The sequence below is a fragment of the Amycolatopsis antarctica genome, assembly GCF_002262875.1.
GTDB lineage: Bacteria > Actinomycetota > Actinomycetes > Mycobacteriales > Pseudonocardiaceae > Amycolatopsis > Amycolatopsis antarctica.
Genome location: NZ_NKYE01000013.1, coordinates 1 through 56,496, shown reverse-complemented (window position 1 = coordinate 56,496; position 56,496 = coordinate 1). Strand labels below are relative to the sequence as shown.

Genomic DNA, 56,496 nt, shown 5'->3' with positions numbered 1-56,496 from the left:
GTCCAGCAGATGCGCCTGCCACCAGTAGTTCCAGTGCCGATGCAGTCGCCCGCCGAGGTCGGCGGGCCAGGTGCTGCGCCCGAGCACGGTGCCCGGCAGCAGCCATACGCGACGAAGATGCCGTTGCCGCACAGCGGTTTCGGCCGCATCCGCGCGAGCGGACCAGATGCTCACCACGAGTCGGCCAGGTCGGCGTGCTCGCGCACCCAGGCGTGCATCACGATCCCGGCGGCCACCCCGGCGTTGATCGACCGAGTGGTGCCGAACTGCGCGATCGAGACCACCATCGAGGCCGATTCCTGCGCACCGGCGGAGAGGCCTGGGCCCTCCTGCCCGAACAGCAGCACGCAGTCCCTCGGCAGCGCGGCCGTCTCGATCGGCTGGGCACCGGGCGTGTTGTCCACCGCGACGACGGCCAGCCCGGTCTCCGCGGCGAAGGCGGTGAAAGCGTCGATGTCGGCGTGGTGGTGCAGATGCTGGTAGCGATCGGTGACCATCGCGCCGCGCCGGTTCCACCGCCGTCTGCCGACGATGTGCACGGCGGCCGAGGCGAACGCGTTCGCCGTACGCACCACGGTGCCGATGTTGTGGTCGTGCTGGAAGTTCTCGATCGCCACGTGGAAGGGGTGCCTGCGACCGTCCATATCGGACACGATCGCCTCGCGGCGCCAGTAGCGGTAGGCGTCCACCACGTTGCGGCGGTCGCCGAGCTCCAGGAGCTCCGGGTCGTACCGGTCGTCGGCAGGCCACTCACCCGGCCACGGCCCGACGCCCACCTCCTCGCGCAGGGTCCACTCCGTCGGACCGGCCTGCTCCACCGGCTCAGCCAAGCCGGGCCTGCGCCGGTGGCGGAGCGTCCTCGGTGGTACCGGCACGCCTGCGCCGCCAGAACACGAACGCCCCGGCGTAGGAGACGACCAGGCAGGTCAGGGCGATGACGGTGGCCAGGCCGAGCAGGTGATCCGGGATCAGCGTGCCGTAGATGTAGTACGCGTTGAACCCGCCCGGCAGCGGGCCGAGCCCCTGCAGACCGCGGAAGTAGTCCTCGGCGGCGGTCAGCGGACACGGGATCGGGAACACGTTCACCGCGACGCCCCAGGCGGCGAGGAACAGATGCGGGATGATCGCCTTCGGCCAGCGCCACGCCAGGAAGCCGCCGAACCCGATGTAGATCAGGGCGGCGAAGTGCACGACCACCGTGACGCCGGCGAGGAATCCAGCCATCGACGTCCATCCCCTCGAATCATGCCCTGGTCACGTCCAGTTTAACCACCAGGGCCTGCGAGGTCAGGCTAGACCGAGGTCGTCCAGTCCGAGCAGGTGCCGGTACGGCAGGCCCCGCTCCTCGATGACCTCGCGGGCACCGGTCGCGCGGTCAACGATCGTGGCCACGCCGATCACGCTCGCGCCGGCCTCGGTCAGCGCGTCCACCGCCGCGAGCGGGCTGGCACCCGTGGTGGTGGTGTCCTCGACGACGAGCACCCGCTGACCGGCAACCTCCAGCCCCTCAATCCGGCGCTGCAGCCCGTGCGTCTTCGCGCTCTTGCGGACGACGAAGGCGTCCAGCGCCCGGCCGTCCGCGGCGGCCGAGTGGAGCATCGCGGTGGCGACCGGATCGGCACCGAGGGTGAGGCCACCGACCGCGACGAAATCCCAGTCGTCGGTGAGCCTGCACATCAGCCTGCCGATGAGCGGGGCGGCGGCGTGGTGCAGCGTCGCGCGACGGAGGTCGACGTAGTAGTCGGCCTGCTTGCCCGAGGACAAAGTCACCTCGCCGCGCACCACGGAAAGCTCGGTGACCAGCCTGGCCAGCTCCAGTTTCTCGGCTTTGTCCGTCACTCTGCTCGTCACGGCGGTCAGCCTCTCATACGGCTGCGACGATTCCGGGCGGGCGCGACTCAGGTGCGACCGCGGCCACCGAAGCGTCCGCCGATGAGCCGGACCAGCCCCCTCGGCAGGAGTTGCCCGACGGCCACCACGACCTTGTACTGCGGACTCGGCACGGAGATCACCTTGCCCTTGTCCAGGTCGGCCAGCGCCTCGCGAACCACGCGCTCGACGGTCAACCAGAACGCCTTCGGCCCGGGCTTGTCCAGGCTCGCGCGCTCGTGGAACTCGGTGTGGGTGAACCCGGGGCACAGCGCCATCATCCGGACGCCGGTGCCGTCCAGGGAGGCGGCGATCCCGTCGGAGAAGGAGGTCACCCAGTTCTTGCTGGCGGTGTAGGTGGAGCCGCGACCGGAGAAGAACCCCGCGACGCTGGAGGTGTTGATCACCGCTCCGCTGCCGCGTTCGACCATGCCGGGCAGCGCGGCGCGGGTCAGCCGGAGCACGGCGGTGACGTTCACGTCGAGCTGGGCCTGCAACTCGTCCACCGAGGTCTCCCACAGCTCGCCGGCCAGGCCGAAACCCGCGTTGTTGACGAGCAGGTCGGGCGGTTCGCCCTCGAGGCGTGTCTCGACCGTCAGCCGTCCCTCCACAGTGGACAGATCGGCGGGCAGCGCGGTGGCGGTGACACCGTGTGCCCCGGCCAGCTCGGCGGCCAGCGCGTCGAGGCGGGCGGCGTCGCGGGCGACGAGGACGAGGTCGTACCGGCGGCCGGCCAGCACGCGGGCGAACTCGGCGCCGATTCCGGCGGTCGCTCCGGTGATCACAGCGGTAGGCATGGGCCAACCGTATCCGGCTACCCGACGTCCGCTCGTCGCGCGATATCTACCGCTTGTCGCTTTCAGTAGATGGATCGGAACTTTACGTCACGATAAGCCTTGTGTGCTGGGCGTGAAAACGTATGGTCGGTTCGGCCATTTGGAGTAGCGAGGGGTTGCTCCGGACCGTACGTACAGAGGACTGCGCACCTGTGGGGAAGCACTACAAGTCCGAGAACGAGGACGCGGGCGAGGACACCGGCCACGGCCTGCTGCTCGCCGAGCGGTACGAGGACCTCGGCCCGACCGTCCCGATCCTGGAGGGTTTCATCGGCGAACTCGGCGAGGACCCCGAGGCCGCGACGCTCACCAGGGCCGACGGTGCCGAGGGGGTCGAGGGGGTCGAGCTGTTCGACGACCACTCCGGCACGTTCACCGGCACGCTGGAGATCCGCGAGGACGAGGCGTTGCCGGAAGACCCGCTGGACGGCATCGAACTCGACCTGACGCTGGAACCCGCCTTCGAGCTGGCGGGCACCTTCACCCCCGTCGAAGCCCACACCCTCCCCCTGCCCCGCGTCCACTGACCCACCCACACGCCGGGCCCACACCCGCCGTGTCGGGCTTCTGGGCATGCCGTGTCGTGCGCTCCAGCATGCCGTGTCGCGCGCTCCGACACGCCGTGTCAGGCGCATCGGCACCGTCGAACGGCCGCGAAGACTTGCCCGCCCGGCACAACGTGCCAGAACGCACGACACAGCGTGCCCAAGAGCCCGACACAGCGTGCCCAGGAGCGCGACACGGCATGCCAGAAAGCCCGACACGCGGTGCCAGGAGCGCGACACGGGGGGCTGGAACGCCCGACACGGAACGGTTCCTGGGGGCTGGGCTGGCCGGGTGGGTCAGTGGCCGGGGTGGGGGTTGGCAGGCGGGGCGTCGGCGGCGTGGGCGGGGCCGGTGGCGTCGGCAGGGTCGGCCTCGGGCTGCCACGGTCGCCCGGGGGCGACCTCGTCCTCGTAATACGGATCGACGATGTCGGCGATCTCGCCCAGGTCGCGCAGCAGCCGCTCCAGCCGGGACGGCCCGACGTTCGGCGCGGCACTGGCCAGCACCCACTCGTTCTCCAGCCACGCGACGCTCACGTCGCCGCCCAGCGCGTCGGTGGCCTCGACGAGGTCCTGCGTGATCAGCTCACGGGCACCGGCGATGTCGTCGGCGAAGGCGTAGCGCTGGCCGACCGGACCGAGCATCTCCGGCATGCCCTCTCGCTGGAAGGGCACGCTGGACAGCCACAACTCCAGCAGCACCGGGTGCACGCGGGTGCAGCGGACCGCCACCACGACAGCCGGGATCTGGTTGTCGGCCTCCAGGTCGAACACGTAGACGGGCCGCCTGCCGTCGGCGGTGAACGTCGAGCCCGCGACCAGGTTCAGCGTGGACTCCGCGTCGAAGTAGCCGATCGCCCCGCCGGACCACTGCCGGGCGAGCCGTGGATCCTCCTCGACGTAGGTCCAGCCGCGCAGGTCGGCCCACCGCATGCGCTCACGGCTGCGCGAGCCCTCCCGGCCGCGGTCGACCGCGAGCAGAGCCAGCCCCGCGACGAGTGCGACGGCAGCGATGACGAACCAGATCCACGCCGGAATACCCACGACGAGCAGGGTAGTCCTCCCGGCCCGGCAACGAAGATCAACGGGCCGGTGTCTCGTACCCATTTCGGGTAACCCGGCTCGCGCCCCCTCAACTCCAGGTGACCATCGGGCCCAACCGGCAGCCCCGACCACCAGGGCCGACCGGCGGAACCAAGCCGGCGGGGCCCGACCGGCAGCCCGGACCGGCGGGGCCCTTCCGCGGCGTCAGTCCACGCGGGCGACGGTCAGCGCGTTGCTCGCCTCCTGGGCCGGTATGTCGACACGGACGGTGTCGCCGTCGCGGATCTCACCGGCGAGGAGCTGCTTCGCGAGCTGGTCGCCGATCGCCGACTGCACCAGCCTGCGCAGCGGCCGCGCCCCGTAGATCGGGTCGAAACCGTTCAGCGCCAGCCACTCGCGGGCACCGGGGGTGACGTCCAGGGTCAGCCTGCGCTGCGCCAGTCGCTTGGCGAGCCGGTCGATCTGAATGTCCACAATGGACGTCAACTGCTCGGTGCCGAGCGAGCCGAACACCACGATGTCGTCCAGCCGGTTCAGGAACTCCGGCTTGAAGTGGCTCTGCACCACGGACAGCACCGCGTCGGAACGCTGGCGCTCGTCCAGCGAGGGATCCGCGATCGCCTGCGAGCCGAGGTTGGACGTGAGCACCAGGATGGTGTTGCGGAAGTCCACCGTGCGTCCCTGCCCGTCGGTGAGCCTGCCGTCGTCGAGTACCTGGAGCAGCACGTCGAAGACGTCCGGGTGGGCCTTCTCCACCTCGTCCAGCAGCACGACGCTGTACGGCCTGCGCCGCACCGATTCGGTGAGCTGACCGCCCTGGTCGTAGCCGACGTACCCGGGTGGCGCGCCGACCAGGCGGGCCACCGAGTGCTTCTCGGCGTACTCACTCATGTCGATGCGCAGCATGGCGCGCTCGTCGTCGAACAGGAACTCCGCCAGCGCCTTGGCCAGCTCCGTCTTGCCGACACCGGTCGGGCCGAGGAACAGGAACGAGCCCGTCGGACGGTCCGGGTCGGCGACACCCGCCCTGGTCCGCCGGACGGCGTCGGAGACGACGGTGACCGCCTCGGCCTGGCCGATCACCCGCCGGGTCAGCTCCTCCTCCATCCGCAGCAGCTTGCCGGTCTCACCCTCCAGCAGACGTCCGGCGGGGATACCGGTCCAGGCGCTGACCACATCGGCGACGTCGTCCGCGCCGACCTCCTCCTTGAGCATCACGTCGACGCTGGTGCCCGTGGCGACCGTGGCCGCTTCGAGCTCCTTCTCCAGCGCGGGAATCCGGCCGTAGCGAAGTTCCGCGGCCCGGCCCAGGTCGCCGTCACGCTCGGCGCGCTCGGACTCGCCACGGAGCTGTTCGAGCTGCTCCTTGAGGTCGCGGACGTTCTCGATGGAGCCCTTCTCGTTCTGCCAGCGCGCGGTCAGCGCGGTGAGGTCCTCGCGCTTCTCGGCGAGTTCGGCGCGCAACGCGGCCAGCCGCTCCCTCGACGGCACGTCGTCCTCTTTGGACAGTGCCATCTCCTCGATCTCCATCCGCCGCACCGCGCGCTCGACCTCGTCGATCTCGACGGGCCGGGAGTCGATCTCCATCCGCAGCCGGGAGGCGGCCTCGTCGACGAGGTCGATCGCCTTGTCCGGCAGGAACCGTGCGGTGATGTAGCGATCGGACAGGGTCGCGGCGGCGACCAGTGCGGCATCGGTGATGCGCACACCGTGGTGCACCTCGTACCGCTCCTTGAGTCCGCGCAGGATGCCGATCGTGTCCTCCGTGGACGGTTCGCCGACGACGACCTGCTGGAAACGGCGTTCCAGCGCGGCGTCCTTCTCGATGTGCTGCCGGTACTCGTCCAGCGTGGTGGCGCCGACCATGCGCAGCTCACCGCGGGCGAGCATCGGCTTGATCATGTTGCCCGCGTCCATCGCCCCCTCGCCGGACGCGCCCGCGCCGACGATGGTGTGCAGTTCGTCGATGAACGTGACGACCTGGCCGGCCGAGTCGGTGATCTCCTTGAGCACGGCCTTGAGCCGCTCCTCGAACTCGCCGCGGAACTTCGCCCCGGCCACCATCGAGCCGAGGTCGAGCGCGACGACCTTCTTGCCCCGCAAGGATTCCGGCACGTCGCCGGCGATGATCCGCTGGGCGAGTCCCTCCACTATCGCCGTCTTGCCGACGCCCGGCTCACCGATCAGCACCGGGTTGTTCTTGGTGCGCCGCGACAGCACCTGGACCACCCGGCGGATCTCGGTGTCCCGGCCGATCACCGGGTCGAGCTCACCGGCGCGCGCCCTGGCGGTCAGGTCGACGCCGTATTTCTCCAGCGCCTTGTAGGTGTCCTCCGGGTCGGGACTGGTCACGCGGGCGGAGCCGCGGACGTTCGTGAACGCCTCGCGCAGCGCCTCGGGCGTGGCACCGTGCCGGGTGAGCAGCCCCGCCACCGGTCCGCCCTCCGCCGCCAGGCCGACCAGCACGTGCTCGGTGGAGACGTACTCGTCGCCGAGTTCGGTGGCGAGCTTCTGCGCGTGGGTCAGTGAGCGGACGGCCTGGCTGTCGAACTGCGGGCTGGACACGGTCGCCCCGGTGGCCGAGGGCAGCGCCGAGATGATCGGTTCCAGTTCGGCGTGCACCTGACGGGGGTCGGCGCCGACGGCCGTGAGCAGCGGCGCGGTCAGCCCGTCACCCTGGGCCAGCAGCGCGCCGAGCAGATGTGCCGAGGCGATGTCGGGATTGCCCGAGGTGGTCGCCGCCTGCGCCGCGGACGTGATGACCTGCTGGGTCTTCGTGGTCGGGTTGAAAGCGTCCATCCCCTCACCTCTGTGCTTGTTCGAAACCTCTGTGCGAAGTGCCTGGTGGCGACCGTGATCACGCCGCCATCGATACGTATAACGTCACGAAAGTTGAGCTTGTTCCGCTCAACTTTGTGTTTCACGTCCGCACAGAGCGAACGTAGCCCGCAGAGGGGTAGTTCCACCGGACGGCGCTCACCTGATCGCGTGGACGACCGGACGCGGACGTGCCCTGCGTCGCGGGCTGCGGCGCAGGGCACGTCGGTGGTGGGAGCGTTCGGCTCAGGTGCGGGCGTAGTCCGCCCGGTCGCGCTCCAGCGCGGGGCCCGGCTCCTCGGGCAGGTCCAGCGTGGTGCGCAGCGGAACCTCGCGCATCAGCAGCACCGCGACGAGGGTGGCCAGGCTGATCACCGCGCCGACGGTGAAGATCGTGCCGGTCGCGTCCCCGTAGGCGGCGCGCACGATCTCCTGCACCGGACCCGGCAACGCGCCGACGTCGAGCGAACCGCCACCCGCGGCGGACGGGCCACCGGAGATGCCGAGCTTCGCCAGCGAGTCGGAGACGTTGGTAGCCACCTGCGCGGCCAGCACGGCACCGAGCGCGGACACGCCCGCCGAGCCGCCGAGCGTACGGAAGAAGGTGATCACCGAGGACGCCGAGCCCATGTCGCGCATCGGCACCTCGTTCTGCACCACCAGCACCAGGTTCTGCATCAGGCAGCCGACGCCGATACCCATCATGGCGAGCATGACGCCCATCCACGCCAGGTTGGTGGTGTGGTCGACGGTGCCCAGCAGGCCCAGCGCGACGACGAGCATGACCGCCCCGCCGATCAGGAACGGCTTCGTCCGCCCGGTGCGGGAGATGACCTGACCGGCAATCGTCGAGGAGAGGAACAGCCCCAGCACCATCGGCAGCGTCATCAGCCCGGCGTGGGTCGGGGAGAAGGCACGCGAGATCTGGAAGTACTGGCCGAGGAACACCGCGCCACCGAACATGGCGGTGCCGACGGCGAGCGTGCCGAGCACGGACAGGGTGAACGTCCGGTTCCGGAACAGCCGCAGCGGCACGACGGGCTCACTGTGCCGTGATTCGACGTACACCGCCGCCGCCAGCGCGACGATCGCCCCGCCGAGGTAGGCCGCCGAGGTGCCGGAGACCCAGTCGAAGTCCTTGCCCGCCAGCGAGATCCAGACCAGCAGCAGGGCCACACCGCCGACCAGCAACGTCGCACCCAGCCAGTCGATCTTGACCTTGCGCTTCAGTACCGGCAGGTGCAGCGTCCGGCCGAGCACGACGAACGCGATCACCGCGATCGGCACGCACACCCAGAAGCACCAGCGCCAGCCGAGCGGGGAGTCGACGATCAGCCCGCCGACCAGCGGCCCGGACACGGTCGCCACGGCGAAGGTCGCGCCGATGTAGCCGGAGTAGCGGCCACGTTCGCGCGGCGAGATCATCGCCGCGATCACGACCTGGACCAGCGCCTGCAGGCCACCCATGCCGATGCCCTGGAGCGCGCGGTACGCGATGAGCTCGGGCATGGACTGCGCGATGCCACCGAGGATCGAACCGAGCGTGAAGATCACGATCGCGACCTGGTAGAGCATCTTCTTGCTGAACAGGTCGGAGAGTTTGCCCCAGATCGGCGTGGTCGCCGTGGACGTCAGCAGCATCGCGGTGACCACCCACGTGTACTGCCCCTGCGTGCCGTCGAGATCGGCGAGGATCGTCGGCAGCGCGTTGGACACGATCGTCGAGGACAGGATCGCGACCAGTAGTGCCAGCAGCAGGCCCGAAAGGGCGCGCATGATCTGGCTGTGGGTCATCGCCTCGGTGGTTCCGGCTGTCTTCACCACGGGGCCCGATTGACCCGTTCGTTCTTGCGGGGTCGTCATCGCCCTCCTCACTTTCCGAGAGACAGCTCGTGCCTCGTGCCGTTCTCGCTCGTCTGTGCTTCTTGTCTCTGTGTCTCTTGCCCCTGGACCTGCTGTGCCCGCGTGTCCGGGGGCGTTCCGGGGCCCGGCCTCGGGCGGTGCGCGGCGCAGTCCTCGTTCTGCACGCCCATGAACTCGCGGAGGTCGTGGTTGATCTCGCGCAGTCGGGCGGTGACGTCCGCCAGGTCCTCGGCGGCCCACCCGCCGAGTGCCTGCCGGAGCAGGTCGAGTTGGCCGGACCGCCAGCCGTCGAGTTCGGCGTGCCCGCGTTCGGAGACGCGGACCAGGGAGGCGCGGCCGTCGTCCGGGGCGGGTCTGCGTTCGACCAGGCCCGCATCGCTGAGCTGCGCGACCTGCCTGCTGATCACCGACAGGTCCACCATCCGCTCCTTGGCCAGTACCGACATCCGGCTCTCGCCGCGGCGGGCGAGCTCGGCCAGCAGCCAGGCGGCGGCCGGGTGGAGCTCGCGTTGCGCCTGGAAGACGCGGGCCGTCCAGCTGTGCCGGAGCTGTGCCGCGGAACGGAGCTGACGCACCAGTTCCATGAAGACCTCGTCGGTCGGTTCCATCGCTCCGTCTCCAGGACCCCATACACTTACTTGCAACATACAAGTTTAATCACCGTTACTTGCGTAGGGCAACTATTCAACCGGTGACCTGTCACACCATCGCGCCAGGTTCAACCACCCGTCTGGAGCAACCCCGACGATTGGGGGCGCGCTGCCGCTACCCAGACGCCCGACTGGGCCATATCTTGTGCACAGCATTCGCTTCAGCGGGCGCACCGAACGCCGCTCCACCCTGGCGCGGACCGGCCGCCCGGCCCGAGAAGCGACCGGAAGACGGAAACGTGGTGGATAATCGCCATCGGGCGGGCTCGACCCGCCCGACGAGAGCCAGGGGTTGGAACGTGACCGAAGAGCTATGACAGCCGAGTCGGTCAGCCCTGTCCCACGGACCTCCACCCACCGGGAGGCCCCGCCCGCCGTCACGGCCATGGTCGCGCTCATCCGGGACGCCTGGGCGAAGGCCGAGCCGTACCTGCCGGAGATCTCGCAGTTCTTCTACGGGATGCTCTTCACCCTCGCGCCCACCACCCGTGAGTTCTTCCCGATCAACATGGAAGTACAGCGCGGCAGGCTGGTCCGCGCGCTCGTGCACATCGTCCAGATGGTCGACCGGCCGGACGACCTGGTGCCCTTCCTCCGCCAGCTCGGCCGCGACCACCGCAAGTTCGGCGTCATCCCGCAGCACTACGAAGCCGTGGGCACCGCGCTGCTCGGCGCCATGAAACGCCAGCTCGGGCCGGAGTGGACCCCCGAGGTCGAACGGGCATGGGCCGAAGCGTTCACCATCATCGCCCGGTCCATGCAGGAGGCGGCCGCCGCCGACGAGAACCCGGCCTACTGGAACGCCACCGTCGCCGAGCACCGCAGGCTGAGCTGGGACCTCGCGCTCGTCCGGCTGGAGCCCGAACACCGCGTGCCCTACACGGCCGGCCAGTACATGAGCGTCGAGGTGCCGCAGCGGCCGCGACTGTGGCGGTACCTCTCGCCCGCCAACGCGCCGCGCGACGACGGGTCGATCGAGTTCCACATCCGCGCCGTCGACGGCGGCTGGGTGTCCAGGGCGATCGTCAGCCACACGCAGGCCGAGGACGTCTGGCGGCTGGGCCCCCCGCTGGGCAGGCTGCACGTCGACCGCGGCTCCGGTAACGACATCGTGATGGTCGGCGGCGGCACCGGCATGGCCCCGCTGCGCTCGATCCTCGACGAACTACAGGGCTGGGGGCAGAACCCGAACGTCACCCTGTTCTTCGGCGGAGCGACCCGGGACGACCTCTACGACCTGGACGAACTGCGCGCGCTGGCCTCGGTGAACCCGTGGCTGACCGTGGTGCCCGTGGTCGAACGCGGTGACCTGCCGGGCTGTGAGCACGGCACGCTCGCCGAGGTCGTCGCCGGCCAGGGCGGCTGGCCAGGGCACGACATCCTGGTCTCCGGCTCACCGTCGATGATCCGGGCCACCGTCTCGCGCATGCTCGTCGCGGGCACGGCCCTGGATCAGATCACCTACGACCCCTTCACGATCGACTGAACCGCCCGCGACGCCCGCACCGGGCGAAGAGCGGGCCGCGGCGACGCCGGGCGCGCCGGTTCCACGAACGCCCCACCACGGGCGGGCGTGGGCAACTCCACCGTCTCCGCCGCCGCGGCCTCCGCGCGGCGCTGCGCGCGGACGCCGAAGAAGTCGCCACCCTTGCTGCGCCCGTCGTCGGTACCCCACGCCCGGTCCCGGCCGACCGGCTGCATCCGCGGAATGTGCTTGCGGCAGTGGATGTACGCCTCGACCACGTCCACCACCACCCAGCGCTCCGGAGTGCGTCCGCGCTCGAACTCGCGGGGGAGCCACGGGTGGTACCGGTGCAGGACAACGTCGTCGACGACGGCGGCGCGACCGTTGACGTGCAGGCCGATCAGATCGCGCACGAAGTCCACCATCAGCATGCCGATGTGCGGGTTCTCCTTGATGTTGCCCAGGCTGGCCAGCACGCCGTTGCCGCGGTACTCCGGGTACGCGATGCGCTGGTCGCCGAGCACCTGGATGAATCCGGGCGGGCCCGCACGGAACGAGCAGTCGGCCTCACCGTCGGCGTCCGAGGTGGCGATGAACGCCATCTCCATCCGGCCGATGAACTCGATCATCTGCTCGTTCAGGCGGTTCGCCATCTGGTCCCGGTAGAACCGCGACGCCCGGTCCCGGGTGCCGTAGGCGCACTGCAGCATCCGCTCACCACTCGACCCCGGTGCCTGGTCACAGTCGTCCGCGTCGGGCGAACCGGGTCCGGTGGGATTCATAGGACCCGACTTTGGCACATCCGGCCGCCAGGTGACAGGGCCGCCCCGCGACTCACAGAACCGGCATCTCCCGTTCCGCTTACGACTTTGCGTGCTCAATCGAGTACACAAAGAAAGGGTCACGGTTGCGTCCCACAAATGGGCACTCACCATTAGAGTCGTCGCAAACCGTACGACGACCATGCACCTGGAGAATCCGCCGGAGCGGTGACAGGCACCCGCACGCGATGGAGAGCACGTTCCACCGATGACAGCCGAACCTGTGCCCACACGGCACTCAACCGGGAGTACGTCCGCGCAGCAGGACAGCGCGGAAATGGTGCGGCTGATCAGGTCGAGTTTCGCCGAGGTCGAAGGCGCGGCCGGGGAAATGTCACAGTATTTCTACGCCGTGCTGTTCTCCGTCGCACCCGGTACGCGATCGCTGTTCCCGGCCAACATGTCCGCCCAGCGAAGCAACCTGCTGCGCGCGCTCGTGCACGTCGTGCAACTCGTCGACCGGCCGGACGAACTCGGCCCCTTCCTCCGCCAACTCGGCCGCGACCACCGCAAGTTCGATGTCGTCACCGAGCACTACGACGCCGTCGGTTTCGCTCTACTCGGGGCGTTGAAGCACCAGCTCGGCGAATCGTGGACGCCGCCCGTCGAACGGGCGTGGACGCAGGCGTACGCAACCATCGCCGCGACGATGTGCGAGGCGGCGGCCACCGACACCGGGCCCGCCTGGTGGAACGGCACCGTCGTCGAGCGCCGGATGGCCGGGCCGGGGATCGCGGTGATCCGGGTGCGGCCCGACCAGCCGCTGCCGTACACGCCCGGCCACCACGTGAGCGTCGAGATTCCGCAGCGACCGCGGCTGTGGCGGTACCTCTCGCCCGCCAACGCCCCGGAGCGCGATGACTTCCTCGAGTTCCACGTGCGGGCCGTCCGGAACGGCTGGGTGTCGCGGGCCCTCGTGAACCACTCACAGGTCGGCGACACCTGGCGGATCGGCCCGTCGCTCGGATGCCTCGACGTGCGGCAGCACAGCGGGCGAGGACTGCTGCTGGTGGCGGGCGGTACCGGGTTGGCACCGTTGCGGGCGATCATCGACGATCTCGCGCAGTGGCCGGAGCGTCCCGACGTTCATCTCTACTTCGGCGGGCGTACCCCCGACGATCTGTACGACCTCGACCAGATCACCTCGCTCGCCGTCGGCAGCGACTGGCTACGGGTCACGCCGGTGACCGAACGGGGTTCGGTGGCCGGGGGGCTGCGCGGCACACTCGGGGCCGTCATCACCGAGCAGGAGGCCTGGCCCGAGCGGGACGTTCTGCTGTCCGGTTCGCCCAGCATGATCCGCGACTGCGTATCGCAGTTGTTCGCCGCCGGCGCCCCCGCGGAGCGGGTGCGGTTCGACTCGCCGACCCTGGAGGGCTGAACACTCCAACGGGGGTGTGCCGGGGTTCGTGGGGTATCGGTTCGGCTCCTGGTTCGGGGCGTATCGGATTTCGGGTTCGGGACGTATCGGGGTCCGGGGTCGGGGGGTATCGGGGTGGCGTCTTGGGTTTCGGGCACGCCTTCGGCGCGCCGCGGGTAACTGTCGCTGCGCGGGGCGTTCGCCGTTGATGGTCACCAGCGACAGTTACCCACGGAACGGGTGTGCCGGTGCTGTCTGGTGCGGAGCGGGTGGGGTGTCGCGTCCGGTTGGGTGTGTCGCGTCCGGGTTCGTACCCCGGCTGCTGCGCCCGGCTGTCCTTCGGGGGCCTGCTTGACGGGATGGGCGACGCTGGTCGGCTTGGTGCTGTCGGGTTCCTGGCCGCACGGGGCCTTGGTGCTGGTCGGTTTGGTGCTGTCGGGTTCCTGGCCGCACGGGGCCTTGGTGCTGGTCGGTTTGGTGCTGTCCGGTTCCTGGCTGCATAGAGGCTTGGCGCTGTCCGGCAAAGGTCCCCCTCCGCCGCGTTTCACGGTGCCAACAGGCTCCGCGACCCGTCACAAGAAACCGTTACTGGACACCAATACCGCACCCTCTCCAAGACCGCCGAACAAATGGTCCATTCATTCAATGCGACACCCGATGGTGTTATGTAAATCCGAACACCCTCCGAATAGAATGGACCCATGATCGATGGGGGATCTGTAGAATTGCAGCTATCCGCGATTCTGGACATGGAATCGCGGGAAACGGTGCGCGTTGATCACAGCGGTGTGAGTCACGGCGGGCTGCACGGTGCTGGGCTCGGACGGTTGTCGGGGCGGGGGTTGCTACGGGTGATGCGCGACGCCGAGGCCGCACGCTCCCACGCGGAAGCTGTGCAGGTGCGGGCGGTGGCCCGCTTCGCTGCCCTGTGCGAAGACCCGCGTGGGGTGGCAGCCGAGATCGCACTGACCCTGGCGACCACCGAACACCGCGCGCAGCGAATGGTCGCGATGGCACAAGCGTTGACCACCCGACTACCGGAAACCCTGGCGGCGATGGAAACCGGCGTCATCGACGCCTACAAAGCCTCCAAAATTGTCGATGCCACCAACCCGCTATCGGACGAGCACGCCGCTGCCGTCGATGCTGCAATGGCTGGTCGAGTGGATGGTCGGAATCCATCCAGTATTCGCCGTGCGGTCGTGCGCCAAGTCGCGCACGTTGATCCCGGCGGGCATGCCGAACGAGCCCGGAGACGGCGGCTGGATCGCCGTGTGCAACTGGTGCATCAGGACGACGCCATGAGCACCCTCATCGCCGACCTGCCCACCGAAACCGCCACCGCCATCTACACCCGCGTGGACCGCATCGCCACAACCCTGCGCGGCCGCAACGAAACCCGCACCCTTGAACAGTTGCGTGCTGACGTGTTCGCCGAACTCTGCCTCGGCCACCGTCAGAGCGAACCCCGCACCGAAATATTCGTCCACGTCGCCGCGACAACCCTCGCCGAAGCAGACGATCAGCCCGCCGAACTCTCCGGCCACGGACCCATCCCCGCCTGGCTCGCCCGGCATCTTGCCCAGAATCCGAACTCCGCGCTGCGCAAGGTAGTCACCGACCCCGTCCACCGAACCGTGCGCGATGTCGGACGCACCCGCTACCGACCACCCACCGCGTTGGCCGAACTGGTCAAAGTCCGCGACCGCGAATGCCGCATGCCCGGCTGCCACCGACCAACACACCTATCCGACATCGACCACACCACCGACTGGGCACACGGCGGCACCACCGCCGCTGACAACCTCACCAGCCTCTGCCGACGACACCACCAACTCAAAAACACCCCCGGCTGGCACCTCCACCAAGACACCACCGGAACCCTCCACATCACCACCCCCACCAGACAACACCACACCAGCCACCCCAAACCCCTCCACCCACCAACACCAACACCCGCGCCCTTCTGACCAAGCGCCATGGCACCAAATGCAGTTCGTCGCCGAAATGCGATCGCAGACCTCCGCCGAGTACATGCCCGGAAAGTCGACCAGTTCCCCGGAGAGTGCTTGCCGCCGCTCACGGCCCGACGGTCGCGTGACCGTCGACGGATGCCGCCCGGAATACGCCCGCGACAGCACGATCACCCGCGTCACATGACCCACCAACCCAACACCAGGAACCGGTCGCCCGGAGAAGACCAGAACAAGACACGCCGGAAAGCCCGCGCAGGCAGGCACGATGCCGCACCAGCCGAGGAAGGAACGCTCTCCGAGCGCGTAGCACCAGACCTCAGCGGCAACGGGACCGCAGCAGAACAAGACGACGAAAACGTTCCGTGTGGAACTGTCGCTGGTGACCGGCCACGAGAACCGACCCGTGGAGCGACAGTTCCACACGGCGCGCCGAAGGCGTGCCCGAAACCCGATACACCACCCCCGAAACCCCACCGTTGGCCGGATGCGCCACGGAAGCAACGCCCTACCGCCACACGAATTCTGGCGCGACTTGTCGATGAGCGCTCGGCAACGAACCAGTCGTATTCGACGGTTCGGGACTATATGCGGGTTCGCCGCGCGGACATGCTTCATAACCGGCCAAGTGATCTATGTCAGCGGTGGCCCGCACGGACGAACTCGCCATCAAGGCAAGCAAGGCCGCCCGAGTCGCCCAAAAGCGCTTGCCGTGTTCCGGCTCCCACTGCTGAGGTACCTGCATGACGATCGACGTTCGCGTTGCGACACACGCCGACTGGACCGCAATCTGGACGATCATCCGGGAAGTGTCCAGCGCCGAAGAGACCTTCGCGATGGACGCCCGAGCCCGACGAAGACGACATGCGATCTTCCTCCGATGGTGGCCGCGCCAGGGCGCGTCGTCGTCGCCACAGACGACAACAACGCGGTGCTGGGCACTGCGAACATGTACGCGAACCGCCCGAACCAGGGGGCGCATGTGGCATCAGGGTCGTTCATGGTCGCCGCGCCGGCCAGGGGCCGCGGAGTCGGGCGCGCCCTGGTCCGCGACATGATCGCCTGGACCACCGCGTCCGGCTTCAGCAGCATCCAGTTCAACGCTGTCGCCGCCTCCAACGAGGCTGCCACGCGGCTGTACACCTCCGAAGGCTTCAGGATCATCGGCTCCGCAACTGGAGGGTTCATCCATCCCAGCCTTGGCCCGGTGGATCTGCTCATCCTCTGGCGAGACCTGCCGTAACCCACCCGGACAAACCCGGCGGCGATAACGTCCGACGGTCACGCAGCCGAGTCGAACCGTCGCACCGGGCCAGACCGGGATGACATGGCCACTCGACGACTCGCCAACATGGTGACCGAACCGATCCCGGCCGACCGGCGAGTGATCGCCGTCGCCGACGGGTCGCGTGTCGCCTGCGGAAGTGTCGGTGGCCAGCTAGGTTGCCAGGTATGGACATCCGCATTCCCACGCAGGACGGAACGATCGCCGGGTACCTGGCCGAGCCGCAGGCGGCCGTGTCCGGCGCGGGACCGTATCCGGCGGTGGTCGTGGTGCACGATGCCTTCGGACTGACCCAGGACGCGCGGTCGATCACCGATCGGTTCGCCACCGCCGGGTATCTCGCGGTGGCACCGGATCTGTTCTCCCGCGGCGGCATCGTGCGTTGCGTGAAGTCGGTGTTCCAGTCGCTGCTGGCAGGCGAGGGCCGCGCGTTCGACGATCTCGACGCCGCGCGAACCCTGCTGGCTGAGCGTGCGGACTGTACGGGCAAGACCGGAGTCGTCGGCTTCTGCATGGGCGGCGGGTTCGCGCTCGTCGCCGCCACGGGCCAGTTCGACGCTTCGGCACCGTACTACGGGATCCTGCCCAAGGATATGTCCATTTTGGACGGAGCTTGCCCGGTGGTGGCGAGCTTCGGCGCGAAGGACCCGTCGTTGCGTGGTGCGGCGGCGAAGGTCGAGCACGCCCTTGCCACCCGGGGGATCCCGCACGACGTCAAGGAGTACCCGGACGCCGGGCACAGTTTCGCCAACCGGTTACCGCTCGGTCCACTGAACCGGCTCGCGAAGGTCGCCGGGTTCGGTTACCACCACGAGTCGAACGAGGACGCCTGGCACCGGGTGCAGTCGTTCTTCGCCGAACACCTGCGCTGACGAACCGAGCACCCGCGTCAACGGCCGGCGGCGGCCTCCCGCCGGTCGCGGCGGACGCCGAAGTGGTCGCCGCCCTTGCGCCGGACGTCGTCGGTACCCCATGCCCTTTCCTCGCCGGTGACCGGTCGCAGGTGCGGAATGTGCTTGCGGCAGTGGATGTACGCCTCCACGACGTTGATCACCACCCAGCATTCGGGTGCCCGGCCGTGTTCGAAGTCGGTGGGCACGTCCTCGAACTCGGCCCGCAGCTCGGAGTCCGCGGCGATCCGGGCGCGCCCGTTGACGTGCAGGCCGATGACCTCGCGGGTGAAGTCGATCAGCAGCAGTCCGGCGTTCGGGTTCTCGGCGATGTTGCCGAGGCTCGCCATCACTCCATTACCGCGGTACTCGGGGTAGGCGAGGCAGCGTTCGTCGAACACCCGGAGGAAACCGGGCGGACCCGCCCGCAACGAGCAGTCCGCCTCGCCCCGGTTGTCCGAGGTCGCCACGAAGGCCAGCTCCATCCGCTGGACGAAGGCGATCATCTCGTGGTTGAGGTGGTCGAGCACCTGGTCCCCGTAGAACCGTTCGGCCCGTTCGCCGGTGCCGTACGCGCATTGGAGGAGGTGCTCCCCGGTCGATCCGGGCAGGCGGTGGTCGGTCAGACCGGTCGCATCCATGGCCGAGGACTGTCGCACGCCGCTGCCCGGGCGGTCGCGGTGTGAAGGCGAATTCCCCCGTTGCTCGTAATCGAACGGTGATCCGGTGCGACCCGCCGTAGTCGCGCTGGTCCGATTGAGCTGAATGCACGTGCATCTTCACAAAACCGCGTAAGGCGCGATTAGTGTCGGCGTCCAGTCGGGGGAATGCGAGACGCCATCTGCCCTCGCGAAGTTCGGACGGTTAGGAGAGCGCAGTCAGCTTATGACAACCAACGTGCAACTCCAGAATTCTTCCGACAAGGCGACGATCACCGAGCCGGAGACAACCGCCCCGGAACACGAGGAACACCAGGAACACGCAGTAGCACCGCCCGTCCCACGATCGGGTGACGCTGATGTCGAGAGTACACCTGAGAGTAGTGAAAACAGCGAAATAGTCGAACTCATTCGGCAGAGCTGGGCAGGCGTGGAAAGCCGCGCGCCCGAAGTGGCACAATTCTTCTACGGTGTCCTGTTCACAATTTCACCGGACACCAGGGACCTGTTCCCGGCGAACATGTCGGTGCAGCGCAGCCGCCTGCTGCGCGCGCTGGTGCACGTAGTGCAGATGGTCGACCGGACCGAGGAACTGCTGCCGTTCCTGCGGCAGCTCGGCCGCGACCACCGGAAGTTCCAGGTCGTCACCGGGCACTACGATGCCGTCGGCACAGCACTGCTCACCTCGCTGAAACGCTACGCGGGCAAGGACTGGACCGAGGAGGTCGAGCAGGCCTGGGGTACCGCGTACAGCATCGTCGCCACGGCCATGCGGGACGCCGCGGAGGAGGTCACCGGGCCGACGTCCTGGTGGGCCACCGTGGTCGAGCACCGCAGGGCCGGGCCGGACGCGGCGGTGATCCGGGTGCGGGTGGAGGAACCGCTGCCGTACTCGCCGGGCAACCACCTCAGCGTGGAGATCCCGCAGCGGCCCCGGCTGTGGCGCTACCTGTCGCCGTCGAACGCCCCGCGCGAGGACGGCTGTATCGAGTTCCAGGTGCGTGCCGTCGAGGGTGGCTGGGTGAGCCGGGCGATGGTGAACCAGACACGTCCCGGCGACGTCTGGCAGCTCGGCCCCGCCATGGGCGGCAACCTGACCGTCGACGCGGAGACCACCCGGCGCCAGTTGATGATCGCGGGCGGCTCGGGAATCTCGCCGATGCGATCCATCATCGAGGAACTGAGCAGACGTTCGTCGCCGCCCGCCGTCGACCTATTCTTCGGTGGCCGGACGATCGCCGACCTCTACGACCTGGACCGGCTGCGCGCGCTCGCGTCGACCAGGCCGTGGCTGAACCTGACCGCCGTCGCGGAGGAAGTACCGGAAGGCTCCGGGATCCAGAAGGGGACCCTTGCCGAGGCGGTGACCAGGCGTGCCGACTGGAGCGAACACGAGATCCTGGTGTCCGGCTCGCCGACGATGATTCGGGCGACGGTGGCGAAACTGCTCGTCGCGGGTTGCCAGGCCGACCGGATCCGGTACGACCCCTTCACCATCGACTGAGGCCGAGCTACTGACGCGAGCTACTGAAACGCGGAGAGCCCCGCAGGCGTCAGCGCCTGCGGGGCTTCCACACGACCAGTGCGGTCTCGCGCCGGATCGGCACGAGGTCCTTGCGATACGAGGCGTGCACGGCCGCCGTGGCCGCCTCGGCCGCCGCGTAGGCGGCGGCGATCTCCTCGGTGAGTTCGGACAGGCGCAGCCGCAGGGCATCGACCTGGTTCTCCAGCTCGATGATGCGCTTCACCCCGGCGAGGTTCACCCCGTCCTCCTGGGACAGGCGCTGCACCTCGCGGAGCTGGGCGATGTCGCGCACCGAATAGCGGCGGCCGCCGCCGGAGGTGCGTCCCGGCGACACCAGCCCGAGCCGGTCGTAGGAACGCAGGGTCTGCGCGTGCAGGCCGGAAAGCTGCGCGGCGACCGAGATGACGAAGACCGGGGTGTCCTCGTCGGCTCCGCCGGGCAGTCCTGGCATGCCCCCACCGAAGGTCATCGTCAGCTCCGCTCGGCCAGCATCGCCGTGATCTCGGGACGCGGGTCCTCGTCGGCCATCGCCTTGGCGTAGGCATCCAGCGCGGCTTTCGCCTCACCGTCGACCTTCGCCGGGATCGTCACCTGGAGGGTGACGAGCAGGTCGCCCTGCGCCCCGTCGCGCTTCGTGATGCCCTTGCCGCGCACCCGCAGCACCCGTCCGCTCGACGTTCCCGGCGCGACCTTCAGCGAGACCCGGCCCTCCAGCGTCGGCACGGTGACGGTGCCGCCGAGGGCGAGTTCGTCGAAGCCGACCGGGATGGTGATCGTCAGGTCGTTGCCCTTGCGCCCGAACGTCGGATGCGGGTTGACGTGCACGCGGACGAACAGGTCCCCGGCGGTGGCTCCGCCGCGTCCCGGTTCGCCCTGACCGGCCAGCCGGATGCGCTGATCGTCGTCGACACCGGCCGGGACCCGGACGGTCAGCGTCCTGGTCCGGGTGCTGATGCCGTCGCCACCGCACTCGGCGCACGGGTCGTCGATGATCGACCCGCGGCCGCGGCAGTCCGGGCACGGTTCGGAGAACGCGAACGCTCCCTGGCTACGCGAGACCAGGCCGGCACCGCCGCAGGTGGAACAGGTACGCGGCCGGGTGCCCGGCTTCGCACCGTTGCCGCCACAGGTGGAACAGCTCGCCGGACTGGACAGTCGCAGCGGCAGGGTCGCCCCTTTGACCGCCTCGACGAAGTCGATCCGGACGTCGGTCTCCACGTCGGCCCCGCGCTGCGCCCGGTTCGCCGAGCCGGCACCGCCGGCACCGCGCCGGTTGAACAGACTGCCGAGCATGTCGCCGAGGCCGCCGAAGCCACCCGCCTGGCCCTGCTGGCCGAAGATGTCGCCGACGTCGAATCCGCCGGGGCCGCCCTGACCGCCCGCGCCGGGGAAGCCGAAGCCGCCTGCTCCGGCCCCGCTGGAGCCGAACAGCCTGCGCGCCTCGTCGTACTCCTTGCGCTTGCCCGGGTCGGAGAGCACGCCGTACGCCTCGGAGACCGCCTTGAACTTCTGCTCCGCCTTGGCGTTGCCGGAGTTCGCGTCCGGATGGTTCTCCTTGGCCAGCTTGCGGTACGACTTCTTGATCTCGTCCGCGGACGCGCTGGAGGAGACGCCCAGCTCCTTGTAGAAGTCCTTGCCGATCCACTCCCGAGCACTCATCGGGCGTCTCCTCCTCTCGCTGTCACTGCGTACCTGAGATCACTGCTGCCGGTGTTCATTCGCCGCGGCATCGGCCGCTCCGGGATCGACGGGCAGTTCGCCCTCGACCGGCGGTGGGACCGCTTCGGCGGGAGCGGCGCCGGGCTCGTGGTCGGTCACGCCGACCATCGCCGGACGCAGCACCCGGTCACCGAACCGGTAGCCCCGGCGCATCACCAGGGTGACCGTGGGACCGGCCACCTCCGGTGAGGTGGCGTGCTGCACGGCCTCGTGCACGCTCGGGTCGAAGGGCTCGCCCTCGACGCCGAACGACTCGAGCCCGGACCGGGTAAGCCCGCCGACCAGCTTGTCGCCGACGGCCTTGAACGCACCGGTCAGGTCACCGTGCTGCTCGGCGCGCTCCAGGTCGTCGAGCAGTGGCAGCAGTTCGCCCACCACGGACGCCTTGGCACCGGTGACCACGGCCTCCCGGTCGCGTTCGACGCGCCTGCGGTAGTTGGCGTACTCCGCTTGCAGGCGCTGGAGATCGGCGGTCCGCTCGGCCAGTTCCTGCTCCGCCTTCGACGGCCCGGCCTGCTCCTCGAACACACCGTCCACTTCGGACACCGATGGCTCGTCGGCCGCGGGGACCACCCCGGGGGTGTCCGCATCGGCGGGCACCCCCTCGACCCCGTCCACGGCGGGCTGCTCGCGCACCTCACCGGTTTCCGGATCGACCCTGCGACGGTCCCGGACCACGACCCGCGGCTCCTCGGCTGCGTTCTCGCGATTCGCTTCGGTCACTTCTTCTCGTCCCCGGCCTTCGTGTCGTCGGCCTTGTCCTCGTCCACGATCTCGGCGTCCACGACGTCGTCGGCACCGTCGGCCTTGGCCGAACCGGTCGCATCGGCCGTCTCACCCTCGGCTCCCGGGGCACCCTCGGCGCCCGGGGTGGCCTGCGAGTAGAGCGCGGTGGCGAGCTCCTGCGAAGCGGTGTTCAGCTTCTCGACGGACTCGCGGACCTTGGCCGTGTCGGTGCCCTTGAGCGACTCGTTGGCCTCGGTGATCGCCTCGTTGACCTTGGCCTTGAGGTCGTCCGGGAGCTTCTCGTCGTTGTCCTTGACGAACTTCTCCGTCTGGTAGACGAGCGTCTCGGCCTGGTTGCGGGTCTCGGCCTCCTCGCGGCGGACCTTGTCCTCGTCCGCGTGCGCCTCGGCGTCCTTGACCATCCGGTCGATGTCCTCCTTCGGCAGCGCGGAGCCACCGGTGATGGTCATCGACTGTTCCTTGTTGGTGCCGAGGTCCTTCGCCAGTACGTGCACGATGCCGTTCGCGTCGATGTCGAAGGTGACCTCGATCTGCGGCACGCCACGCGGCGCGGGCGGAAGCCCGGTCAGCTCGAACATGCCGAGCTTCTTGTTGTGCGCGGCGATCTCGCGCTCACCCTGGAACACCTGGATCTGCACGGACGGCTGGTTGTCGTCGGCCGTGGAGAAGATCTCCGAACGCTTCGTCGGGATCGTGGTGTTGCGCTCGATCAGCTTGGTGAACACCCCACCCTTGGTCTCGATGCCGAGGCTCAGCGGGGTCACGTCGAGCAGCAGGACGTCCTTGACCTCGCCCTTGAGCACGCCGGCCTGCAACGCGGCACCGACGGCGACGACCTCGTCCGGGTTGACGCCCTTGTTCGCGTCGCGGCCGCCGGTGAGCTCCTTGACCAGGTCGGCCACGGCCGGCATGCGGGTGGAACCACCCACGAGCACCACGTGGTCGATGTCGCCGAGCGGCACGCCCGCGTCCTTGATGACGCTGTTGAACGGCGCCTTGGTGCGGTCGAGCAGGTCGGAGGTGATCCGCTGGAACTCGGCGCGGGACAGCGTCTCGTCCAGGAACAGCGGGTTCTTCTCGGAGTCGACCGTGATGTAGGGCAGGTTGATGTTGGCGCTGTTCGAGCTGGACAGCTCGATCTTCGCCTTCTCCGCCGCCTCGCGGATGCGCTGCAGCGCCATCTTGTCCTTGGTCAGGTCCATGCCGTTGGCGGACTTGAACTTGTCCACCAGCCAGGTCACGATGCGCTCGTCCCAGTCGTCACCACCGAGGTGGTTGTCACCGCTGGTCGCGCGGACCTCGACGACGCCGTCGCCGATCTCCAGCAGCGAGACGTCGAAGGTGCCGCCGCCGAGGTCGAAGACCAGGATGGTCTGTTCCTTCTCGCCCTTGTCCAGGCCGTACGCCAGCGCGGCGGCGGTCGGCTCGTTGACGATGCGCAGGACGTTCAGTCCGGCGATCTGCCCGGCCTCCTTGGTGGCCTGGCGCTGGGCGTCCTCGAAGTACGCCGGCACGGTGACCACCGCGTCGGTGACCTCCTCGCCGAGGTAGGCCTCCGCGTCCCGCTTGAGCTTCATCAGCACGCGGGCGCTGATCTCCTGGGAGGTGTACTTCTTGTCGTCGATCTCGGTGTTCCAGTCGGTACCGATGTGCCGCTTGACGGACCGGATCGTCCGGTCGACGTTCGTCACGGCCTGGTTCTTCGCCGGCTGCCCGGTGAGGACCTCGCCGTTCTTGGCGAAGGCCACGATCGACGGGGTGGTGCGGGAACCTTCCGAGTTGGCGATGACCGTCGGCTCGCCGCCCTCAAGGACGGCGACGACCGAGTTGGTCGTACCGAGGTCGATGCCGACCGCTCGCGCCATTTCTGTTCCTCCTGTGTTTCGCTCTGTGATCGCTCGGGCCATGTCCGGTGGAGCAGGGTCCTGAGCTGGGGTACTGCCTACGCCTTGAGTGCGTGTCGCTCAAGTTCTATCGGGCCTCGGGGCCACTCGTCAAACCAGACTTGAGCTTCCGTCACTCAACCTTGCTGATCGGTCCAACGAACCGTCCTCGCCGCTTGTTCCCGCGCAGGCCAGGGCGGTCGCGGTGGTCTCGCTCACGCCGCGCGTACGGTCAGGCTGCCGGAGGCGACGGTGACGTCGAGTTCGTGCTCCGCGCCCCGGTCGTCCGGCACGGTGACGTCGCTGCTGCCCGAGGACGCCTCGGCCTTGACCCGGTACGGCCCGCCGGGAACCTCCAGCGTCGCCGCGCCGGACTTGGCGTCGACCAGCACGTCGTTCGGGGCGGCGAGCACGACCTCGACGGTTCCCGAGGCGGACTCCACCCGCACCGGGCCGTCCACTTTCCTGGCCGTCACGTTGCCCGAGGACGAGCGCACGTCGATCGCCGCGGTGCCGTCGAGTTCCACGTTCCCGGAGGCGGAGTCGCCGGAGATGGCCAGGTTCTCCGGCACGGTCACCTCGTAGTTCACCTCGCACACGTCGCCGCAGCCCTGGAGCACGAGGGTCTGCCCCTCGACACGGTGCGAGGGGCCGGGCAGGTCCCCGGAGTACTCCATCGTCCGCTTCACCGACACCGGCGCACCGTCCTGGACCCGCACCCGGACATCGCCCGAGGGCACGTCGAAGCGCACGTCCCCGATCGTCTCCGACACGGTGGCCTCGTCTTCGGCGCTCTCGTCGGTGGTCTCCACCTTCAGGAAGCCCTTGCACCCGCTCAGCAGGAGCGCGGTGGCCGCGCAGGCCGCGATTCCGGCGACCGCACGGCGGCCGTTTCCCGGCATCCGGCGGTTCCCCGGCACTCGGTGGTTCCTCGGCATCGCTGTCCTCCCAGTCGTGTCGCGCTGCCCGTCGGGGCGCGCGGGCACGCCACTGTGTCGGCTCTCGCGGGCACTCGCAAGACTCGGCTCCCCGACGTCGCTCAGCTCGCTCGGACCACGACGTCGCCCGCCGACGAGCGCAGGTCCAGCTCGTGCGGAGCCGCCGGATCGTTCGCCACGGCGATCTCCCTCGTGCCCGTGGCGGCGTCGGTCACCACCCGGTACGGCCCGGCGGGCACGCCGACCGTCACGTCCCCGGCACCGGAACTGAGCCGGGCGGACGCGGGCGCGGTGAAGGTGACGTCGATCCGGCCCGCGTTCGCGTCCACGTCCGCCTGGCCGGTGACCCGCCGCGCGACGACATCGCCCGCCTGCGAGCGGACGTCCAGGCTGCTCGCCCCGTCGACCTCGACGTTCCCCGCCGCGGCATGGCCCCCCACGGCCATGCCGCGGGGAACGACGACGTCGTAGTCCACCGAGCAGTCGTCGCCGCAGCCCTGAAGCACCAGCGTGTCCCCGTCCAGGCGGTGCGTGTCGCCGGGTCGCCGGCCCTCGTAGGACACCGTCCGCCGCAGCGACGCGGGCGCCCCGTCCTCCACGCGCACCGTGACGTTGCCCGCCGGCACGTCGAACCGGACACCGGCGACCTCCGCACCGATCGGCTTGCCGTCGCGCAGCGTCTCCCCGGAACCGAGGTCCAGCCCGCAACCGGTCAGCACCAGCGCCGTCGTCGCCCCGATCAGCAGCCCCCCGAGCAGCCGCCGTTCCACGTTCCCCATGTCGATCGTTTCCCCTTACGTTTCCCTGGAAAGCAGTTCTCAGCCCTGACGGACGGACACGTTGCCGCTGTTGGTCTCCAGCGAAAGCAAGGTCCCCGCACCCGGATCCACAGCGACGTCGACATCCCGGCTACCGCTGTCGGACTCTCCTTCGACGCGGTAGCGCCCGGGGGGTACGACGAGCGAGATGTTGCCGCTGCTGGCTTTGGCGGTGACCGGGTGCTCGGCCGCGAGCGAGAGGTCGATGTCGCCGGAGGAGGCGTCCACCTCGACCTTGCCGCGGATGCCCTCGCCGGTGATGTTGCCGGAACTGGCGTCCGCCGAGACGTCCGAGCCGATGTTCACCAGCGACACGTCCCCGGAGCTGGCCTCGGCACGCACACTGCCGTCCACGTCGCGGACGTCGATGTTGCCGGAGTCGGCCTGCACGTCGACGGACCGGACGCCCTCCAGCCGGACGTCGCCGGAGTCGGCGTCTCCACTGACGGTGGTGCCGCGCGGCACAGTCACCTCGTAGTCGACGGTGCACCACCAGCCGCAGTCGCCGAGGGTCAGCTCGTCACCGTCCAGCTCGAAGCCGGGCTCCGGATCACCGAAGGTGAGGTCGAAGACCTGCTTGACGGTGGTCGTCGAGGTGTCGGCGGCGCGGACGGTGACGTTGCCGGAGTCGCTGTCGATCCGGACGTTGCGCACCTGCTCGTCGAGCTGCTCGGTGGCCTCGGAGGAGTCCGGCCACCACACTCCGAACGCCAGCAGCGTGCCGATCCCGATCATCGCGACACCGCCGATGGCCAGCCCAGCGCGGTTCATGGTGAGTCCCCTCCCAGCAAGTTTTCTACTGGGGAGGACGCTAGGGGCAGACGATCTCCCAGGGCATCCGGGAGAACCCCCGAATCCTCCCTGAGGCTGTCCCTACCCTGCCGAGCCCGGCACCGGGGTAGGACGGACGGCGTGGCACCGGCGGCGGACGTAGGCTCGCCAGCGAATCCCAACCAGTAGTAGGAGGATCGATGCCCCAGCCACCGGACCCGTACGGCTTCCTGCCGTCCGTCCCCAGCTTCTCCTTGCGCAGCAACGATGTGGCCGAGGGTGAGACGCTGGCGACGCCGCACCTCTCCGGCATCTTCGGCGCGGGTGGCGAGGACCGTTCGCCGCAGCTCTCGTGGGAGGGCTTCCCCGCGGACACCAAGAGCTTCGTCGTCACCTGTTACGACCCGGACGCCCCCACCGCCAGCGGATTCTGGCACTGGGCCGTCGTCGACATCCCGGTCTCGGTCACCGAGCTGCCCTCCGGCGCCGGTGACGCGAGCGGATCGGGCCTGCCCCCTTCGGCATTCACGCTGAAGGGTGACGGCGGCGTCCGGCAGTTCCTCGGTGCCGCACCGCCGCCCGGGCACGGCCCGCACCGGTACTACTTCGTCGTGCACGCGCTGGACGTCGAGTCGCTCGGTATCGACGGGGAGGCCACGCCGGCGTTCCTCGGCTTCAACATGTTCGGGCACACCCTCGCCAGGGCCACGATCGTCGGGATCTACGAGAACAAGGGCTGACCCGCGCCGGACACCCACGATGGCCGCCTCCCGGTCACCCCCGGGACGCGGCCATCGGTCTGCCCCGGCAGCCCCACCCCGCCCCCACGACCGGTGCCCAGAACCGCAATATGTCGACGTATTGCGCTCTCCGCGGCCGCAATATGTCGACGTATTGCGGTCCGGTTCAGCCGATCGGGTAACGCTGCGTGCGAGGGGCGAGCTTTGCCGCCAGGTGAAAACTGGCCCGTTGACCGGTTTCTCCACCCACCGGAGGATCGACAGAACACCAGTCAACGCCGACGAGGGAGTGCGCTCGCGATGAAAGCAGTCCGCCTGCACGAGTACGACAAACGCCCGGTCGTCGAGGACGTACCGGAGCCGAAGGCGAGCGGACCGCTCGACGTGGTGGTCGAGATCGGCGGCGCCGGGCTCTGCCGGACGGACCTGCACATCGTCGAGGGACAGTGGGAACCCAAGACGGGGGTCCAGCTCCCGTACACCCTCGGGCATGAAAATGCCGGCTGGGTAAGGGAAATCGGCTCGGCAGTGTCCAATGTGGAGGTCGGCGACACCGTCATCCTGCATCCGCTGGCGACCTGCGGCCTGTGCCGCGCCTGCCGCGCGGGCGACGACGTGCACTGCGAGAACTCGAAGTTCCCCGGGGTCGACACCGACGGCGGGATGGCCGAACTGCTGCTCACCAACGCCCGCTCGGTGGTGAAGCTGGACCCGTCGCTGCAACCCGCGGACGTGGCCGCGCTGGCCGACGCCGGGCTGACCGCGTACCACGCCGTGCGCAAGGCGGTACCGCTGCTATATCCCGGCACGCAGGTGGTGGTGATCGGCGCGGGCGGCCTCGGGCACATCGGCATCCAGTGCCTCGCCGCGATGGCGCCCGCCGAGATCATCGTCGTGGACCGGTCGCAGGCGGCGCTGGACCTGGCGAAGAGCTACGGCGCGCACCACACCGTCCTCGCCGACGGCAAGCACGTCGACACCGTCGCCGACCTGACAGGTGGCAACGGCGGACAGGTCGTACTCGACTTCGTCGGTGAGAAGGGAACCGAGTCCGAGGGCGTCTCCATGTTGCGGCGGGCGGGTTCGTACTACGTGATCGGCTACGGCGGCCACGTCGACATCCCGACGATCGACATCATCTCCAGCGAGATCAACGTGATCGGCAACCTGGTCGGCTCCTACAACGACCTGGACGAGCTGATGACGCTCGCCGCCCAGGACAAGGTCAAGCTGCACACGAAGTCGTACCCGCTCGACGCGGTCAACGAGGCGATGGACGATCTCGACAACGGCAGGCTCCAAGGTCGCGGAATTCTCATACCGGGCCGCTCCTGAACGGTTCGGCGGCCACACCGAACCGATTCCCACCACGAAGGAGAGCAGATGTACGAGAAGGATGGCGAGAAGTACTTCATCGTCGACAGCCACATCCACGCCTGGGACGCCCGGCCCGCCAATCAGGCCAATCGCTACGGCGAGGGGTTCATCAACTGCTTCTACGACTACCACTCGAACCTTTCCCCCGATTCGGAGAAGTGGTCGCTGGAGGACTTCTGGAAGCAGAGCGAGGAGAGGATCGTGCACGACCTCTTCGAGGTCGGTTACGTGGACAAGGCGATCTTCCAGCCGACCTACCTGAACGACTTCTACGTCAACGGTTTCAACACCACCGAACAGAACGGCGTGCTGGTCGAGAAACACCCGGAGAAGTTCCTGGTGAACGGCGCCTGGGACCCGCGCGACGGCGAGGCGGGCCTGGACAAGCTGGAAGCCCTGCACGAACGCTGGAACCTCAAGGGCGTCAAGCTCTACACGGCCGAATGGAAGGGTGACTCGAAGGGCTGGAAACTGTCGGACGACTGGGCCTACCGGTACCTGGAGAAGACCCGTGAACTCGGGATCAAGAACGTCCACGTACACAAGGGACCGACGATCTACCCGCTCAACCGGGACGCTTTCGACGTCGCCGATGTGGACGACGCGGCCACCGCTTTCCCGGACCTGAACTTCATCGTGGAGCACTGCGGCCTGCCGCGCCTGGAGGACTTCTGCTGGATCGCGACGCAGGAGCCGAACGTCTACGCCGGGCTGGCCGTGGTGATGCCGTTCATCCACTCCCGGCCGCGCTATTTCGCCCAGGTGATCGGGGAACTGCTGTACTGGCTGGACGAGAACCGGATCACCTTCTCCAGCGACTACGCGATCTGGACACCGAAGTGGCTGATCGAGAAGTTCGTCGACTTCCAGATCCCGGAGGACATGCAGTCCGAGTACGGCGCGCTCACCCCGGAGATCAGGAAGAAGATCCTCGGCCTGAACGCGGCCGGCCTCTACGACATCGAGGTGCCTGCCGAACTCGACGTCCGGGACGCCCCCGCCGACAGCGGGGAGGCAGTGGGTTCCGCACCCAAGGTGCCGGCATGACCGCGACGGTCGGCGACGCCACCGTGCTCGACGCCCTCTCCACCGTGATCGACCCGGAGCTGGACGAGCCGATCACCGAGCTGGGTTTCGTCACCGAGGCGTCCGTCCACAACGGACACGCCACGGTACGGCTGCGGTTGCCGACGTACTTCTGCGCGCCCAACTTCGCGTACCTGATGGTGGCGGACGGTTACGACGCCGTGCGCTCGCTGCCCGGCGTCACCTCGGCCGACGTCCGGCTCGCCGACCACTTCGCCGCGGAGGAGATCAACGCGGGCGTCGCCGAGCAGGGCGGTTTCGTCGGCGCGTTCCCCGGCGAGGCGATCGGTGAACTGGCGGAGCTGCGACTGACGTTCCAGCGCAAGGCCTACCTCGCCTGCCTGGACCGGCTGGGCAGCAGGCTGGTCGCCGAGGGACGGACACCGGAGCGGATCGCCGGGATGACGGTCGGCGATGTCGGCGACTGCCCGGAACTGACCAGTCTGCTGCGCAGGCGGACGGCGATCGGGCTCGGCACCGCGCCCGGCGACCCGCTGCTGCTCGACGAGCACGGCACCCACATCCGGCCCGGTGAGGCGGCGCTGCGGCTGCGGTTCGCCAGGGCCGTCCGGGTCAGCATCGAGGGCAACTCCGGGTGGTGCCGGGGGCTGCTGAAGACCAGATACCCGGAGACGGGCTGAGCGCGGGACCCACCGCGGGGAACGTTTCCCGCGGTGGGTTTCCGACACGTCTCCGGCGGTAGAGGTACCCCTCCAACCGGACGGGGTTTTTCCGCCATTCGCACGTATGCTGGAACTCGCACGAGACCGGTTCCCACCACCCCGGCCGGCGGGAGGCAGCGTTGCCACCACACGAAGTAGCTCCGAAAGAGGTAGTCCCGAAAGAACCCAGCGGGCTCATCGGATCCGCACAGCGCGCACTGAAGGTGCTGGAGGTCGTGGCCTCGGCCGGGGACGGCATCACCGCGAAAGCGGTGGCCCGGCGCGCCGGATACAAGCTCTCCACGACGTACCACCTGCTCAACACCCTCGTCCACGAGGGATACCTGATCCGCCTCGGGCACGGCCGGGGTTTCGGCCTCGGCTACAAGCTGGGCGGGCTCTACCACCAGCTCTGCGCCGAACTGGACGTCGGCCAGGCGATGCGCGACGAGCTGCGCGACCTGCACCTGCGGGCCGAGGCGCCCGCGTACTACACGGTCTTCCGGGACACCGAGGTCGTGGTGGCGGCCGTCGCCGACTCCGAGGCGTTCCCGAGGGCGCAGCCGATCGACTTCGGCTTCCACGAGGCCGCACACGCCACGGCGTTCGGCAAGGTCATGCTGGCTTCGCTGCCCGCCCGGCAGCGCCGTGAGTACCTCTCCGGCGCCGGGATGCCGCGGCTGACCGCGCGGACGACGGTGCGCGCCACCGATCTGGACACCGAGCTCACCGCCGTCGGCCGCTCCGGGATGGCGCTGGAGATCGAGGAGTTCCAACCCGAACTCGCCTGCCTGTCCGCTCCGGTGCTGGATGCCGAGAACCGCGTCACCGGCGCGGTCGCGTTCTCCGTGCCCGCCGAGCAGTTCGGTTCCCGGCGCTGGCACCTGGAACGCGCCGCCCGCGCCGGCGCCGCCCGTTTCTCCCGGCTGCTCGCCGCGCACTGACCCCGGCCAGGTCCGCTCCGGCGTGGAGAACGGGCGTGGAGAACGGGCGTGGAGACCGGGCGTGGAGACCGGCGCGAGAAAGTTCCGCGGCCGTGTCCATCCGCGCGCGGCCCGTTCGTTGTGATGCTGTGCGGCAACGGGCCGCGGATCACCGAACGACGGAGGCACGACCATGAAGTACATGCTGCTGATCAACGCCGGGGCGATCGACGAGAACGGCGGAGCCGCCGAGTGCAGCGTCGAGGACTGGATGCTCTACGACAAGCAGGTGCGTGACGCCGGGATCCTGGTCTCCGGTGAGTCACTGGCCGACCTGGTCACGGCCACCACGGTGCGGGTGGACCAGGAGGGCAGGCGCGCCGTGACCGACGGGCCGTTCGCCGAGACCCGCGAGGTGCTCGGCGGCTTCTACGTCATCGACGTGGAGGACCTCGACGTGGCGCTGGACTGGGCGGCCCGCTGCCCCGGCGCGCGCGGCAGCGGCTCGGTCGTGGTCCGGCCGGTCGCCGACTTCGGCGCCTGATCCGCGATGGACGAGCGGTTCGCCAACGCGGCGGGTGCGTCGGTGGAGACGGTGTTCCGCGAGGAACGGGGCCGGTTGCTGGCCTCCCTCGTGCGCCGCTTCGGCGATCTGGACCTGGCCGAGGAGGTCGCTTCCGAGGCGATCGAGTCCGCGTTGGCGAACTGGCCGGCCGACGGGGTCCCGGCGAAGCCCGGTGCCTGGCTGATGACGACGGCCCGCCGTAAGGCCGTGGACCGGTTGCGGCGGGACAAGACCTACGCCGCCCGACTGGCCGTGCTGCAGGTGGAGGCGGATCGGGGCGCGCCCGCTCCGCCCGCCGAAGGCGGCCTGCCCGACGAGCGGCTGCAACTGTTCTTCACCTGCGCCCACCCGGCGATCGCCGCCGAGGACCACGCGGCGCTGACCCTGCGCTGTCTCGCCGGGCTGACCACGCCGGAGGTCGCGCGGGCGTTCCTGGTGCCGCCCGCGACGATGGCCAAGCGGATCGTGCGGGCGAAGACGAAGATCCGCGACGCCCGCATCCCGTTCCGCGTCCCGGGCGCCGACGAGCTGCCGGAACGCCTGCCGGGGGTGCTCCAGGTCGTCTACTCGATCTTCACCGAGGGGTACGCCGCCAGTTCGGGCACGGAGTTGCAGCGGCTGGATCTGGCGGAGGAGGCCATCCGGCTGGCCCGGATCCTGCACCGGCTGCTGCCCGGCGAGCGGGAGGTCGCCGGGCTGCTCGCGCTGATGCTGCTGATCCACGCGCGACGTGCCGCACGGACCGGCCCGGACGGCGCCCTCGTGCTGCTCGCCGACCAGGACCGCGACCGCTGGGACCACGCGATGATCGAGGAGGGCAGCGCTCTGGTGCTGGTCGCGCTGACCGGCGGTCCGCCCGGGCTGTACGGCGTGCAGGCCGCGATCGCCGCCCTGCACGACGAGGCGGCCGAGCTCGCGTCCACCGACTGGCCGCAGATCGTGGCGCTCTACGAGGTGCTGTTCGCGCTCGATCCCTCGCCGGTGGTCGCGTTGAACCGGGCGGCGGCGGTGGCGATGCGCGACGGCCCGGCGGCGGGCCTTGCGCTGCTCGACGAGCTGGCGGGGGAGCCCAGACTGCGCGGCTATCACCCGTATCCGGCCGCGCGGGCCGAGCTGCTGCGGCGGCTCGGCCGATTCGCCGAGGCCGCGGCGGCCTACCGGGAAGCGATCGCCCTGGCGGGCACCGAACCGGAACGCGCGCACCTGCGCCGAGGACTCGACGCCAGCGAGACGCCGCGACCGGACGCCTGAGTTCCGGAAACGACCTCAGGTGGACGGCCGGGGTCGTTCCAGGTAGGTGGAATCCGGCGGGCGGAAGCCGAACTTCGAGTACAGGCCGTGCGCGTCCGCGGTGTGCAGCATCCAGCGCAGGCTCGCACCGGGACCGCGTTCCACCATCTCGCCGACCAGCCGGGCGCCGAGGCCCTGCCCCCTCGCGGACGCGGTGACGAAGACGTCGGCCAGGTACGCGGTGGACACGCCGTCGGAGAACGCCCGTGCGAAGCCGGCCATGCGGCCGGTCGCCGTCTCGTACGCGCCGAGGATCCGCCAGGCGGTACGCACCTGGTGTTCCACGTCGGCACGGGTACGCCAGCGGGCCCAGTACGCCTCGCCGGACATGAACTCCCAGACGAGGTCGAGATCGACCCGCTCCCGGTCGTCGTCGATTTCGTAGTCGTCGTTGTCCTGGGGCCGCGGCGATTCCATGCCTCGAAGGTAACGGGGCTCAGCGTGGTTTGAGCAGGTAGTCGACGACGGGGCGCAGTTCCTCCGCGGTCGGCGGCTCGTCGTCGATCAGTCCCTGGATCAGCAGCCCGTCGATCCCGGCGAGGAAGACGCGGAAGGCGACCTCGTCGTCGTGCCGGACCATGGAGGTGAGCACGTCGAGCCAGCGCCGGGCGGCCGGGCGCAGTTCGGGACGCCGGGCGGCGAGCAGGTACAGCTCGTACTCGGCCATGGTCCGGCCGCGTTGCGGGCCGAGCGCCTCGGCGAGCAGCCCGGCGACCTCCTCGGCGCCGCGGCTGCCGCGCGAGCGGGCGCGGTCGATCATCCAGTAGACCTCGGTGGCCATGTCCCGGGCGCAGGTGATCAGCGTGGCGATGAGCAGGTCGTCGAGCCCGGCGAAGTGGTAGGTGGTGGACGTGGTGGGCACCCCCGCCTCGGCGGCGACGGTGCGGTGGGTGACCCCGGCGACGCCGTCCCGCTCGATCACCCGCAGCGTGGCCTCGATGATCTCGGTCCGGCGCTTCTCCCCGCGTGCCTTGCGCCCGTCGACCTGTGACTTCACTGCGAGCGTCCGAGTTCGAGCAGCAGCACGCCCGCGATCACCAGCACCACGCCGCCGATCATCAGCGGCGTCATCGTCTCGCCGAGGAACAGCGCGCCGACCGTCGCGACGAGCGCGACACCGGCGGCCGCCCAGATCCCGTACGCGACGCCGACCGGCAGGCCGGCCTTGAGCACCTGGGCCAGTAGCAGGAACGCCGTCACGTAGCCGGCGACGACGACGATCGACGGGCCGAGTTTGCTGAAGCCCTCGGAGAACTTCAGCGCGACGGTGCCGGTGACCTCGGCGAAGACCGCACCGGCCAGTAACAGATAGGCGACCATGTCGTCGACATTACCTGAACGATCGTCCCATTAGCTCGCGAGGCTTGCGCCACATCAGGGGGACTTAGCCTGCGCTGATCGGTTACTGATCAGTAAGAAGGGTTACCCTGCCTGCACCACCACAGCCGGACGAAAGGCCCTCCCCATGGGCGCTGTACAGATCACGCTCGGCGTGATCGCCGTCGCGATCAGCCTCGTCGCGTGGACGATGTTCGCGCGGACCATCGCGCGGTTCGTGCGCGTCATCCGTCTCGGACAACCGGACGCCACCCGCAACGGGCCGTTCGCACCGCGGATGAAGACGCTGATCAAGGAGTTCGCCGCGCACACGCGGATGAACAAGAAGAAGTCCGTCGGCCCATGGCACTGGCTGGTGATGTGGGGCTTCCTGATCGGCTCGCTCGCCCTGTTCGAGGCCTACGGCGAGGTGTTCGTGCCGACCTGGGGCTGGCCGATCCTGGACGACTGGTCGCTGTGGCACCTGCTGATGGAGATCCTCGGCGTCGGCACCGTCGTCGGCGGTATCGCGCTGGTGATCATCCGCCAGCGCAACCACCCGCGCCGCGCGGACCGGCAGTCCCGGTTCTCCGGCTCGGATTTCAAGGCCGCCTACTTCGTCGAAGCGGTCGTGATCATCGAGGGCCTCGGCATCGTCGGCGTACGCGCGGCGAAGGCCGCGATGGGCACGCACGAGATCCCGACCTGGGCGGCGTTCGTGTCGAACCCGGTCGGCGAGATCCTGCCGTCCAGCCCGAACCTGGTGTCCTTCTTCGCCTTCATCAAGCTGATGAGCGCCGTCGTCTGGCTGATCGTGGTCGCGAAGAACATGACGATGGGCGTCGCCTGGCACCGGTTCAGCGCGTTCCCGAACATCTACTTCAAGCGTGAGGACGACGGCACCGTCGCGCTCGGCAAGCTCAAGCCGATGATGAGCGGCGGCAAGCCGATCGACCTGGAGGAGGCCGATCCAGACACCGACACCTTCGGCGCCGGTCGCGTCGAGGACTTCTCCTGGAAGGGCTGGCTGGACTTCTCCACCTGCACCGAATGCGGCCGCTGCCAGGAGCAGTGTCCCGCATGGAACACCGGGAAACCCTTGTCCCCCAAGCTGTTGATCACGCAGCTCCGCGATCACGCCTACGCCAAGGCCCCGTACCTGCTCGCCGGTGGCAAGAAGGACATGGCCGGGGACGAGATCGGGCTCAAGGGCGAGACGGAGGAGGAGCGGCACGCCGGGATCGACGTGCTGGCGCTGGCGGAGTCGGAGCGACCGCTGATCGGCGACGCGGACGAGCTGGGCGTCATCGACCCGGACATGCTGTGGTCGTGCACCTCCTGTGGCGCCTGCGTCGAGCAGTGCCCGGTGGACATCGAGCACGTCGACCACATCGTCGACATGCGCCGCTACCAGGTGATGATCGAGTCGAACTTCCCGACCGAGCTGAACGGGATGTTCAAGAACCTGGAGAACAAGGGCAACCCGTGGGGCCAGAACGCCAAGGACCGCATGCAGTGGGCCGAGGACCTGGACTTCGAGGTGCCGGTGTTCGACGGCTCACTGGACGGCGCCGAGTACCTGTTCTGGGTCGGCTGCGCGGGCGCGTTCGAGGACCGCGCGAAGAAGACCACCCGCGCGGTGGCCGAGCTGCTGCACATGGCGGGCGTCGGCTACAAGGTGCTCGGACCGGAGGAGACCTGCACCGGTGACCCGGCACGGCGCGCGGGCAACGAGTTCGTCTTCCAGATGCTCGCGCAGCAGAACGTCGAGGTGCTGAACTCGGTCTTCGAGGACACCGAACCCTTGCAGCGCAAGATCGTCGTCACCTGTGCGCACTGCTTCAACACCCTCGCCAACGAGTACCCCGAACTCGGCGGGCAGTACGAGGTCGTGCACCACACGCAGTTGCTGAACCGCCTGGTGCGGGAGAAGCGGCTCACCCCGGTGGCACCGATCGCCGACGACGTGACCTACCACGACCCGTGCTATCTGGGCCGCCACAACAAGGTCTACGACGCGCCGCGGGAACTCGTCGGGGCGTCCGGCGCGACCCTGCGGGAGATGCCGCGGCACGGCGACAAGTCGATGTGCTGCGGTGCCGGTGGTGCCCGCATGTGGATGGAAGAGAAGATCGGCAAGCGGATCAACGTCGAGCGGGTGGACGAGGCGCTCGGTACCGCGCCGTCGAAGATCGCGACCGGCTGCCCGTTCTGCCGCGTCATGCTCACCGACGGCGTCACCGCACGGCAGAACGACGGCAAGGCGGGCGAGAACGTCGAGGTGGTGGACGTCGCCCAGTTGCTGCTGGCCTCGGTGAAGCGCAAGCCGGGCGCACCGGCCGCGGTGGCGAGCGAGGAGCCGGAGCCGGAGGCGCCGATCGGGCACACCGAGTCCGACGAGACCGAGGCGGCGGCGAAGGCCGGGGACGCTCCGGCCGAGACGGCACCGTCGGCTGAGGCGAAGTCGCAGCCCTCGGCCGCCGAACCGGTCACGCAGGCCGCGGTGGACCCCGTCGAGGACGAGGCCGCCACCGGGACCGCCGCCGGAACGGCGCCGGTGGAGGAGGCGGAATCGGGCGAGGACAAGGAATCCGCGACAGCGAACGCGAAGTCCGAGTCCCCGCAGGCCGAGTCCCCGCAGGCCGAAGCGTCCGAGGATGCTGAGGCTGAGACCACGGAAGCCGAAGCGTCCGGGAACGCCGAGGAGTCCGGGAACGCGGACGAGGGCGCCGCCGAGTCCGGCGGCGAGGCGGAGGCCGACGGAAAGGCCGACATCCCCACCGACGAGGAGCCGACCGGCACCCCGTTGCCCGATCAGGACAAGTAGCGAGCACTCCGCGAGCGGCCCGTTCCACCCAGTACCGGGTGGGGCGGGCCGCTCGCGGTCCTGGGCGGAAACGCCGCCACCGGAGCCCGCGACGTGGAAAGCTACGCGGATGACGGACACCGAACCGGCGTCGGCGGCGGACCTCGCGTCCCTGCGGACCCAGGTCAAGCACCTTCAGCGGGAATCCGGCCGGTCGCGCCCGGGGCAGACTACGACCTGACTGACGCCCGCTACTCCTTACTTCACAAGGGATCCAGTACGTCCACAGTGGACCTATTGGTGTGTGCACGACGCTCGGTCAGGCGCCGGGGCGGGCCAGCCCGGTCTCGTAGGCGAGCACCACCGCCTGCACCCGATCGCGCAGATCCAGCTTCGCCAGTATCCGTCCGACGTGCGTCTTCACCGTCGCCTCGGACAGGAACAACTCCTGCGCGATCTCCGAGTTCGACAAGCCCCTCGCCACCAGCACCAGCACCTCGTGCTCGCGTTCGGTCAACACCTTCAACGACGCCGGGTCGCGCACCGGGCCACCGCTCGAACCGACGAACCGATCGAGCAGCCGCCGCGTGACGCTCGGCGACACCACCGCGTCCCCCGCCGCCACCGAACGCAAGGCCGACACCAGATGCGCCGGCGGCGTGTCCTTCAACAGAAACCCACTCGCGCCACCCCGCAATGCCGCGTACACATAGGAATCCAGATCGAAGGTCGTCATCACCAGCACTCGCGCCGTGCCCGCGTCCACGATCCGCTTCGTCGCCTCGACCCCGTCCAGCACCGGCATCCGCACGTCCATCAGCACCACATCCGGCCGCAACCGTTCCGCCAGCGCCACCGCCTCCGCACCGTCCGCCGCCTCACCGACGATCTCGACGTCCTCCTGCGCGCCCAGCACCATCCGGAAACCGACGCGCATCAACTCCTGGTCATCGACCAGCATCACGGTAATCATTCCGCCTCCGCGGTGGTGAGCACGTCAGCGGTAATCATTCCGCCTCCGCGGTGGTGAGCACGTCAGCGGTAATCATTCCGCCTCCGCGGTGGTGAGTACGTCGGCGGCAGCGAGAAGCGTGGATCATGTCGCCGTCCGGAGTGGCAGCGTCGCCCGGACCTGCCAGCCGCCACCCGGCGCGGGTCCTGCCGTCAACGTGCCACCGAAGACGTTCGCACGTTCCCGCATGCCGATCAGCCCGTTGCCGCCCGGCACGCCCGGCATCCGTGCCCCAGTCGCCGTCCCCGCCTGCGCGCCACCCGGCGAGGCGGCGTCCGGCCCTGGCAGCAACGTGGCCAGCGCGGGCATCCGCCCGGCACCGTCGTCGGCGACCTGGACCGTCACCGCGTCCGGTGCCCGGTGCACCGCGACCGTCGCCCGCGCGCCCTTGCCCGCGTGCTTGAGCGCGTTCGTCAGCGACTCCTGCACGATCCGGTAGACCCCCAGCGACACCCCGGCGGGCAGCTCCGGCTCGCCGTCCCCCAGGTCGACCTCCAACGTCACCGGCAGCCCGGCCGCACGCACCCGCTCGGCGAGCTCCACCAGCGCGTCCGTCCCCGGCTGCGGGACCCGGGGCAGCCCGTCCTCCTCCTCGGTCGTGTCCCGCAGGACGTCGAGCAGCCTGCGCAGTTCGGACAGCGCGCCCCGGCCGGTCTCCGAGATGGTCCGCACGGCACGCTCCGCGGTGTCCGGGCTGGGCCGGATCGCGTACGAGGCCCCGTCCGCCTGCACCACCATGACGCTCACCGCGTGCGCCACCACGTCGTGCAGCTCGCGGGCGATCCGGCCGCGCTCCTCCGCGACGGCGATCCGCGCAGCCTGGTCGCGTTCGGTCTCCAGCAGGTGCAGCCGCGCCTCCAGCTCGCCCTGGTATGCCCGGCGCGCCCCGACGAACTCGGCCAGCACCCAGCAGAACGCCAGCGCGACGACCATCGGCAGCAGCGAGAGCAACAGCGTGTCGCGGAACAACAGCAGGGTCTGCGCGACCCCCACCGCGGCCGTCAGGGCCAGATAGATCGTGCCCTGACGACGCCCGGCGTAGACCAGCACGGTGTAGACGGCGATCGCCGTGGCGAAGAGGCTGGAGGCGCCGAGCTCCAGCGAGCCGTGCAGGGTGCACGCGAGCAGCAGGAGGTACGGCACGACCACCGGATACCGGCGGCGCAAGGCCAGCGGGACGGTGACCGCGAGCGTCGACGGCAGTGCGACGTACCAGAGCGGCGGTGGCCGTTCGCCGGCCGAGGTGACGAACAGCAGCAGGTCGAGCAGCAGCAGCAACCCGGCGATCAGGCTGTCGCCGAAGACCGGGTGCGCTCGCATCCAGAGACTCAACCGTCGCACGTCACGAACAGTAGGTGCCCGCGCGGACCTCGCGCATCGGCCGCGGGTAGCACCTTCTGGTGGAACCGCCGGATGACGGGCATGGCACCATTCCCCCGGTAGCAATGGCGGCCGGGGAGGGGCGGCGTGACGGCAGCGACTGATCGCGGACGGCTGGCCGGGCCGCTGTCGATGTCCGTGGCCAACCTGTGCCAGCGGTTGCAGCCGCAGGTGTCCGAACGGACCGCGGCCGGATTCGCCGAAGTGATGCGCAGGCTCGGCGCCCCCCTGCAGGTCGCGGTCGCCGGCCGCATCAAGTCCGGCAAGTCGACGCTGGTGAACGCCCTGATCGGCCGCCGGGTCGCGCCGACCGACGTCGGCGAGTGCACCCGGCTGGTCACCCGCTTCCAGTACGGCACCGTCGACCGCGTCGAGGTGGTCTTCACCGACGGCCGCAAGCAGGTGCTGCCCTTCGCCGCCGACGGCATGATCCCCGGCGAGCTGGGCGTCGACATCGAGCAGGTCTCGCACATCGAGGCGTACCTGACCAACGCCGTGCTGCAGGGCATGACGGTGATCGACACCCCGGGCCTCGGTTCGCTCGACGCCGCGTCCGTCTCCCGCACCGAGCAGCTCCTCGGCGCCGCGGGCAAACGCGAGAGCGGTACCGACGGCGGCGAACCGGGCGGTGACAACGGCGACGAAAGCGAGGGCGGCGACGACCTCGACGACACCTCGCGCAGCGCCGTCGCCGGCGCCGAGGCCGTGCTCTACGTCGTCACGCAGGGCATTCGGGCCGACGACCAGCAGGCCCTCGCCGCGTTCACCGCGGCCACCGCCAGCCGGGAAGCCGGGCCGGTGAACGCGATCGCCGTGCTGAACAAGGCCGACACGATCGCCCCGGAGTCGGTCGAGGGTTCCGGCGGCGACGTGTGGAAGGCCGCGACGATGCTCGCCGGGAAACAGGCGGCCACGCTGAAACCGAGGGTGGCCGACGTGCTGCCGGTGATCGGGCTGATCGCCGAGTCCGCCGAGTCCGGCGGCTTCACCTCCGCCGACGCCGACGCCCTGCGCACACTCGCCGACCTGGACGAGGACGTCCTGGGCACCATGCTCATCTCGGCCGACATCTTCACCTCGTGGGACTGCGAGGTGCCCGCCGGAATCCGGTTGCGGCTGCTGGAGAAGCTGGACCTGTTCGGCGTGCGCTCCGCGGTCGAGGCGATCCGCGCCGAACCGGAGATCACCGCCGGTTCGCTGCGCAGGAGGCTGCTCGATGCCTCCGGGCTGGCCGGCGTGCGGGCCCGGCTGGACATGGTGTTCGCCGCGCGCGCGGACGGCATCAAGGCCGCCGCCGCGCTCGCCTCCGTCACCGCGCTGGCGCACTCCTCCGGCGACCCGGCCGAACGGCAGCGCGTGCACGACGCGATCGAGGTGCTGCTCGCCAAGCCCGAGGCGCACCAACTGCGGATGCTCGAAGCGTTGACGCTGGTCGCCTCCGGCGCGGTGGACATGCCGGAGGACCTTTCCGAGGAAGTGCTGCGCGTCGGGTCGAACGCCGAGATCCCCGCGCAGCTCGGCCTGCCCGGGGCGTCCAGGGCCGACCTGGCGGCGTTCTCCCTGGAGCGGGCCGGCTGGTGGCGTTCCTTCGCCTCCTTCGGCGCGACCCCGGCGCAGAGCCGCGTGGCGCACGTCGTGCACCGCTCGTACTTCCTGATCTGGCAGCAACTCCGGGATCCGGCGAGGGGATGAAGACGGTGCCCGCTTGGTGGCGCAAGGACAAGGCGGACGGGGACGGCCCTGCCGAACACGACCCTGCCGAGCACGACGACGCCCCCACCGGGCAGATCGCCGCGACGACGCTCGCGAGCATCATCGACGCGGCCGACGCGAACACGGAGAACCGGGACGCGGAAGGGGGAACCGGCGGGCAGGGCGATGCGTCGGAGCCCGATGTGAACCCCGCACACGTGCTCCGTGAGGCCGGCCCGGACAGCCTGCCGCAGGCGCTGGCCGACCGGCAGGCCCTGATCCAGATGTGCCTGTACGCCCTGGATCGCGCCCGCAGCGGCGGCGTCGTCGAACGTCTCGAGGAGGGGCTCGCGGCCATCGGCGTACGCGCCCTTCGTCCGGACGGTGAGCGGTTCGACCCGGCGGTGCACGAGGCGGGCGGGGCGGTTCCGACCGGCGACCCGGCGCTGGAGGGCACCGTCGCCGAGACCGAGGTCGTCGGGTTCGCCGACCACGACAAGCTGCTCCGCGCTCCCGTCGTCACGGTGTACACCCGGCGCTGACCGGCACCCGACCGGCGCTGACCTGCGCGAGGACGACGGGGGCGGCCCGATCGGACCGCCCCCGCGTTCCGGGACTACGCCGCGGCGGGCTGCCAGGCGATGTTGTCGGCGCTGTTCTCGCTGATCCTGACCTTCCCGGTGCCGTCGGCACCGATGGTCCACAGACCCTGGTACCGGGAGAACGCGATCGTGGATCCGTCGGGTGACCAGGCGAAGCTGGTGCTCTGGTCGGCCTCGTTCTGCGACAGGTTCACGAATCCGGTGCCGTCGATCGACACCTTCACCACGTCGTAGACGGTGTTCTGGCCCTCGACCTGCTGGGTGTTCAGGGAGAGCAGCACGCTCTCACCGTCCGGCGAGACCTCGGCGTTGTCGTAGAAGTTCTCGCCGTTCGCGCCCTCGTCCGGCAGCGGCACGCAGCTCTTGGCACTGTCGGCGACCCGGACCTGGCACAGTCGCGACGGTTCGGTGCTGGTTTCGGTGGCCGTGTAGACGACCCCGGACGAGTCGGGCAGCCAGGAGACGCTGCCGACATCGATCCTCGGTTCGTCCACGAGCCAGCTCAGTCCGCTGCCGTCCGGGGCGATCAGGCCGATCTGCCGGGAGCCGGACTCGTCGGCGGCCCGGAAGGCGATCTGCTCACCGTCCGGCGACCAGCGTGCCTTGCTCAGGAAGGACTTTCCGGCCTCGGTGCTGTTCAGCAGTTCGGTCGGCGCGGTGAAGGCGGGGTTGTCCAGCATCAGCTTGGTTTCGTCGCCCGCGTCGTTCTGGCCGCGGTAGAGCGTCCGCGACCCGTCCGGCGAGAAGGCCAGGTAGTCGGAGTAGAGGGACCGGTTCGGGTTCGGGCCGGTCAGACCGGTTCCGTCCGGGTTGATCGTGTAACCCTGGCCGAAGTGGATCGGCCCGTTGGTAGCCGCGCCTGCCGCGGGCGCGGTCAGCACGGCTGCCGTCAGGGCGAGCGCGCCTGCCAGCGCACCGCTGAACACTCTTCGCATGTTCGTTCCTCACAGTGACACCCCGCGCGCCACCGCGGATGGGGCGGCGCGTTCACCGGGGCGGAATCGGTCCCCGGTCCGACGATCGCGATGTCCGGTTCGTTCCGCCGAGTGAACGGTTCCCGCGTGCCCGTGCCGGTATCGTCGGCGACCGTGACGGCCTCCCCCCTCGCTTCGGTCGGCAAGTCGACCCTGCCCGCCCAGGTCCAGCAGGCCCGCGACGCGCTGCTGACCCTGCTGCGCGAGCTCGACCCGCAGGCCGCCAAGTGGGTCGACGACCTGCGCCGCGCCCGGCCGAAGAAGCCGTCCGTCGTGGTCGTCGGCGAGACCAACCGTGGCAAGAGTTCCCTGGTCAACGCCCTGCTCGCCACTCCGGGACTGTCCCCTGTGGACGCACAGGTGGCCACCTCGACGTACCTGGTGTTCGCGCACTCCGAGGAGTGGATCGCACAGGCCTGCTACCCCGGCCAGCTCGCGCCGGTCGGCATCCCGTTGCCGGAGCTGGTGCGCTGGGTCTCGGCCGCGCACGAGTTGCCGGAGGGCCAGATCCCACCCCGCTACGTCGAGGTCGGCGGCCCGGTTCCGCTGCTGGAGCGGGTGTCGGTGGTGGACACGCCGGGCGTCGGCGGACTGGACGCCATGCACGGCGAGCTGGCGATGGAGGCCGCCGCCAATGCCACCGCGCTGCTGTTCGTCGTCGACGCCTCCTCGCCGTTCACCGCGAGCGAGCTGAACTTCCTGCGGAACATGAGCGACCGGGTGGAGACGGTGATGTTCGCGCTGTCGAAGACCGACGCCTTCCGCGGCTGGCGCGAGGTGCTGGAGGCCGATCGGCGGCTGCTCGCCGAGCACGCGCCCCGCTTCGCCGACGCCGTGTTCCACCCGGTGTCGGCGCGGATGTTCGAGATGGCGGGCAAGGCGCCCAGTGAGCAGGCGGCCGTCATGCTGCGGGAGAAGTCCGGCGTGGCCGAGTTGCAGGGCGCGTTGCAGGAGATGGTGGTCGGCCGCTCGGCGATGCTCGGCGAGGCGAACACGCTGCGCGCGCTGTCCAGTGCGCTCGGCGCGCAGCATGCGCGGCTCCAGGCCGAACGCCGGGCGCTCTCGGCGGGCGAGGAGGAGGCCGAGTCGTTGCGCGCGCGGCGCGACCAGCTCGCCGTCGAGCGTCGCTCGTCCACCCGGGGCTGGCAGCTCAAGCTGCGCGGCGAGGTGCAGCGCACCCGGGTCGAGGTCGGCCACGAGAGCAGCAGGCAGATGCGGGACGCGCAGGCGTACTTCCGGCAGCAGATCGACGCCGCGAAACGGGAACAGCTCGCCGAACTGCCGCAGCAGGTGGACCTGACGTTGCAGGCGATCTCGCAGCGGGTGTCCGCCCAGCTCGCCTACCGGCTCAACCAGGTCACCGACGTCGCCCTTTCCGAGCTGTTCTCCGCGGAGGAGCTGGACGTGATCCGGGCGCAGTTCGCGCGGGCCGGCGGGCCGCCGGTCGTACTGCGCCCGCCGGACAAGCGGCCGCCGACGGCGGAGGACAAGCTGCTGGTGTTCATGGGCGTCTCCGGCGGGGTCGGTGCGGGCAAGCTGGCGCTCGCCCCGTTCGCCGGAGCGGCACTGTTCAATCCCGTGGTGCTGCCCGCGACGATCGTCATCGGTCTCGGTGCGGGCTGGTGGATGGCGCGGACCCGCAGGCACGCCGCCGACAAGCAGCACACCAAGCAGTGGCTGGTCGAGGCGATCGCGGACGCCCGTTCGACGCTCGACCAGCTCGTCGCCGAGCAGCTCATCGAGGCGGAGCAGCAGCTCTCGCTGGCCCTGGACGAGGCGCTGGGCCGCCGGATCGAGGCGATCGAGTCGGAGCTGAAGGAAGTCGACAAGACGATCAAGATGGGCGCGCAGGAGCGGTCGAAGAAGCTCACCGTGGTGACGAAGCGGGCCAAGGAGGTCGCCGACGGACGCGATCGGGCGGAGAACTTCCTCGCCCGGATCCGCGCGGTACGCGACCGCTGACGTGGAATTCGCCCCGGTTGTGATGTGGAACCGAAGCGGCCTACCGTGAGTCGGACCTTCAACAGTTCACCTCCGGGAGCAACCGGCGAGGCAAGGGGGAATCCCAGTGTGGGTCGACGAGAGCGGCGGCACGGACACCACTGACACCACCGCGACCGCGGACGAGATGACGGTGACCATCGAGGGCGAGGAGTACGCCCTGGAGACCAGCGTCGACCTCGACGACGACGGGGTCGAGGAGACGGGCGTCGTCGAGACCGAGGACGGCATGCTGGCCTTCTCCGACAGCGACGGTGACGGTGAGGCCGACCTGGTCGCCGAGTTCGACGCGCAGGGCAACGTCGTCACCATGGCCGAGTACGACGAGGCGTCCGGCGAGTGGCGCGAGGTCGAGGAGCCGGGCACCGGCGGGCCGACGAGCACCCCGGACAGCACCGACACCGGTTCCGCCGCCCCGATGACCGCGGACCTGCCGGAGGGCGAGGTGCAGGTCGGGCCCGCGACCGTCGACACCGACAACGACGGCGTGAACGACACCGCCGTCGTCCAGGACGCGGACGGCAACACGATCGGCTTCACCGACGTGAACGGTGACGGCGAGGCCGACACCGCCGTGGTGATCGACGCGCAGGGCAACAGCACCACGCTGGAGCACACCGGTGACGGCGAGTGGACCGAAACGGGTTCCGCCGGCACGCACGGCGTCGCCTCGAACGGCTCCGAAGCCGACGACTCCGCCTGGGGTTCCCCTGGCAGCAGCGTCGAGGGCGTCGCGAAGATCGACTCCGCCACCGGTCAGTGGATCAGCCCCAACTGACACCACCCGCAACCTCTTTCCGAAGCCCGGCACGACTCCACGTGCCGGGCTTCGTCGCGTCCGGGGCCGTTCTTCGCGGCGCCTTCGGACGTGAGCCCCGGCACCGAGGCGTGAATTGGTCCACTCGAACGGCGCACACGAGCACCAACTGAATCGATTCCCTGATCGTTCTTGTGAGAGAAGCGACAGGTACGAGGCCGGTTACCGGTGAGTCGCACGGTTACGCTCGGGAAATCCCAAAAAACCGCACACCGGTTCTTCTCGGCCGGTGTGCGACGCCATTCGGTCGCCGGCAACGGAGCCCGCACCTGGACAAGCGTTGCCGGACGACGGGGTTCGGCTCACTCGCGAGTGTCCGGTTGCGGGCTCGGCGTTCATCGGAGTCACGATTTGTCTGAGTCAGGAGAAGAGATGACTGCAGTAGCCATCCCGGGACTGGACACCCCGCCGACGACGCACAGCCGCGTGCTGTCCTGGGTGCGGGAGGTCGCCGAGCTGACCACCCCGGACCGCGTGGTGTGGGTCGACGGCTCCGACGAGGAAGCTGCGCGGATCAACGCCGAACTGGTCGAGTCGGGCACCTTCGTTCCGCTCAAGGGGAAGAAGAACTCCTTCTGGGCCGCCTCCGACCCTGAGGACGTCGCCAGGGTCGAGGAGCGCACGTTCATCTGTTCCGAGCGTCCCGAGGACGCCGGGCCGACGAACAACTGGATGCACCCGGACGAGATGACCGCCACGATGTCGGAGCTCTACCGGGGCTGCATGCGTGGCCGGACCATGTACGTCATCCCGTTCTGCATGGGCCCGCTCGACGCCGATGACCCCAAGCTGGGCGTGGAGATCACCGACTTCGCCTACGTCGTCGCCTCGATGCGGGTGATGACCCGCGTCGGCACTCCGGCGCTGGCGAAGTTCGTCGACGCCGACGGCACCGAGCGCGAGTTCGTGCCCGCGCTGCACTCGGTGGGCGCGCCGCTGGACGCAGGCCAGGACGATGTCGCGTGGCCGTGCAGCACCACCAAGTACATCACCCACTTCCCGGAGTCGCGGACGATCTGGAGCTACGGCTCCGGCTACGGCGGCAACTCCCTGCTCGGCAAGAAGTGCTACTCGCTGCGCATCGCCTCGGTGATGGCGCGCGACGAGGGCTGGCTGGCCGAGCACATGCTGATCCTCAAGCTGATCTCGCCGGAGGAGAAGTCGTACTACGTCGCCGCGGCGTTCCCCAGCGCCTGCGGCAAGACCAACCTCGCCATGCTGCAGCCGACGATCCCCGGCTGGCGCGTCGAGACCGTCGGTGACGACATCGCGTGGATGCGCTTCGGCGAGGACGGCAGGCTCTACGCGGTCAATCCGGAGTTCGGCTTCTTCGGCGTCGCCCCCGGCACCAGCCACAAGACGAACCCGGTCGCGATGAAGACGATCGACGAGGGCAACTCGGTCTTCACCAACGTCGCACTGACCGACGACGGCGACGTGTGGTGGGAGGGCATGTCCAAGGAGACGCCCGCGCACCTGACCGACTGGAAGGGCCGCGACTGGACGCCCGAGTCGGACGAGCCCGCCGCGCACCCGAACTCCCGGTTCTGCACGCCGATCGCGCAGTGCCCCTCGCTGGCCCCGGAGTGGGACGACCCGAAGGGCGTGCCGATCTCGGCGATCCTGTTCGGTGGCCGTCGCGCGACGACGGTGCCGCTGGTGAACGAGGCGCGCGACTGGGCGCACGGCGTGTTCATGGGCGCGACCATGTCCTCGGAGAAGACCGCCGCCGCCGCGGGCAAGGTCGGCGAGGTCCGCCGCGACCCGATGGCGATGCTGCCGTTCCTCGGCTACAACGCCGCGGACTACTTCCAGCACTGGCTGAACATCGGTGCGAACGCCGACGCCGCGAAGCTGCCCAAGGTGTTCTACGTCAACTGGTTCCGCCGTGGCGACGACAAGCGCTTCCTGTGGCCCGGATTCGGTGAGAACGCCCGCGTGCTGAAGTGGGTCGTGGAGCGCATCGAGGGCACCGCCGGTGCTCAGGAGACGCCGATCGGCATGGTGCCCTCGGCCGCGGACCTCGACATCGAGGGGCTGTCGGAGCCCGCGGAGGACATCGACGCCTCGCTTGCCGTCGACGCCGCCGAGTGGCGCCAGGAGATCCCGCTGATCGACGAGTGGTTCGACAAGATCGGCGACGTCCCGGCCCCGCTGCGGGCCGAGCTGGAGACCCTGCGCTCGCGTCTCGGCTGAGTTCACCCGCGCCTACGTCCGGCCCGGTTCCGCGTTCTTCGCCGGAGCCGGGCCGGACTACGTTCCGGACCACCGGCGTCCGCTTACGCTCGGTTGTGGCGATTCAGGACATATCGCCCCCGTCTAACCCGGACGAGTTGTTCTTGGCCGGTAGCCAAATGCTTATAGTGATCAGGTGTCACATCGACGGGAACGACCGTTTCGCTTCGGCGTCACCATGCTGGCGCCGGAGGACCGGACGGGCTGGGTAGCCAAGTGCCGCCGGGCCGAGGCGCTCGGCTACGACGTCGTGAGCGTCGCCGACCACCTCGGCCTGCCGCCGGTCTTCCCCGCGCTGGTGCTCGCCGCCGAGGCCACCGAGCACGTCCGGGTGGGCACGTACGTGCTGAACACGCCGTTCTACAACCCGGCGGTGCTGGCCCGTGAGGTCGCCGGCGCCGACCAGTTCACCGGCGGACGCCTCGAACTCGGTCTCGGTGCCGGCTACCAGCAGTGGGAGTTCGAGAAGGCCGGCATTCCCTTCGACAGTCCGGGAAAGCGCGTCGATCACCTGGAACGGACCGTCGCCGAACTGCGCGGCTCGTATGCCGACCCGGAGTACGCCCCCGCTCCCGCGCAGCGCGGCGGGCCGCCGCTGCTGCTCGGCGGACGCGGCAACCGGATGCTGCGCCTGGCCGCGCGCGAGGCGTCCGTGGTGGCCTTCAGCGGGGTCGGCGCGGGCACGGACAACGCCCCGCCGATCCGGCTGGCGGACGCCGCCGAGCTCGCCGAACGGGTCGAATACGTCAACGGCCTGCTCGGTGACCGCGCCGCCGAGGTGGAGCTGAACGTGATCGTGCAGCGGGTGCGCAACACCGGCGACCGGCGGGCGGCGGCGGAGGAACTGGCGGCCGACGAGCGCGTTCCGCTGGACGCGGACGCCCTGCTGGAGGTTCCGACGGTGCTGTTCGGCACGCCCGCGCAGCAGGCCGAGCAGTTGCGGGCCGCACGGGAGCAGTACGGCTTCAGCTACATCACCGTGCTGGAGTCCTCGCTGGACGAGTTCGCTCCGGTGATCGAACTCCTGCACCCCTGATGCGTTTCCGGCGGACCGCGTGGTCACGCCGAATTACCGGCCGCCACGTGGACGGCGTTCGCGTGCCACGGTGCTCGTCCGCACGGAGATTCAGCAGAACATGTCTGGCAATAGGGTTGCAGTTCGACCGGCATCGTGGCAACCCAGGAAATAAGCGTCCCCCGACAGGGGGCTGGACAGGCGGCGAAACCACGGTCCACAATCACGATTGACGATGCTTGCAAGGTTACCAAGGGGGAATCGTGCGTCGAATTCTACTTGCGCCTGTATTGATGTTTTTTGCAATATCAATGATTCTTGCTAATTCGGGTTCCGCGCTCGCTTAAACAAGTGCCAAAAACGCTCCACCTGGGGCATACAAAATTCATGATGACTCATCCATGATTTCATCAGTTCTCAACTATGGCAAGGTCGTGAATCAGAGCGGAGAGAGCTTCACCGTAGAGGACTACTACGGCGGAGGCCAGAAATATCACGTAATCCTGGATCTACGCTGGCTTGACGACGATGCACAGATGGGGGTTATCAACGCCTATCCACTCGGGGCCCCACCTCTGAGCTTGCCGAAGTTATTCCGCGATATGATTAGGAACACCTCACTGTGACTTATCCGGAATGGGCCGGAATAATGCCGATCGAATACCTGAACAGAGTGGTGGTCCGACTCAGAAATCAACATGGAGAGGTTGACCGAACTTTTTACGACGCCAGCCCGAGGGTGCTGGTATCAGACATAGTTCTGGACCGCCGAGAAGACCTGCACGAGAGTACTGTCTGCATACTGTTCGAGCTGCCCGACTTGTATCCGAACTACAAGTTCGGCTTCCGATTTCCGGCAAAGAACACCGAGGAGCCGCCGATGCGGAAGTATTCCACGGAACAGAACGGTCCCCCAGAATTCTGGGCGGATATCGTTTGGCAGAGTTTCGAGGAGCGCCTTGTCGCCGCGGATTCACCTGAGATCCCGCGACCTGACAGGAGCGGGACGACCTGGATCTAGCTTCAGCTACATCACCGTGCTGGAGTCCTCGCTGGACGAGTTCGCCCGGTGATCGAACTCCTGCACCCCTGACACGTTCCCGGCGGTAGCGTGCCCGCATGACGGAACGGGCGTTTCGCTTCGGTGTCAACATGGTCGCGTCCGCGGCGCGGGACGAGTGGGTCGCCAAGTGCCGGCTCGCGGAGTCGATGGGCTATGACGTTGTCACCGTCGCGGATCATCTCGGCATGCCGCCTCCGTTTCCGGCGATGGTGCTCGCCGCGGAGGCCACCGAGCACGTCCGGGTGGGCACCTTCGTGCTGAACGCGGCCTTCTACAACCCGACGCTGCTCGCCCGCGAGATCACCGGGACCGACCAGTTCACCGGCGGGCGGACGGAGATCGGGCTCGGCGCGGGCTACGTACGGGAGGAGTTCGAGACGGCGGGCATCCCGTGGCCGGGCGCGGGTGAGCGGGTCGATCACCTCGAACGCACGGTCGCCCGGCTGCGCGAGCTTTTCGCCGACGAGTCGCACCAGCCGCGTCCGGTCCGGCCGGAGGGTCCGCCGCTGCTGCTCGGCGGACGCGGCGACCGGATGCTGCGCCTGGCCGCCCGTACCGCGGACGTCGTCGGCTTCACCGGCGTCGCACCCGGCCCGGACGGCGCGCCGCTGCGCCTCGCCGACGCCGGTTCGGTGGCCGAGCGGGTGGATTTCGCCCGTACAGCCCTCGCCGGGCGGGACGCGGAGCTGAACGTGCTGGTGCAGCGGGTGGTGCCGACCGCCGACCGGACGGCCGAGGCCGCGGGGCTGGCGGCCCAGCTCGGTGACCTGACCGCCAAGCAGGTACTCGACCTGCCGACGCTGTTGATCGGCACGCCCGAGCAGATCGCCGGGCAGGTGCGGGCGAATCGGGAGCGGTTCGGTTTCAGCTACGTCACCGTGCTGGAGGACAGCATGGCCGCCTTCGCCCCGGTGATCGAGCTGTTGCGCTGACGCTCGCGGCGCGGTCAGCCGGTGAGCTGGTCGAGGTAGGCGAGGTCGAGATCGTGCCCGAAGCCGAAGACGAACAGCGCGTCCTCGGCCGAGGTGAAGTGGCCGCTGGTGGTGCCGCTGGTGGCGCAGGCGAAGGCGCGGGTGGTGCCCCGCTCGTCGCGGTATTCGATTCCCCAGGCGTGCACCTTGGCGGGCAACTCCTCCTCGTCGAACTCGTAGAGCAGGAACGGTCGTGGTCGCGCCTGCGCGGCCAGGTCCGTCGTACGTGCTCGTGTGGCGTTGGCAAAACTCCCCGACTTCATGAGCAGCACGCTACGCCTAACATGTTAGATGTATGAATACACCGAAAGTGTGATGGTGTGCGGGCAGTCGATACGGCAGGCTGTTTCGCCTGGGAGGTGGGCGCATGGTGCGCAATGATCCGGCGGCGGCGCGCTGGCTGGTGGGCGTGGAGTTACGGCACTACCGCAATCGCGCGCACAAGACGGCCAAGGCCGCGGCCGAGGTGATCGGCAGCAACCACAGCAAGATCATCCACATGGAGACCGGCCGGTACGGCCAGAAGCCCGGCGAGGTCACCGACCTGCTCGGCTTCTACGGCGCACCCGACTCGGAGCTCGCGCGGGTGGCCGCGCTGGCCGAGTACGAGGACGGTCCGCCCTGGTGGGAACCGTGGAACAAGGTCGTCTCGGACAGTTTCGCCACCTTCATTGGTCTGGAGGGCATGGCGGAACGAGTGCTGACCTACGAGCCGTTGCTGATGTCGGCGCTGTTCCAGACCGAGTCCTATGCGATGGCGGTGACCGGGGTGAGCCACCGGGTGCCGCTGGATCAACAGGACCTGGTGGTGGAACTGCGGATGGAACGGCAGCGGCGACTGCGGGAGGTCGAGCCGTTGAAGGTGCACGCGGTGATCGAGGAATCGGTGCTGCGCCGGATCGCCGGGGACGAACGAGTGATGCGCGGCCAGCTCGAACACCTGCTGGAACTGGCCGAGTTGCCCAGCATCACCTGGCAGATTCTGCCGACGCGGCACGGCATTCGGGCGACAACCTTCGGCAAGTTCGATCTGCTCGGCCTGCCCAGCGGCCGGGAGATCGTCTATGTGGAATCGCTCTACGGCGCGGACTACGTGCACGAGAAGACCGAGGTACGCGGGTATACGCTGCTGCTCGACAGCGTGCGCGGCGAGGTCCTGGACGAGGACGAGTCCGTGGCGCTGGTCAAGCAGGTGATCACCGAGACGAGATAGCCGGAGGCCCCACCGTGACGACCGCCGACCCGCTCCCGTTCGCCTGGCGGAAGTCCAGCTACAGCGGCAACCAGTCGCAATGCGTGGAGATCGGCTTCGCCTGGCGCAAGTCCAGCCACAGCGGCAACGAGACCAACTGCGTGGAGGTCGGCTTCGCCGCCGAGCCGGTGGTCGGTATCCGCGACACCAAGGACCGCGACGGCGGCGCACTCGTCTTCTCCCGCAAGGCTTTCACCGCGCTGCTGCACACCGCCCGCTGACCCTGCCCGCGTACGGCAGGCGGGTGGTCCTGCCCGCCGAAGGTCTCCGCGCGGCGTGCCGGCGTTCTAACCTGACAGCGCCAGCTCGCCGCGACCCCCGGAGGCCCCACCGTGACGACCGCCGACCCGTTCCCCTTCGCCTGGCGGAAGTCCAGCTACAGCGGCAACAGCAGCAACTGCGTCGAGGTCGGCTTCGGCGCCGAACCGGTGGTCGGCATCCGCGACACCAAGGACCGCGACGGCGGCGCGCTCGTCTTCTCCCGCAAGGCTTTCACCGCACTACTGGCCACCACGCGGGGCTGACCGCCGCGCACCGGACGACCCCGGCCGCCGTTTCTCGGTACCCTCGGCGCGGTGATCACCGCGAGGGGGCTCGGCGTGCGTGCCGGGCGGCACTGGCTGTTCCGCGAACTCGACCTGGAGGTTCCGCCGGGATCGTGCCTGGTCGTCACCGGGCCGAACGGCACCGGGAAGTCGACGATCCTGCGCTGCCTGTACGGGATGCAGGAGCCCGCCGAGGGAATGGTGACCGTCGGCGGCAGGCAGCCGGACGAACGGGACCGCGACTTCCGGCGCACGGTCTCGGCCCTGCTCGACGACTCCGACTTCTTCGCCCAGTTCACCCCCGCCCAGCACGTCGAACTGCTGGCCGCCTCGTTCGGCCACCGGATACCGGACATCGACGCGGTGCTCGACGACGCGGGCCTCGGGGCGCGGTCCGAGGTCTCCGCCGGAGGGCTGTCCGCGGGGCAACGACGCAGACTGCTGCTGGTCGGGGCCACCTCGCGGCCCTTCGACGTGCTGCTGCTGGACGAGCCCGAACGCGCACTGGACGTCGCGGGCAAGGAGTGGATCACCTCCGTCGTCGCGCGGGCCACCGGCGCCGGGGCCGCCGTCGTACTGGCCACGCACCATCCGCCGCTGCTCGACGTCGCCGACGCCGTGCTGGAACTCGCCGAACTGCCCGAGGACGCCGAACTTCCCGAGCACGAGGAGCAGGGCGCGTGAGCGTGGTGGACGCGCCGGTACGCACGGTCCGGCTGCCCGGCAGGCCGCGCTTCCTCGGGATCTTCTCCGGCGACTCGGCCACCTTCGTCGCCCTGTTCACCGGCGGCCTGCTGATCTCCGCCTTCTTCCGGCTGGACGCCTGGCGTTCCGCGCTGCTCGGTGACGCGCCGGGCGACCCGAGGCTGGTCGTCCCGGTGCTGCTGCTGGGTTGCGCGCTGGCCTGGCGTTCGCTGCTGCGCCGCGCCTACGTCTGGGCCGATCCCGCCGAGCTGACCTGGTTCGACTTCGGCGGTGCCGACCGGGTGCGGGTGATCGGCGGGCGGCTCTGGTCGCTGTGGACGGGCTGGGTCGCCGGGGTCGGCTACCTGGGCGCGCTGGTGGCCGCCGTGTATCGCGCACCGGCCGAGCTGTGGGTGAGCGGCGGGGTGTTGCTGGCCGGCTGCGCGACGCTGATGCTCGCCACCGCGCGCCTGCCCCGGACACCGCTCGACACGGCGGGACCGTTCGTGCTGGCCGCGTTCGCGGTGCTGTCGGGACTGATCGCGCCACCGTCCGGCGTCTTCCTCGCGGCCGGCGCGCTGCTCGGTGGCTACGGGCTGGCGCTGCTGGTGCGATCGGGTTCGCCGTGGCGTCCGGTGGTCGCCCGGCTGGCCCGCCGGGAGGGCCTCGTCGGCGGCTGGCGGCAGCGGGTCGTGCGGACCGTGGCGATGGCCTTCGATCCGCTGATGATGCTGCCCGAGTCCGGGGCGGTCGGCGTCGTCCCGATCGGCTCCCCAACGCGCGCCCGGTTCGCCTGGCTCGGCGTGCGCGGCCGGAGCCGGTACCTGGCGACCGGGGCGCTACTGGCCGTCGCGGTCGCGCTCGTGCACGCCGCGCTGCCCGCCCTCCCGGCCGTGGTGCTGCTCGCCTGCGGCGGTTACCTGGCGCTGGCACCGTGCGCGGCGGGGCTCGGCGAGGTGTGGCGCTCGCCGGGGCTGCGCCGCTGGCTCGGCTGGTCGGATCTGGAACTGCGGCTCTGGCACGGTGCGGTGTACGCCGCGCTCGCGGGTGTCTGGCTGGCGATCGTGCTGGCCGTGTCGCTGCTGCTCGGTGCCTCGCTGCCCGTCGTCGGCGTGGCGGTGGTCCCGCTGGTGACGGCGGCAGTGCTGCGCACGGTCACCCGCCCGCCGATCACATACCACGACATGTACGCCGTGCAGACCGGTTTCGGCGCGGTCCCCGGGCGGCTGGTCAAGCAGGCGGTGCGCGGGCCGGACGCCGGGGTGGCCGGACTGGTCGCGGTGACCTCACTGCCACTGGGCCTGCCCACCGTCCTGGTGGTCGCCGCCGTCACCGCCTTCTGCCTGCTGCGCTGAGTCCGCCTGGCAGGAGAACTAACCGGACTTCTGTTCCGGTACCGGGAAATCGTGACCGTGCCGAAGTTGCCGGACCTCATGGACGAATCGCGGCGCGGTTCGTTCGAACCGGGCGAGCCAGTCCTCGACGGTCTCCGCCGGGTTCTGTTTCGCGGCCACCAGATCGCCCATGCATCGCAGGGTGGTATCGGGGTACAGGTCGAGTTGATCGAGCAGGAAACCGTCCGGGGAAACGGCGTCGATGTCGTAGGGCGACAACGCGGCCGCCGGGAAGTCCCGCAGATTCGTCGTCACGATGATCGCGGCATCACCCCGGACGGCGGCGGCGAGCACGTGCCGATCCTTGGGGTCGTTGGTCATCGTGCCGATCAGGTCCTCGTGACCAGTCACCTCGGCATCGGGGAACACGGCAGCCATGACCGACACCCGGTGCCGCGCACGTGCGGCGTCGACACGGAGCTTGGGCAGATTGCGTTCGACCTCGTCCAGCACCTCCGCCGACCACAACGGACGATACGTACCGGCCTCAGCCAGTCGCAGCAGCAGATCGGCCAGCGAGATCGGCACGAGCACACAGGCATCGAGCAATACGGGAAACGCCACGGGCTATCGAGTCTGGAGGTCTTCGATCACTATCTCGTCGGACCCGTCCTGGTGCGCGAGCCGGGTCATCTCGTTCAGCGCACGACGCCGGTCGGCCCGCATCCGGTCCAGATAGTCGACCACGTCAGCCAGCCGTACACGACGGTGCCGACCACGTAGTTCGTACGGAATCTCGTCATCGGTCAGCAGCCGGACCAGCGTAGGACGGGAGATGCCCAGTAGATCCGCCGCTTCCTGGGTGGTCAGCAGCGCGTCGTGCGGAGCGACGGTGACGCCCTTGCCCTGCGCGAGCGCCTCGGCCACCTCCCGGATCAGCCGGTAAAGCTCCGCGGGCAGCTCGACCTCCGCACCATCCGGACCGATCAGTTTGGCGTGGCCGGTCTGCCCGGTGGACGCGAGCAGGTCTGCCAGAGCCGCGACCTGGGCGTTGTCACCCACTTCGCTGGGCGGCAGCACAGTGTGCCGCAGCGTGGTGGTCATGGTGTGTCCCCTTTCCGTCGAAGCCTCATCAGCTTAAACGAAAAAACCGAAAGCGACCACCACGCTGCCGTCCGCGCCTCAGAGGGTGTGGTGAAACCCGGCTCTGTTGGTGGGTGCGGGTGTGGTAGTTGATCTTTGTTGGGTGGTTTGTGGTCATCTTTGTGGGTGTGTCGGTGTAGCTGTGTGCCTGTGTATGCCTCGTCGTTGACTGATGTGCAGTGGTTGGTGATCGAGCCGTTGTTGCCGGTGGTGCATCGGCGATTGGGTGGTCGACCGAGGGTGCATGATCGGCGGCTGGTGGTGGACACCATTTTGTATGTGCTGGTCAGTGGGTGTGCGTGGCGGATGGTGCCGCGTGATTTGGTTCCGTGGAGTGTGGCGTACCGGTGGTTTCGTGAGTGGACGTTGGATGGTTCGTGGCGGCGGGTGCACGACACCTTGCGTGATCGGGTTCGGGCGGTGGACGGGCGTGACCCGCAGCCCTCGGCTGCGGTGCTGGATTCCCAGTCGGTGAGGAGTTGCGAGGGTGGCGAGGCAATCGGTTACGACGCGGGGAAGCGGGTGCGGGGTC

General features: G+C 69.3%; 56 protein-coding genes (1 of these 56 only partly in view). 29 read left to right on the top strand and 27 right to left on the bottom strand.

What is annotated here, in order from left to right:
* The 5 genes from CFN78_RS19835 to CFN78_RS19815 all read right to left on the bottom strand — a co-directional run.
* Positions 1-168 carry the beginning of a glycoside hydrolase family 76 protein gene (locus CFN78_RS19835; protein ID WP_420807910.1) on the bottom strand. 855 nt of this gene lie to the left of the window's left edge, so only the first 168 of its 1,023 coding nucleotides appear in the window; the start codon lies at positions 166-168; the stop codon falls past the left edge of the window.
* Between the two features lie 2 nt (positions 169-170).
* A complete protein-coding gene (locus CFN78_RS19830; protein WP_240519567.1) occupies positions 171-830 on the bottom strand; it encodes a TrmH family RNA methyltransferase in 660 nt (219 codons plus the stop codon).
* Entirely contained in the window at positions 823-1,224 is a 402-nt protein-coding gene (locus CFN78_RS19825; protein WP_094864356.1) for a DUF2784 domain-containing protein, read from the bottom strand. Before CFN78_RS19825 ends, CFN78_RS19830 begins: the two co-directional genes overlap by 8 nt.
* Before the next feature lie 63 nt (positions 1,225-1,287).
* Positions 1,288-1,851: an orotate phosphoribosyltransferase gene (gene pyrE, locus CFN78_RS19820; protein WP_205660586.1), complete on the bottom strand. Its 564-nt coding sequence runs from the start codon at positions 1,849-1,851 to the stop codon at positions 1,288-1,290.
* Positions 1,852-1,898: 47 nt separating this feature from the next.
* Entirely contained in the window at positions 1,899-2,666 is a 768-nt protein-coding gene (locus CFN78_RS19815) for an SDR family NAD(P)-dependent oxidoreductase (protein ID WP_094864355.1), read from the bottom strand.
* 191 nt (positions 2,667-2,857) lie between these two features.
* Here CFN78_RS19815 and CFN78_RS19810 point away from each other — a divergent pair, with 191 nt between their 5' ends.
* Positions 2,858-3,232 carry a hypothetical protein gene (locus CFN78_RS19810; protein ID WP_094864354.1) on the top strand — a complete coding sequence of 125 codons (375 nt, stop codon included), beginning with the start codon at positions 2,858-2,860 and terminating at the stop codon, positions 3,230-3,232.
* Between the two features lie 315 nt (positions 3,233-3,547).
* On the opposite strand, the gene CFN78_RS19805 is transcribed toward CFN78_RS19810, so the two are convergent.
* The 4 genes from CFN78_RS19805 to CFN78_RS19790 form a co-directional block, all read right to left on the bottom strand.
* Positions 3,548-4,294 (bottom strand): type III secretion system chaperone family protein, encoded by a 747-nt coding sequence (locus tag CFN78_RS19805; RefSeq protein WP_094864353.1) that lies wholly within the window; start codon positions 4,292-4,294, stop codon positions 3,548-3,550.
* A gap of 204 nt (positions 4,295-4,498) precedes the next feature.
* Positions 4,499-7,093 (bottom strand): ATP-dependent chaperone ClpB, encoded by a 2,595-nt coding sequence (clpB, locus tag CFN78_RS19800; RefSeq protein WP_094864352.1) that lies wholly within the window; start codon positions 7,091-7,093, stop codon positions 4,499-4,501.
* A gap of 264 nt (positions 7,094-7,357) precedes the next feature.
* Positions 7,358-8,905 (bottom strand): MDR family MFS transporter, encoded by a 1,548-nt coding sequence (locus CFN78_RS19795; protein ID WP_094864480.1) that lies wholly within the window; start codon positions 8,903-8,905, stop codon positions 7,358-7,360.
* Between the two features lie 77 nt (positions 8,906-8,982).
* Complete coding sequence (locus tag CFN78_RS19790; RefSeq protein WP_094864351.1) at positions 8,983-9,582, bottom strand: MarR family winged helix-turn-helix transcriptional regulator; 600 nt, start codon at positions 9,580-9,582, stop codon at positions 8,983-8,985.
* Positions 9,583-9,937: 355 nt separating this feature from the next.
* On the opposite strand from CFN78_RS19790, the gene CFN78_RS19785 reads away from it, so the two are divergent.
* Complete coding sequence (locus CFN78_RS19785; RefSeq protein WP_205660585.1) at positions 9,938-11,110, top strand: globin domain-containing protein; 1,173 nt, start codon at positions 9,938-9,940, stop codon at positions 11,108-11,110.
* Here CFN78_RS19785 and CFN78_RS19780 read toward each other — a convergent pair.
* Positions 11,086-11,871, bottom strand: a complete 786-nt coding sequence (locus CFN78_RS19780) for a pyridoxamine 5'-phosphate oxidase family protein (protein WP_094864350.1) — start codon at positions 11,869-11,871, stop codon at positions 11,086-11,088. The two genes, CFN78_RS19785 and CFN78_RS19780, sit on opposite strands and share 25 nt — an antisense overlap.
* 247 nt (positions 11,872-12,118) lie before the next feature.
* Here CFN78_RS19780 and CFN78_RS19775 point away from each other — a divergent pair, with 247 nt between their 5' ends.
* The 4 genes from CFN78_RS19775 (at position 12,119) to CFN78_RS19755 (ending at position 17,400) form a co-directional block, all read left to right on the top strand.
* Positions 12,119-13,291, top strand: coding sequence for a globin domain-containing protein (locus CFN78_RS19775; RefSeq protein WP_420807906.1), 1,173 nt, complete (start codon positions 12,119-12,121; stop codon positions 13,289-13,291).
* A gap of 680 nt (positions 13,292-13,971) precedes the next feature.
* Positions 13,972-15,240 (top strand): HNH endonuclease signature motif containing protein, encoded by a 1,269-nt coding sequence (locus CFN78_RS19770; RefSeq protein ID WP_240519565.1) that lies wholly within the window; start codon positions 13,972-13,974, stop codon positions 15,238-15,240.
* An 883-nt stretch (positions 15,241-16,123) separates the two neighbouring features.
* Complete coding sequence (locus CFN78_RS19760; RefSeq protein ID WP_240519564.1) at positions 16,124-16,486, top strand: GNAT family N-acetyltransferase; 363 nt, start codon at positions 16,124-16,126, stop codon at positions 16,484-16,486.
* Between the two features lie 209 nt (positions 16,487-16,695).
* The gene (locus CFN78_RS19755; protein WP_094864346.1) at positions 16,696-17,400 is read left to right on the top strand and encodes a dienelactone hydrolase family protein; all 705 of its coding nucleotides are present in this window, start codon (positions 16,696-16,698) and stop codon (positions 17,398-17,400) included.
* A 17-nt stretch (positions 17,401-17,417) separates the two neighbouring features.
* On the opposite strand, the gene CFN78_RS19750 is transcribed toward CFN78_RS19755, so the two are convergent.
* Positions 17,418-18,059: a pyridoxamine 5'-phosphate oxidase family protein gene (locus CFN78_RS19750; RefSeq protein ID WP_094864345.1), complete on the bottom strand. Its 642-nt coding sequence runs from the start codon at positions 18,057-18,059 to the stop codon at positions 17,418-17,420.
* A 448-nt stretch (positions 18,060-18,507) separates the two neighbouring features.
* On the opposite strand from CFN78_RS19750, the gene CFN78_RS19745 reads away from it, so the two are divergent.
* Positions 18,508-19,581, top strand: coding sequence for a globin domain-containing protein (locus tag CFN78_RS19745; protein WP_420807905.1), 1,074 nt, complete (start codon positions 18,508-18,510; stop codon positions 19,579-19,581).
* A gap of 49 nt (positions 19,582-19,630) precedes the next feature.
* Here CFN78_RS19745 and CFN78_RS19740 read toward each other — a convergent pair whose 3' ends face one another.
* From CFN78_RS19740 to CFN78_RS19710, 7 genes are all read right to left on the bottom strand, one after another.
* Positions 19,631-20,071 (bottom strand): heat shock protein transcriptional repressor HspR, encoded by a 441-nt coding sequence (locus CFN78_RS19740; RefSeq protein WP_094864343.1) that lies wholly within the window; start codon positions 20,069-20,071, stop codon positions 19,631-19,633.
* Between the two features lie 2 nt (positions 20,072-20,073).
* A complete protein-coding gene (gene dnaJ, locus CFN78_RS19735; RefSeq protein ID WP_094864342.1) occupies positions 20,074-21,261 on the bottom strand; it encodes a molecular chaperone DnaJ in 1,188 nt (395 codons plus the stop codon).
* Positions 21,262-21,300: 39 nt separating this feature from the next.
* The gene (gene grpE / locus CFN78_RS19730) at positions 21,301-22,044 is read right to left on the bottom strand and encodes a nucleotide exchange factor GrpE (protein ID WP_094864341.1); all 744 of its coding nucleotides are present in this window, start codon (positions 22,042-22,044) and stop codon (positions 21,301-21,303) included.
* On the bottom strand, positions 22,041-23,933 hold the full coding sequence (gene dnaK / locus CFN78_RS19725) for a molecular chaperone DnaK (RefSeq protein WP_094864340.1): 1,893 nt from the start codon (positions 23,931-23,933) through the stop codon (positions 22,041-22,043). Before dnaK ends, grpE begins: the two co-directional genes overlap by 4 nt.
* 233 nt (positions 23,934-24,166) lie before the next feature.
* On the bottom strand, positions 24,167-24,871 hold the full coding sequence (locus CFN78_RS19720; RefSeq protein WP_165777628.1) for a DUF4097 family beta strand repeat-containing protein: 705 nt from the start codon (positions 24,869-24,871) through the stop codon (positions 24,167-24,169).
* 119 nt (positions 24,872-24,990) lie between these two features.
* On the bottom strand, positions 24,991-25,668 hold the full coding sequence (locus tag CFN78_RS19715; RefSeq protein WP_094864338.1) for a DUF4097 family beta strand repeat-containing protein: 678 nt from the start codon (positions 25,666-25,668) through the stop codon (positions 24,991-24,993).
* 39 nt (positions 25,669-25,707) lie between these two features.
* The gene (locus CFN78_RS19710) at positions 25,708-26,478 is read right to left on the bottom strand and encodes a DUF4097 family beta strand repeat-containing protein (protein WP_165777627.1); all 771 of its coding nucleotides are present in this window, start codon (positions 26,476-26,478) and stop codon (positions 25,708-25,710) included.
* A 200-nt stretch (positions 26,479-26,678) separates the two neighbouring features.
* Here CFN78_RS19710 and CFN78_RS19705 point away from each other — a divergent pair, with 200 nt between their 5' ends.
* The 7 genes from CFN78_RS19705 (at position 26,679) to CFN78_RS19675 (ending at position 33,082) form a co-directional block, all read left to right on the top strand.
* On the top strand, positions 26,679-27,218 hold the full coding sequence (locus CFN78_RS19705) for a YbhB/YbcL family Raf kinase inhibitor-like protein (RefSeq protein ID WP_094864337.1): 540 nt from the start codon (positions 26,679-26,681) through the stop codon (positions 27,216-27,218).
* Positions 27,219-27,518: 300 nt separating this feature from the next.
* On the top strand, positions 27,519-28,553 hold the full coding sequence (locus tag CFN78_RS19700) for an NAD(P)-dependent alcohol dehydrogenase (RefSeq protein WP_094864336.1): 1,035 nt from the start codon (positions 27,519-27,521) through the stop codon (positions 28,551-28,553).
* 48 nt (positions 28,554-28,601) lie between these two features.
* Positions 28,602-29,642, top strand: coding sequence for an amidohydrolase family protein (locus CFN78_RS19695; protein WP_094864335.1), 1,041 nt, complete (start codon positions 28,602-28,604; stop codon positions 29,640-29,642).
* Positions 29,639-30,322: an iron-sulfur cluster assembly protein gene (locus tag CFN78_RS19690; RefSeq protein ID WP_094864334.1), complete on the top strand. Its 684-nt coding sequence runs from the start codon at positions 29,639-29,641 to the stop codon at positions 30,320-30,322. The genes CFN78_RS19695 and CFN78_RS19690 overlap by 4 nt, the downstream gene beginning before the upstream one ends.
* 161 nt (positions 30,323-30,483) lie before the next feature.
* Positions 30,484-31,287: an IclR family transcriptional regulator gene (locus CFN78_RS19685; RefSeq protein ID WP_094864333.1), complete on the top strand. Its 804-nt coding sequence runs from the start codon at positions 30,484-30,486 to the stop codon at positions 31,285-31,287.
* A gap of 172 nt (positions 31,288-31,459) precedes the next feature.
* Complete coding sequence (locus CFN78_RS19680) at positions 31,460-31,810, top strand: YciI family protein (protein ID WP_094864332.1); 351 nt, start codon at positions 31,460-31,462, stop codon at positions 31,808-31,810.
* Positions 31,811-31,816: 6 nt separating this feature from the next.
* Positions 31,817-33,082 (top strand): RNA polymerase sigma factor, encoded by a 1,266-nt coding sequence (locus CFN78_RS19675; RefSeq protein ID WP_094864331.1) that lies wholly within the window; start codon positions 31,817-31,819, stop codon positions 33,080-33,082.
* 15 nt (positions 33,083-33,097) lie between these two features.
* On the opposite strand, the gene CFN78_RS19670 is transcribed toward CFN78_RS19675, so the two are convergent.
* Genes CFN78_RS19670 through CFN78_RS19660 form a run of 3 tightly spaced genes read right to left on the bottom strand, consistent with a single transcriptional unit; the run spans position 33,098 to position 34,441 of the window.
* Positions 33,098-33,538, bottom strand: a complete 441-nt coding sequence (locus tag CFN78_RS19670; protein WP_094864330.1) for a GNAT family N-acetyltransferase — start codon at positions 33,536-33,538, stop codon at positions 33,098-33,100.
* A 19-nt stretch (positions 33,539-33,557) separates the two neighbouring features.
* Entirely contained in the window at positions 33,558-34,118 is a 561-nt protein-coding gene (locus CFN78_RS19665; RefSeq protein ID WP_094864329.1) for a TetR/AcrR family transcriptional regulator, read from the bottom strand.
* Entirely contained in the window at positions 34,115-34,441 is a 327-nt protein-coding gene (locus CFN78_RS19660; protein WP_094864328.1) for a DMT family transporter, read from the bottom strand. Before CFN78_RS19660 ends, CFN78_RS19665 begins: the two co-directional genes overlap by 4 nt.
* 145 nt (positions 34,442-34,586) lie before the next feature.
* Here CFN78_RS19660 and CFN78_RS19655 point away from each other — a divergent pair, with 145 nt between their 5' ends.
* Positions 34,587-37,265: a heterodisulfide reductase-related iron-sulfur binding cluster gene (locus tag CFN78_RS19655; protein WP_240519563.1), complete on the top strand. Its 2,679-nt coding sequence runs from the start codon at positions 34,587-34,589 to the stop codon at positions 37,263-37,265.
* A 298-nt stretch (positions 37,266-37,563) separates the two neighbouring features.
* Here the strand turns inward: CFN78_RS19655 and CFN78_RS19650 are convergent, their stop codons facing one another.
* Together CFN78_RS19650 and CFN78_RS19645 are read right to left on the bottom strand one after the other, a co-directional pair.
* On the bottom strand, positions 37,564-38,217 hold the full coding sequence (locus CFN78_RS19650) for a response regulator (RefSeq protein ID WP_094864327.1): 654 nt from the start codon (positions 38,215-38,217) through the stop codon (positions 37,564-37,566).
* A 123-nt stretch (positions 38,218-38,340) separates the two neighbouring features.
* Positions 38,341-39,576: a sensor histidine kinase gene (locus CFN78_RS19645; RefSeq protein ID WP_094864326.1), complete on the bottom strand. Its 1,236-nt coding sequence runs from the start codon at positions 39,574-39,576 to the stop codon at positions 38,341-38,343.
* Between the two features lie 192 nt (positions 39,577-39,768).
* Here CFN78_RS19645 and CFN78_RS19640 point away from each other — a divergent pair, with 192 nt between their 5' ends.
* Entirely contained in the window at positions 39,769-41,328 is a 1,560-nt protein-coding gene (locus CFN78_RS19640) for a dynamin family protein (RefSeq protein ID WP_094864325.1), read from the top strand.
* On the top strand, positions 41,325-41,870 hold the full coding sequence (locus tag CFN78_RS19635) for a nucleotide exchange factor GrpE (RefSeq protein WP_094864324.1): 546 nt from the start codon (positions 41,325-41,327) through the stop codon (positions 41,868-41,870). The genes CFN78_RS19640 and CFN78_RS19635 overlap by 4 nt, the downstream gene beginning before the upstream one ends.
* A 74-nt stretch (positions 41,871-41,944) precedes the next feature.
* Here the strand turns inward: CFN78_RS19635 and CFN78_RS19630 are convergent, their stop codons facing one another.
* The gene (locus tag CFN78_RS19630; RefSeq protein ID WP_094864323.1) at positions 41,945-42,865 is read right to left on the bottom strand and encodes a TolB family protein; all 921 of its coding nucleotides are present in this window, start codon (positions 42,863-42,865) and stop codon (positions 41,945-41,947) included.
* Between the two features lie 153 nt (positions 42,866-43,018).
* Between CFN78_RS19630 and CFN78_RS19625 the strand changes: the two genes are divergently transcribed.
* From CFN78_RS19625 to CFN78_RS19600, 6 genes are all read left to right on the top strand, one after another.
* Positions 43,019-44,866, top strand: a complete 1,848-nt coding sequence (locus tag CFN78_RS19625; RefSeq protein ID WP_240519562.1) for a dynamin family protein — start codon at positions 43,019-43,021, stop codon at positions 44,864-44,866.
* 106 nt (positions 44,867-44,972) lie between these two features.
* Positions 44,973-45,683 (top strand): hypothetical protein, encoded by a 711-nt coding sequence (locus CFN78_RS19620; RefSeq protein WP_094864321.1) that lies wholly within the window; start codon positions 44,973-44,975, stop codon positions 45,681-45,683.
* 411 nt (positions 45,684-46,094) lie between these two features.
* Positions 46,095-47,918, top strand: a complete 1,824-nt coding sequence (locus CFN78_RS19615; RefSeq protein ID WP_094864320.1) for a phosphoenolpyruvate carboxykinase (GTP) — start codon at positions 46,095-46,097, stop codon at positions 47,916-47,918.
* 175 nt (positions 47,919-48,093) lie between these two features.
* Entirely contained in the window at positions 48,094-48,993 is a 900-nt protein-coding gene (locus CFN78_RS19610) for a TIGR03621 family F420-dependent LLM class oxidoreductase (protein ID WP_094864319.1), read from the top strand.
* A gap of 601 nt (positions 48,994-49,594) precedes the next feature.
* The gene (locus CFN78_RS19605) at positions 49,595-49,993 is read left to right on the top strand and encodes a hypothetical protein (RefSeq protein ID WP_133116392.1); all 399 of its coding nucleotides are present in this window, start codon (positions 49,595-49,597) and stop codon (positions 49,991-49,993) included.
* Between the two features lie 98 nt (positions 49,994-50,091).
* Entirely contained in the window at positions 50,092-50,967 is an 876-nt protein-coding gene (locus CFN78_RS19600) for an LLM class F420-dependent oxidoreductase (protein WP_094864317.1), read from the top strand.
* A gap of 14 nt (positions 50,968-50,981) precedes the next feature.
* On the opposite strand, the gene CFN78_RS19595 is transcribed toward CFN78_RS19600, so the two are convergent.
* Positions 50,982-51,269, bottom strand: coding sequence for a hypothetical protein (locus CFN78_RS19595; RefSeq protein ID WP_133116391.1), 288 nt, complete (start codon positions 51,267-51,269; stop codon positions 50,982-50,984).
* A gap of 104 nt (positions 51,270-51,373) precedes the next feature.
* Between CFN78_RS19595 and CFN78_RS19590 the strand changes: the two genes are divergently transcribed.
* The 5 genes from CFN78_RS19590 to CFN78_RS19570 all read left to right on the top strand — a co-directional run bounded on the left by CFN78_RS19590 (position 51,374) and on the right by CFN78_RS19570 (position 54,842).
* Complete coding sequence (locus CFN78_RS19590; RefSeq protein ID WP_094864315.1) at positions 51,374-52,219, top strand: helix-turn-helix domain-containing protein; 846 nt, start codon at positions 51,374-51,376, stop codon at positions 52,217-52,219.
* Positions 52,220-52,233: 14 nt separating this feature from the next.
* Entirely contained in the window at positions 52,234-52,479 is a 246-nt protein-coding gene (locus tag CFN78_RS19585; RefSeq protein ID WP_094864314.1) for a DUF397 domain-containing protein, read from the top strand.
* Between the two features lie 111 nt (positions 52,480-52,590).
* Positions 52,591-52,782 carry a DUF397 domain-containing protein gene (locus CFN78_RS19580; protein ID WP_094864313.1) on the top strand — a complete coding sequence of 64 codons (192 nt, stop codon included), beginning with the start codon at positions 52,591-52,593 and terminating at the stop codon, positions 52,780-52,782.
* Positions 52,783-52,833: 51 nt separating this feature from the next.
* Complete coding sequence (locus CFN78_RS19575; protein ID WP_094864312.1) at positions 52,834-53,487, top strand: ABC transporter ATP-binding protein; 654 nt, start codon at positions 52,834-52,836, stop codon at positions 53,485-53,487.
* A complete protein-coding gene (locus CFN78_RS19570) occupies positions 53,484-54,842 on the top strand; it encodes a DUF6297 family protein (protein ID WP_094864311.1) in 1,359 nt (452 codons plus the stop codon). Before CFN78_RS19575 ends, CFN78_RS19570 begins: the two co-directional genes overlap by 4 nt.
* A gap of 18 nt (positions 54,843-54,860) precedes the next feature.
* Here the strand turns inward: CFN78_RS19570 and CFN78_RS19565 are convergent, their stop codons facing one another.
* Together CFN78_RS19565 and CFN78_RS19560 are read right to left on the bottom strand one after the other, a co-directional pair.
* Complete coding sequence (locus tag CFN78_RS19565) at positions 54,861-55,445, bottom strand: PIN domain-containing protein (protein WP_094864310.1); 585 nt, start codon at positions 55,443-55,445, stop codon at positions 54,861-54,863.
* Between the two features lie 3 nt (positions 55,446-55,448).
* The gene (locus tag CFN78_RS19560; RefSeq protein WP_094864309.1) at positions 55,449-55,925 is read right to left on the bottom strand and encodes a helix-turn-helix domain-containing protein; all 477 of its coding nucleotides are present in this window, start codon (positions 55,923-55,925) and stop codon (positions 55,449-55,451) included.
* Positions 55,926-56,090: 165 nt separating this feature from the next.
* Between CFN78_RS19560 and CFN78_RS19555 the strand changes: the two genes are divergently transcribed.
* A partial coding sequence (locus tag CFN78_RS19555; RefSeq protein WP_205660591.1) for a transposase occupies positions 56,091-56,496 on the top strand: 406 nt, incomplete at its 3' end.

What these genes read in the sequence shown, in the direction of transcription:
- CFN78_RS19750 (WP_094864345.1), bottom strand. Translation starts at nt 18,059, where the DNA reads ATGGATGCGACCGGTCTGACCGACCACCGCCTGCCCGGATCGACCGGG.
- CFN78_RS19640 (WP_094864325.1), top strand. Translation starts at nt 39,769, where the DNA reads ATGTCCGTGGCCAACCTGTGCCAGCGGTTGCAGCCGCAGGTGTCCGAA.
- CFN78_RS19655 (WP_240519563.1), top strand. Translation starts at nt 34,587, where the DNA reads ATGGGCGCTGTACAGATCACGCTCGGCGTGATCGCCGTCGCGATCAGC.
- CFN78_RS19825 (WP_094864356.1), bottom strand. Translation starts at nt 1,224, where the DNA reads ATGGCTGGATTCCTCGCCGGCGTCACGGTGGTCGTGCACTTCGCCGCC.
- CFN78_RS19815 (WP_094864355.1), bottom strand. Translation starts at nt 2,666, where the DNA reads ATGCCTACCGCTGTGATCACCGGAGCGACCGCCGGAATCGGCGCCGAG.
- dnaJ (WP_094864342.1), bottom strand. Translation starts at nt 21,261, where the DNA reads ATGAGTGCTCGGGAGTGGATCGGCAAGGACTTCTACAAGGAGCTGGGC.
- CFN78_RS19785 (WP_205660585.1), top strand. Translation starts at nt 9,938, where the DNA reads ATGACAGCCGAGTCGGTCAGCCCTGTCCCACGGACCTCCACCCACCGG.
- CFN78_RS19600 (WP_094864317.1), top strand. Translation starts at nt 50,092, where the DNA reads ATGACGGAACGGGCGTTTCGCTTCGGTGTCAACATGGTCGCGTCCGCG.
- CFN78_RS19645 (WP_094864326.1), bottom strand. Translation starts at nt 39,576, where the DNA reads ATGCGAGCGCACCCGGTCTTCGGCGACAGCCTGATCGCCGGGTTGCTG.
- CFN78_RS19790 (WP_094864351.1), bottom strand. Translation starts at nt 9,582, where the DNA reads ATGGAACCGACCGACGAGGTCTTCATGGAACTGGTGCGTCAGCTCCGT.
- CFN78_RS19740 (WP_094864343.1), bottom strand. Translation starts at nt 20,071, where the DNA reads ATGACCTTCGGTGGGGGCATGCCAGGACTGCCCGGCGGAGCCGACGAG.
- clpB (WP_094864352.1), bottom strand. Translation starts at nt 7,093, where the DNA reads ATGGACGCTTTCAACCCGACCACGAAGACCCAGCAGGTCATCACGTCC.
- CFN78_RS19560 (WP_094864309.1), bottom strand. Translation starts at nt 55,925, where the DNA reads ATGACCACCACGCTGCGGCACACTGTGCTGCCGCCCAGCGAAGTGGGT.
- dnaK (WP_094864340.1), bottom strand. Translation starts at nt 23,933, where the DNA reads ATGGCGCGAGCGGTCGGCATCGACCTCGGTACGACCAACTCGGTCGTC.
- CFN78_RS19690 (WP_094864334.1), top strand. Translation starts at nt 29,639, where the DNA reads ATGACCGCGACGGTCGGCGACGCCACCGTGCTCGACGCCCTCTCCACC.
- CFN78_RS19590 (WP_094864315.1), top strand. Translation starts at nt 51,374, where the DNA reads ATGGTGCGCAATGATCCGGCGGCGGCGCGCTGGCTGGTGGGCGTGGAG.
- CFN78_RS19615 (WP_094864320.1), top strand. Translation starts at nt 46,095, where the DNA reads ATGACTGCAGTAGCCATCCCGGGACTGGACACCCCGCCGACGACGCAC.
- CFN78_RS19680 (WP_094864332.1), top strand. Translation starts at nt 31,460, where the DNA reads ATGAAGTACATGCTGCTGATCAACGCCGGGGCGATCGACGAGAACGGC.
- CFN78_RS19795 (WP_094864480.1), bottom strand. Translation starts at nt 8,905, where the DNA reads ATGACCCACAGCCAGATCATGCGCGCCCTTTCGGGCCTGCTGCTGGCA.
- CFN78_RS19670 (WP_094864330.1), bottom strand. Translation starts at nt 33,538, where the DNA reads ATGGAATCGCCGCGGCCCCAGGACAACGACGACTACGAAATCGACGAC.
- CFN78_RS19755 (WP_094864346.1), top strand. Translation starts at nt 16,696, where the DNA reads ATGGACATCCGCATTCCCACGCAGGACGGAACGATCGCCGGGTACCTG.
- CFN78_RS19675 (WP_094864331.1), top strand. Translation starts at nt 31,817, where the DNA reads ATGGACGAGCGGTTCGCCAACGCGGCGGGTGCGTCGGTGGAGACGGTG.
- CFN78_RS19635 (WP_094864324.1), top strand. Translation starts at nt 41,325, where the DNA reads ATGAAGACGGTGCCCGCTTGGTGGCGCAAGGACAAGGCGGACGGGGAC.
- CFN78_RS19710 (WP_165777627.1), bottom strand. Translation starts at nt 26,478, where the DNA reads ATGAACCGCGCTGGGCTGGCCATCGGCGGTGTCGCGATGATCGGGATC.
- CFN78_RS19595 (WP_133116391.1), bottom strand. Translation starts at nt 51,269, where the DNA reads ATGAAGTCGGGGAGTTTTGCCAACGCCACACGAGCACGTACGACGGAC.
- CFN78_RS19660 (WP_094864328.1), bottom strand. Translation starts at nt 34,441, where the DNA reads ATGGTCGCCTATCTGTTACTGGCCGGTGCGGTCTTCGCCGAGGTCACC.
- CFN78_RS19760 (WP_240519564.1), top strand. Translation starts at nt 16,124, where the DNA reads ATGGTGGCCGCGCCAGGGCGCGTCGTCGTCGCCACAGACGACAACAAC.
- CFN78_RS19650 (WP_094864327.1), bottom strand. Translation starts at nt 38,217, where the DNA reads ATGATTACCGTGATGCTGGTCGATGACCAGGAGTTGATGCGCGTCGGT.
- CFN78_RS19715 (WP_094864338.1), bottom strand. Translation starts at nt 25,668, where the DNA reads ATGGGGAACGTGGAACGGCGGCTGCTCGGGGGGCTGCTGATCGGGGCG.
- CFN78_RS19775 (WP_420807906.1), top strand. Translation starts at nt 12,119, where the DNA reads ATGACAGCCGAACCTGTGCCCACACGGCACTCAACCGGGAGTACGTCC.
- CFN78_RS19780 (WP_094864350.1), bottom strand. Translation starts at nt 11,871, where the DNA reads ATGAATCCCACCGGACCCGGTTCGCCCGACGCGGACGACTGTGACCAG.
- CFN78_RS19770 (WP_240519565.1), top strand. Translation starts at nt 13,972, where the DNA reads ATGATCGATGGGGGATCTGTAGAATTGCAGCTATCCGCGATTCTGGAC.
- CFN78_RS19705 (WP_094864337.1), top strand. Translation starts at nt 26,679, where the DNA reads ATGCCCCAGCCACCGGACCCGTACGGCTTCCTGCCGTCCGTCCCCAGC.
- CFN78_RS19695 (WP_094864335.1), top strand. Translation starts at nt 28,602, where the DNA reads ATGTACGAGAAGGATGGCGAGAAGTACTTCATCGTCGACAGCCACATC.
- CFN78_RS19700 (WP_094864336.1), top strand. Translation starts at nt 27,519, where the DNA reads ATGAAAGCAGTCCGCCTGCACGAGTACGACAAACGCCCGGTCGTCGAG.
- CFN78_RS19630 (WP_094864323.1), bottom strand. Translation starts at nt 42,865, where the DNA reads ATGCGAAGAGTGTTCAGCGGTGCGCTGGCAGGCGCGCTCGCCCTGACG.